We start from the raw sequence: 56893 nt of genomic DNA on the forward strand, positions 1-56893 counted from the left end.
ACGCCCGCGACACCTTTTTTCTCGGCCAGACCGATGGCGGCCTCGATAAGGTGGGCTCGGCGTTCTTCGACGCTCAATCGGGAGGACACCTCAGCGAGTTAAGCCTCCATCTCGCGCGCAGTCAATTCGCGGCGCGGAAAAATTTGTTGGCGGCGTGATCGACATGCGTGCCTGTGCATTGGAATCCGCACTGGACGGTTGACCAGTTCTGTGGTTCGCTGCCATTGATCGAAGGGAGAGGCCATGCCGGTCTCACGCAGAACCATACTGGGCGCGACGGTCGGAGGGGCCGCACTCGCGGCCGCGCCGAGCGGCCCGGCGTCTTTCGGCGCGCCCACCGCGCACGCCGCGCCCGGCGGATACCGCATCGGCACCGGCATTTCCGATATCACCGGCCCCGCCGCCGAATGCGGCATGATGGGCTACTCCCAGTTGGAGCAGCAGAGCGCGGGCATTCACCTGCGCCCGCGCGCCCGCGCCTTCGTCATCGATGACGGCGCCCATCGCCTGGCCTACGTGGTGGCCGACAACGGCATGATCTTCCAATCCGTGCACCGCGGTGTGCTCGGGGAACTCGCGCGCCGCTTCGGTGACCGCTACACCGAGCAGAATGTGCTGCTCACCTCGATCCACTCGCACGCGACCTGCGGTGGCTCCAGCAACGACTACGCCTACAACGTGTCGATTCTCGGCTTCCAGCAACAGGTTTACGACGCCGAGGTGGCCGGGATCGTCGAGGCGATCGCCGCCGCCGACGCCGACCTGAGCCCCGGCTCGCTCGCGCTCGGCCGCGCCGAACTGACCGACGCGAGCGTCAACAGATCGCGTATCGCCTTCGAGCGCAATCCGATTGCCGATCGGGAATTCTTCCCGAATGCCATCGATCCGGCGGTGACGGCGCTGTCGCTGCTCAAGGACGGTCGCCCGGTCGGGTCGATCACCTGGTTCGCTACCCACGCCACCTCGATGACCAACCAGAACCGGCTGATCAGCGGTGACAACAAGGGCTATGCCGCATTCCGGGCCGAGCACGACGAGCACGGCGTCCGATATCTCGACGGCGCGGCGGATTTCGTGGCCGCCTTCCCACAGACCAACGCGGGCGACATGTCCCCGAATCTGAATCTGCGGCCCGGCTCGGGTCCGACGGAGGACGAGTTCGACAACACGCGGATCATCGGCGAGCGCCAGCATCTGGCCTCGAAAACGGCGCTGGCCCAAGCGCGATCGCTGACCGGCCCGATCGAATCGCTGCTGTGCTACATCGATCTGGCCGATATCGCGGTGGACGGCCGCTTCACCCCGGAAGGCCAACCGCGCCACACCGCGCCCGCCGCGGCCGGGGTGCCGCTCATCGCGGGCAGCACCGAGGACGGGCCGGGACTGCCCGGCGCGCCGGTGCCGGAAGGTGTGCGCAATCCCTTCCTGGACGCGCTGCTCGGTGGTCACGAGGCGGCGGTGCCGGCCTGGCTCGCCGACGCGCAAGCCCCCAAGGCCATCGCACTGCCGTTCGGGCTGCTGCCGCCCGCGCCCTGGGTGCCGAATGTGGTCCCGATCCAGTTGGTGCGCATAGGCGAGCTGTATTTGGCGGCGGCGGGCGGTGAGTTCACCATTGTGGCGGGCCTGCGCATTCGCCGCGCGGTGGCCGCGGCGCTCGGGGTGCCACTCGAGCGGGTGCTCATGCAGGGCTATGCCAACGCCTACCACGAATACGTCACCACGCCTGAGGAATACGACTCCCAGCAGTACGAGGGCGGCTCGACGCTGTTCGGCCGCTACACCTGCTGTGCCTACCAGCAGGAGTTCACAAGGCTGGCAACGACTTTCGCGGCGGGACAGGTCGTGCCGCGTGGACCGGCCCCACGCGATATCTCCGCGAGGCAACCGAACTTCCAGCCCGCGCCCGGACCGGACACCGTCCCGCCGCGCCGCGACTTCGGCGATGTCCTGGTGGCGCCGGTGGACTGTGCCCGCGGCGGACAGGTGGCAGTCGAATTCGTCTCCGCCCATCCGAAACACGATCCGCGCCGCAATGGCACCTTCCTGGAGATCCAGCGTCGAACCGAGGCGGGGGAGTGGACACGGGTGGCCAACGAGGGCGAATGGGCGGTCCGCTACCACTGGCGGCGCGGCGCGGCCGAGGCGTCCATCGCGCGCTTCACCTGGGAGGTGCCCGCCGACGCGCGGCCGGGGCGGTACCGGTTCGCGCACACGGCTCGAGCCCTGCTCGCCGATGGCGCGGCGCATCCCGTCAACGGCACGGCGGAGTTCGATATCACCTGAGCTCGCGGGCCGAATGTATCGCGGTTGCGAAAACGCTTGTGCCACCGAAATATTGAGCGAGAAACAACCCCTATAGACCGGTTTGCGCGCCCTTGTCGCCGCGTCGGGCGCCCCGGCGCTGGATCAGGTAGATGCCGAGTCCGATCAATCCGACCACCAGCCCCATCAGGCAGATCGGACGCGCCGAGGCCCACCTGTCGCCGCCGATCCACACCACGGCACAGGCCACCAGCCACAGCGCGCTGCCGAGGGCCAGCACCGGCCGGGGATCGGTGAACCGCGCTGGAATCTCGGGAACGTTCTCGGGCACGGGAACAGCCTACCGGCGGGAATGCGCACCCCGCGGCTGGCGTGTCACGTATCGTTCACCTTTGTGACATCGCCATCGGACGTCCGGGCACTGGCAGGGGAGCTCTCGCTCGCCGTCGTCCGGCTGACGCGCCATCTGCGGGGCCGCCGCGTGGACTCGCAGATCTCGCTGACCCAGCTCTCCGCCCTGGCCATGCTGGCCAGCGAGGGCTCGATGACGCCCGGCGCGCTGGCCGCCAAAGAGCGCGTGCAACCACCATCGATGACCAGAGTCATCGCCTCGCTCACCGATCTCGGATTGGTGGAACGCAAACCGCATCCGACCGACGGCAGACAGATCATCGTGTCGCTCTCGCCCGCCGGGCGGGCGCAGGTCGACGACGAGAACAGCGCCCGAGAAGCCTGGATGACAGAGCAACTGTCCGGATTGAGCGCCGAGCAGGTCGCGGTGCTGTCGCGCGCGGTCGGCATCATCAAACAGATCGTCAGCGAATCGGACTGACAGCGCGCCGAATCGGCGGCCCGCGCCCGGCAGGCCGCCGATTCGCCCGATTACCGCGTCGCGAACGGCCGGTCGCTGTCGACGATCTCGCGGCCCAGCGGGAACAGCGACAGCGGGATCATCTTCAAGTTGGCCCAGCCGAACGGGATGCCAATGATCGAAACGAACAGCGGAATGCTGGTGAGGATGTGGCCGAGGGCCAGCCACCAGCCCGCGACGAGGAACCAGATGACATTGAGCAGTAGCGAGCCCAGTCCGGCGCTCGGCTTCTCCACGGTGGTCCGGCCGAAGGGCCACAGCACGTAGGCCGCGATCCGGAACGAGGCCACCCCGAAGGGGAAGGTGACGATGAGCAGGCAGCAGATGGCGCCGGCCAGCATGTAGCCGAGCGCCATCCAGAACCCGCAGAACACCAGCCACAGCACATTGAGGACCAGCTGAATCGGCTTCATGGCCCAAGCATGCCGGCAGGCCGGTGTCGCGGGCATCGGGGAAAACCCGGAACAATTCGGCCTGCCCGCGACCGGTTCGGTCGGCTCAGAAGTGCCAGCCCAGTTTGGCGGCATGCTCGGTGCGGAACGCCGCCTCCAGTGCGCGCACCGTGCCGGAATCCTTGGCCTGCAAGCGATTCGCCGCCGCGAACAGTCTCGGGGAATAGGTGCCCAGGTACATGCTCGCCAGCACGTCGATACCGAGTTCGATATCGGCGGACCGGGTGGTCGGCTCGCATTCGGCGATTCCGTCGCGCACCCGCAGGGCGAAGGCGCCGCCCGCATTGCGGAACGGATCATCCACGGCCACAACGATATCCAGGTCGTCCAGGTAGGTGCGCGCGGTCAGCGCGGCCGGGATGTCCATGGTGCGCAGCCAGAGCAGGTCGTGCCGATTCTTGACGCGCACCGAGCGGATATCCTTGAGCAGGTACGGCAGCGGATCGTCCTCGGCGAGGAGGGTGGCGATCTCGTCGATCAGGTCCAAGCCCATCAGCGCGCGCCACAGTGCCACATGGGCATCCGGGGTCACCGCGCGCAGATCCTCGACATAGACCTGGTTCTTGTCGTCTTTGTCCATGTACCGGTACTGCGCGTAGCCATCGGCATGCAGCAGCGTGAAAAGCGAGGTGCCGCCGTCGCGATAGCTCTCCGGATCGGCGAAGACCCGCCGCCACTGCGACGGTGGACTCGCCTGCGTGCCGATGGTCTGTCGGTGCCAACGGTCGTAGATATCGATGATCCGGTCCTTGGCCTCGGCGGTGTCCACGAGGAAGACGCCGCCGGGATCCGGTGCGGTGGACCGGAATTCGGCCTCGGTCCGGTCTATGGTGACCGAATTGGCGACAATGACCGGACCGTAACCGAAGCGGCCGTAGATGGTGCCCTCGCTGACGGTGAAGATCGTCAGCGGCAGCCCCGCCTCCTCGGTGCGCCGATGCTGTTCGGTGTACATGGCGCGCAGGATGCCCCGCCGCCGGTGCGTCGGCGCGACAACGACGCCGGAGATCGCCGCGACCTCGACGGCGCGCGCGCCGGGGACGGTGAGCAGCTGTCGGCCGACCTTGACCTGCCCGACGACCCGGCCCTGATCCACCGCGATGAGCGCGTCCTCGGTCCGGAAGACCGGATCCTGCTGCTCGGCTTTCAATAGTTCCGGGTCCGTCCGGAAAGCGAAGTTGGTTTCGGTCAGCAGTCGCATCTGGTCGGCGTCCGAGGATTCCGCATTCCTGATCGTGATATCGGGTGAAGGTGCCATCCTCGGACGATTTCATGTATTCCGCAGATTTTCCCGTGAATATTTGCTGGTCGATTCCGCCCCGCACCGCGCGCGACCTGCCGGAAATGTCCGAATGTCCGGCGGACCAGCCCCGATTCGAGGCGTAGCGCGCGCCCCGATGTTCGCTGTGGGCGCAATCGTATTGCCGGTGTCGGGCGGTTGGGTCGCGCGCGGCAGGATGTAGCGGTGGCCGAAGTGATCGAAATCGACGACCCCGCCGATCCTCGGGTCGACGACTTCCGCGACCTCAAGAATGCCGATCGGCGGCCGGATCTGCCGGGCCGCAAGGGGTTGGTGATCGCCGAGGGCGCGGTGGTGGTGCGCCGGATGCTCGATTCGCGCTTCGCGCCGAGCGGACTGCTCGGCGTCGCCCGGCGCTACACGGAACTGGCCGAGGATCTGACCGCGCGCGATATCCCGTACTACCGAACCACGGCCGAGGTGATGGCCGAGGTGGTCGGCTTCCACCTGAATCGGGGCGTACTGGCGGTGGCGCGCCGACCCGCGCCGCTGACCATGGACGAGGTCACCGAACACGCGCACACCGTCGCGGTGCTCGAGGGCGTCAACGATCACGAGAACCTGGGCTCGATGTTCCGCAATGCCGCCGGACTCGGCGCGCAGGCCGTCCTCTTCGGCGACCGATGCGCCGACCCGCTGTATCGGCGCTCCGTGCGAGTGTCGATGGGACATGCGCTGCGGGTGCCGTTCGCCTCGGTGCCCGATTGGCCGAACGGGCTGGACACGCTGCGCCGCAAGGGATTTCAGATCATCGCCCTGACCCCGAACCCCACCGCGCCCACGCTGGCCTCGGCCATGACCGGGGAGCGGGTCGCGCTGCTGCTCGGCGCCGAGGGGCCGGGCCTGACCGAGGAGGCCATGCGCGCCACCGATATTCGTGCCCGCATCCCCATGTCGCCCGGCACCGATTCGCTCAATGTCGCCACCGCCGCGGCCATGGCCTTCTACGAGCGGGTGCGCATCTCATGACCGAGGAGTCCTATCCGCCGCGCCAACCGGATCGGGAACCCACCCCGTGGGCCAGCGGAATCACCGTGGCGGTGCTGGTCGCCGCGCTGACCGCGCTGGCCGTCTACGCCTTCGGCGCGGCGCTGGCCGAGGTGCACCCGCTGCTGTCCGTAGCGGTCAACCTGATCGCGGCGGGCGGTGCCGCCCCGTCGATCTGGCGGTGGCGGCACACACCGGTGACCCGCTGGGTGCTCGGCGGCGGTGTCGCGGGCGTCGCACTGGGTTGGTTGGCGGTGCTGAGCTACGGACTGTCCTAGAGCCTCTGCCCTCGCCTGACGCAGGGCGGCGCCTACTAGGAGACCCGGTCGTGCTTGCGCAGCCAGCGGAACAGGCCGCGGCGCGGTTCCGGTTCGACACCGGGTTCGCGCTCGGGTGCGGCCGGGTCGGGCGTGCGCCCCTTGGGATAGAGGGTGAACCCGCAGACCGAGATATCGCCCGGACCGAGCGCGCCCTCGGGAGCCGGTGCCCGGTAATGGAATCCGAGCCATTCGTTATTGGCGGCGTCGGCGAAATCGGGCGGATCGAAAGGCAGCGACTGCGGATCGGGTAGTTGTCCGGCACGCCAGCGCACCGGATGCTCCCCGGCCCAGTACGGCCGCTCCCACACATCGGGCAGGCCCTCGTCCTCGAGAATGTTGACCCGCGTCGAACTGAACGATCGGCGGAATTCGCCGCGCTCCCAGTGTGCGAACGCGCCCCAACCGTGCGCGGCGTCGAAGGAGATGAGGTAGGTCTGCTCCGAGGCGAGCGGACGGATCAGCAGTTCGGGCAGCGCGGTGGGCCGGATCAGTGCGGCCTCGGCGGCGCACAGGACGGTGACACCGGGGAAGCAACCGATATAGACCTCCTCGAGATCGGGTCCGGCGCAACCTCCCAGCGTGCCGATCATGATCGGGACGACATCGCGGTCGGGATAGAGCTGGCGGGCCAGGGCGAGGGCGGCGTCGGCGTCGGGATCACGGTGCGTGCGCAGGACTGCGAGCGGATCGGAGGCATCGACGTACCAGAGGGACGAGGCTTTGGATAACATTTCCGGCACCTCCCGATGGTTGCACGAAATAGCTCCGCGAACTTCGAGCAACTCCCGGTGGGTCGCACACACCTCTCGTATCGCCGCGAACTGCCCGCCACCGACCCGCGAGTCGACCACAGAAAAATCTACCCGGCTTACGGTGGCACGGAGACCGCTTCGGGCCGCGAACACGCGACGAATCCTGCGGATATCCGCGACGGCTATGATTCGGAACCCGCGAAGGGGTAGGCGCGACAAGCTCTTTCGCTGCGCGAACCCGGACGGACAACCGCGACGCTCAGCTCGATCGGTGCGGCGCCTCTGAGCGCCGCACCGACAGCGCGATCAGTGCCCCGAGCTGCGCACCCCGAGCAGCACATCCTCCCAGGACGGCATCGGAGCCTTGCCGCGCTTGGGGCGGGCCGACTTGGCGGGCGCGGCCTTGGCCGCGGGCTTCGCGGACTCCTCGGGAGCGGGCGGACCCACCTTGGCAGCCGGCGCCGTCGGAGCGGCAGGCGCGGGAGTCGGCGCCGGTGGTTCCGCGGCAGGTGTGCTCGGTGCGGGAGGCAGGGCCGCCGCACCGCCCGCGACGGCGCGGGGCTGCTCGTAGTATTCGTCCAGGGTGGGCTGACCCATGCGCGGACCCGCTACCTCGCGCGCGGGGCGCGCCTCGACCGCCGGCGGCTCCGGTGCCACGATCGGCGCCTCGGGCTCCGGCACCGGGGGCACGACCGCGGCCAGACCGCGCAGCGCCCGACCGAAATCCGGATCGATCAGATCGGTGGCCGGATCGTCGAGCGGGGAGACCGAACCGCCGTGCGCGTCGGGCTGGTAGCGCCAATGCGCCGCGATCTCCGAACGGCCGTTCTGCCACTGCAATTGGGCCACCCAGTAGCCCTTCTCGTCCTTCCAGGCATCCCACTCGGCATTGTCGAGGGTGTGTCCGCGCGCGCTGAACGCGGCGGTGACGATCTCGATGAGCGTCTCGACGGCCGGACCGTCGGCGCGCACCGGATGCGCCTTCTGCGCCAATTCGGCCGCGCGCGCCCGCTCGAGCAGCACCGGATAGGCGAAACGCTCCACCCGACTCGCGGGCATGCCCGACTCCTCGGTGACCTGTTCCACGGACGCACCAGCGCGGATACGGGCCTGGATATCGCGGGGACGCATAGAAGCTTCCATTTCGATCTCTATCTGGCCGAATCGGGCAAGGTCACCGCGCGCGGCGGCGCGCAGCTTGTCATCCGCGGGCAACCGGAACTTCTGGCCGGACTCGGTGTCGACACACACGATGTGCGTGGAATCGGGCGTCACCCCGATCACTCGAAGTTCACGCACCGTTACCTCCTTATCGCGTCGGCTGCGACACCGCCCACTTTCCGAAACAGTAGTGCACTGGTGAGATCCATGGGGCAGGACACGCGGTACGGAAATCTATCAACGGACACATCCGCACCGCTAATCTGCTCTGTTCACATTTGACAATACAGATTGCGAAGTGTTCGCGCGCAGTGCAATACGAGTCGAACCCGACCGGCGCGGTGCCGATCGGGCTCGAATTTCCTCGGATTGTCCGTGCCTACGCCAGCTTTTCGACTACCCAGTCGATGCTGCGGGTGAGTTGGGTGACATCTTCGGGATCGATCGCGGGGAACATACCGATGCGCAACTGGTTGCGACCCAGCTTGCGGTACGGCTCGGTATCGACGATTCCATTGGCGCGCAGCACCTTCGCCACCGCGGCGGCATCCACCGAATCGGCGAAGTCGATGGTGCCGACCACCTGGGAGCGGTGCGCGGGATCGGCCACGAACGGGGTGGCGAATTCACTCGACTCGGCCCAGGAGTACAGCCGCGAGGAGGAATCCAGCGTCCGTTTGACCGCCCAGTCCAGACCGCCGTTGGCATTGAGCCATTCGATCTGATCGACGAACAGCAGCAGGGTGCCCAGCGCCGGAGTGTTGTAGGTCTGATCCTTGGAGCTGTTGTCGACCGCGATGGGCAGCGACAGGAATTCGGGGGTGTAGCGACCCGAATCCGAGATCTCCTGGACCCGCGCCAGCGCCTTCGGGCTCATCAGCGCGATCCACAGACCGCCGTCGGCGGCGAAAGACTTCTGCGGAGCGAAGTAGTAGACATCGGCATCGGTGATATTCACCGGGAGACCGCCCGCGCCCGAGGTCGCATCGATGGCGATGAGCGCGTTCTCCGAACCCGCGGGCCGCTGCACGGGAACCGAGACACCGGTGGAGGTCTCGTTGTGCGCCCAGGCGATGACATCGGCGGACGGATCCGAGACCGGTGCGGGCGCGGTGCCGGGATCGGTGGACACCACGATCGGATCGCCGATGAAGGGGTTCTTCTTGGCGACCGAGGCGAATTTCGAGCTGAACTCGCCGTAGGTCAGATGCAGGGAGCGCTCGCGAATCAGGCCGAAGGCGGCGGCATCCCAGAAGGCCGTGGTGCCACCGTTGCCGAGCACCACCTCGTAACCCTCGGGCAGGGCGAACAGTTCGCGCAAACCGGCGCGCACCCGCGCGACGACATCCTTCACCGGCTTCTGGCGGTGCGAGGTGCCGAAGACGGAGGCGCCGACCTCGACGAGGGTCTGCAATTGCTCCGGGCGAACTTTGGACGGGCCGCAGCCGAAGCGACCATCGGCGGGCTTGAGATCGTCGGGAATGGTCGGAAAGGCAGCGGTCATGGCACACAGAGTAATAGGTGGTGTCGCTGTGTCCCCGACCACAGTCCGGCTAACCTGTGCAGTCGTGAAAACGGCGGCTGATCCGGGGTGGTTCGGGCTGTGGTGGTGGGTCTGGCGGGGGCGCAGCGCTCTCGGACTCGGCGCGCCCGCCCTGTCCGAGGCGGCCCGCCGGGAACTGCTGCTGCGCGGAACCCCCGGCTCGGCAACGATTCTGGCGGTGCGGCCCCGGCGCGGCGAACCGGGGCACGCGTTCTGGGTGCGGGTGCGCGTCGCGGGCACGCCCCCTTATGAGGCTCGAGTGCGCCAGTGGGTGGCCGAACGAGACCTGGAATGGATGCGGCCCGGTGATGTGGTCGGCTGCCGGGTGGATCCGGGCGACTGGGAGCGGCTGATGCTGTACGTGCCCGACTTCGAGGAGTTCGAGCAGGCGGGCCGGGTCGGGCTGGGCAAGATCCTCAGCGACGGCCGCCGGGCCGAGGCCACCGTACTCGCGGTCGCGCCGGTGGCCGCCGAATTCGGCGGCCACGACGATCCGCTGCTGCGGTTGGATCTGGAACTGCGAGCCTGGGACGAGCCGAAACCCTGGCGGGTCAGGGTGGTTCAGCAGGTGCCGCTCGCCGCGATCACCCTCATCGATCGCGGCGGGCGGCTGGAGGCGGCCTTCTTCACCGTCGATCGCGGCGAATCGGTGGCCATCGACTGGTGCGCCTCGCTGGGCGAGGAATAACCGCCGAACAGAAATTCCCGTGCGCTTAAGCGAATGGCGATCACAGATGGACGAAGGTGAAACCCTGCTCGCGCAGCTTGGGCAGCACTGCGATCATGCCCGCACCGGTTCCGGACTGCGGACGATGCATATGCGCGAGCGAAATCGCGCCGGGTTCGGCCGCGCTCATGTTCTGCCGGACCACCGAGGAACTCGCGGTCGCGCCATAGTCGGCATTGATGCTGAAACCTACTGGCGTTTCCCCGATTTCATTGCAGATGCGCACCGCGACATCGTCGTAGTGCGCGGTGCCCGCCCGGAAGAAACGCGGCGGCTTGCCGAGCAGCCGGGTGATTCGTTCGTGATTGGCCCACACTTCGTCGGCGGCCTCCTGCGCCGATTTGGTGCCCGCGATCTCATAGGCGGCCCGACCCGTCACCGACAGCGGACGATGTGCCACACCGTGATTGGCGATTTCGAACAGCGGATTGCCCGCCAATTGGGCCAGCCGAGCCGGATTGGCATCGATCCAACGCTTGTTCAGGAACAGTGTGGCGGGAATCTGCTGGGCGACAAGGAAATTCACCAGGGAATCGTCCATGTCGTTATTGTCGGGACCGCCGCAGGCGTCGAAGGTGATCGCCATCTGCTTGCCCTTGGCCGCGAAACTGCTTGTGATGCCGGGCATTTCCATACCCCACTGGGCGGGCTGCTCACCCGCGTGCCTGGCCGCGATGGCGGCGGAGCCCGCCGGGCGCGGCTCATCGATCGGCGCGGCCTTCGGTGCGCCCGCCACACCCGCCTTGGGTGTGGTCGACGGGGCGGATCCGGATTCGCCGCGGGCGGACGAGCATCCGGTCAGCACGGCACCCGCGGCCAGCGCGGCGGCGCCGAACAACCCGCGGCGCGACAGTTCTCTCTGCAGCATTCCCAGCCCTTTGTTCGCGATGTCGCGGGGGATGCTACGTGATCGGCACCGGGGAATGTGGTTCGGGGCACAGTGCACGCGCTGCGGACGAACGCGCCCGCGCGGTGCGAAACCGCGCGGGCGCGAAGGGATTCCAGTATTTACGCGTGCCTCCGCCTTGGCTTCGGCCATGCGCTATATGGACGGCTGCGCCGCAGCCGCACCTATGCGTGGGCGACGCTCGCCCATCCATCGACATCCTCGGGCCGCCGCGGGGCGGGGCCGGTGTAGATCGCGGCCGGGCGCACCAGCTTGCCCAACTGCTTCTGCTCCAGGATGTGCGCGCACCACCCCGCGGTGCGGCCGCAGGTGAACATGGCGGGCATCATGTGCGCGGGCACCTCGGCGAAGTCCAGGATCACCGCGGCCCAGAACTCGACATTGGTCTCGATGGCCCGGTCCGGGCGGCGCTCGCGCAGCTCGGCCAGCGCGGCCTGCTCCAGCGCGGCCGCCACCTCGTAGCGGGGGGCGTTCAAACGCTGTGCGGTGCTGCGCAATACGCGCGCCCTCGGGTCCTCGGCCCGGTAGACCCGGTGCCCGAAGCCCATCAGCTTCTCCTTGCGGTCCAGGATGCCCTTGACCAGTGCCCGCGCGTCGCCGGACTTCTCGACCTGCTCGAGCATGGGCAGCACGCGCGCGGGCGCGCCGCCGTGCAGCGGACCCGACATCGCGCCGATCGCGCCCGACAGCGCCGCGGCCACATCCGCGCCGGTGGAGGCGATGACCCTGGCGGTGAAGGTGGAGGCGTTCATCCCGTGCTCGGCGGCCGAGACCCAGTAGGCGTCGATGGCCTCGGTGTGCCGGGGATCTGGATCGCCCTTCCACCGGGTCATGAACCGCTCGGTCACGGTGGCGCATTCGTCGATCTTCTTCTGCGGCACCGCGGGCTGGTAGATGCCGCGCGCGGACTGGGCGACATACGACAGCGCCATGACCGAGGCGCGGGCCAGATTCTCGCGCGCGGTCTCGTCATCGATATCGAGCAGCGGTTGGTAGCCCCAGATCGGGGCGAGCATGGCCAGACCCGCCTGCACATCGACGCGCACATCACCGGTGTGCACGGGCAGCGGGAAGGGTTCGGCGGGCGGCAGACCGCGACCGAACGCGCCGTCGACCAGCAGTGCCCACACATCGCCGAAGGTCACCCGGTCGCCGACCAGATCCTCGATGTCGACGCCTCGGTAGCGCAGCGCGCCGCCGTCTTTATCGGGTTCGGCGATATCGGTCGTGAACGCCACCACCCCCTCGAGTCCGCCGACGAAGTCGTTGGGTACCGATGCTCCTGGCACCGCGGGGCTGGTAGTCATGGTGTGACTCTCCTTGCACTTCGGTTCGCATGGGTTCTCGTCGCTGAGGGGTGTAGCTCCGCCGAGCACATGCCGATTCTCTGAAAACCTTAGCTTCTTGCTACCCCGGAGTAACGTCTGCCCCATGCGTGACCTGGACAATTCATCTGTCGGTCGAGAAGCCGCAGAGTTGCCATCGGATGTGGATCTGGCCGCCATGCGGGCCGAATACGGGGGCAACCCGTTCGGCTCGGGCGAGGACGCCGACCTGGACGAGAGCTGGCTGGCGGGCGGTTGGGAGCCGCTGCTGCGCCACTGGATAGAGCAGGCGACAGCGGTCGGCATCGCCGAACCCAATGCCATGGTGGTGGCCACCGTCTCGCTGGTCGGCGGCACGCCGCGACCGGTTGCCCGCACGGTGCTGTGCAAGGGTCTCTCCCCGGAGGGTGTGACCTTTTACACCAACTACGACTCGGCCAAGGGCACTCAATTGACGAGGATCCCCTTCGCCGCGGCCACCTTCGTCTGGCCCGCGCTGGGCCGCCAGGTCCATGTCCGCGGCGGTGTCGAACAGGTGCCGATCGAGACCACCCTCGTGTACTGGCGTTCGCGGCCGCGTGATTCGCAGCTCGGCGCGTGGGCCTCCCATCAGTCCCGTCCGATCGATTCGCGCGCCGACCTCGACCGCGTCTTGGCCGAGACAACTGCGCGCTTCGCCGACGTGGACGAGATCCCGGTGCCCGCGCACTGGGGCGGCTATCTACTACGTCCGGACGAGGTGGAGTTCTGGCAGGGCAGGCGCAGCCGCCTGCACAATCGCATCCGCGTCCGGATTGATGACGGCGAGATGACCGCGCAGCGGCTTCAGCCTTGAGGTCGATTCGCGGCGAAAGCAGGCCCGGCCGCGGCCGGTGATGTTTCCCACGGTTTCGCGGTGGGTGTCGCGGGTACCGCAGTGGTGGCGGTGGGCTGCGGCTGTGCGCGCGGTGGTCGAGCGGCGCGCGCCGTCATCACTATCGCGGCCGACACGCGGGCCGTACACAGGCCGAACAGGCGCTCGATCGGGCCGGCGAACACCGGGCAATCCCTGGACGAGCGGTGTCGCGGCGGGCCGGGATTGTGAGCCCGCCCAGAACCACCCTCGGTAGTAACCAGGCTCGGTGTGCGTCTAGCGTTGGGGTAAGTGCGCCGGGTGCCGACCGCCCTCGACGCCGACGGTTCACACCTGAGAGGGATCCTTCCGTGCCCGCTGAGAACATCATCAACGTCGACGACGACGCCAAGCCGGTATTTGTCTACCCCGGCGGGGAATTCCCCATGACGGTCGCCAGGGCCGCCGAGGGCAACGATGGGATCGAGCTCGGAAAGCTGCTGGCCAGCACCGGGTACGTCACCTACGACCCCGGCTTCATGAATACCGCGCCCACCAAGTCGGCCATCACCTATATCGATGGCGAGGCGGGCATCCTGCGCTACCGCGGCTACCCGATCGAGCAGCTCGCGGACTCCTCGACCTTCATCGAGGTGAGCTACCTGCTGATCTACGGCGAACTGCCCAGCAAGGCCCAGCTCGAGGATTTCACCGATCGCATCCGCCGCCACACCCTGCTGCACGAGGATCTCAAGCGCTTCTTCGACGGGTTCCCGCGCAACGCGCACCCGATGCCGGTGCTGTCCTCCGCGGTGAACGCGCTCTCGGCCTACTACCAGGACTCGCTGGATCCGCGCGATCCCGAGCAGGTGGAGCTGTCCACCATTCGCCTGCTGGCCAAGCTGCCCACCATCGCGGCCTACTCCTACAAGAAGTCGGTCGGTCAGCCCTTCCTCTACCCGGACAACTCGCTGAGCCTGGTGGAGAACTTCCTCCGGATGACCTTCGGCTTCCCGGCCGAACCGTACGAGGTCGATCCCGAGGTCGCCGCCGCGCTGGATATGCTGCTCATCCTGCACGCCGACCACGAGCAGAACTGCTCCACCTCCACCGTGCGCCTGGTTGGCTCCTCCGACGCGAACCTGTTCACCTCGGTCTCCGGCGGTATCAACGCGCTGTGGGGTCCGCTGCACGGCGGCGCGAACCAGGCCGTCCTGGAGATGCTCGACGACATCAAGGCCCAGGGCGGCGATGTCAAGGAGTTCATCCGCAAGGTCAAGAACAAGGAAGACGGTGTGAAGCTCATGGGCTTCGGACACCGCGTCTACCGCAACTACGATCCGCGCGCCGCGATCGCCAAGAAGCACGCCGACGCCATCCTGCGCAAGCTCGGCGGTGACGACCAGCTCTTCGAGATCGCCCAGGCGCTCGAGGAGGCCGCGCTCACCGACGACTACTTCGTCGAGCGCAGGCTCTACCCGAATGTCGACTTCTACACCGGTGTCATCTACCGCGCCATGGGTTTCCCGACCCGCATGTTCACCGTGCTGTTCGCGATGGGTCGGCTGCCCGGCTGGATCGCGCACTGGCGCGAGATGCACAGCGAACCGCTGAAGATCGGGCGCCCGCGCCAGATCTACACCGGTTACGGTGCGCGCGACTACCGTGAGATCGCCAACCGCTGACCGGCGGTGGCGCCAGACTCGATCCACCTACCGAAGGGGATAGCCAATGACCAAGCCGGAGATCGAATTCCAGGAGGGTCCCGCGCCCACCGAACTGGTGATCAAGGATCTCACCGTCGGTGCCGGGAAGGAGGCGGTGCCCGGCGGCACCGTCGAGGTGCACTACGTGGGCGTCGAATTCGATTCCGGTGAGCAGTTCGACTCCTCCTGGGACCGGGGCGAATCCATCGTCTTCCCGCTGCGCGGCCTGATCCAGGGCTGGCAGGACGGCATTCCCGGTATGAAGGTCGGCGGCCGCAGGCAACTGACCATTCCGCCGGAGCTGGCCTACGGCCCGGTGGGCGCGGGCCATCAGCTCGCGGGCAAGACCCTGGTCTTCGTGATCGATCTGATCAACGCCTGAGCACACCGCGCGCGGCCCGGATTCCGATGTCTCGGAATCCGGGCCGCCGTCGTTTCCGGATCAGTCGCGCACGATATCGACCGGATCGGTGAGGGCGAGCGCGATGGCCGATTGCTGGGTGCCGCTGCGCGGGGGCAGCGCGGCCATGGCCTTGTCGGTCTGCTCGCCGAGCATGCCGACGATCCGCTGGAGCTGACTCACCCCGCCGGTGAGTTGTTCGATGGCGCTGGTCAATTGGGCTCCACCCTGGTCGGCGAGTCGCGGAATGCTCTTGGCCAGTTCGGCGCCCTGCTGCAACTGGGTGCTCGCGCTCTGCAACTTGCCGACGACGGTCCGCAGCAGCGTGCCGAGGTCGGTATTCGGATCGACGGCCGCGCCGGTCAGTCGGCCGACACCGGTCAACTGTTCGCCCGCCTGGCTCGAAATATTCCGCAGCCCTTGGAGTTTGGCGATGATCTCGACGACCTGCGGATCTGTGGCGAAGGGCAGTGCGCGCAGCAGGGGGAGGACCTGGTCCAGTCCGGTGGTGACGGTATCCGCGGTCTGCGACACCTGGGCGACGGTGACACCGGTCGAAGCCAGTGCCCCGGCCAGTTGATCGGCTTGGGCCGCCGCGCCGCCAATCGTGCTGTTCAGCAACTCGACCGCCGAAGTGAGTTGGGCAGCACCGGATTTCGCCGAATCGAGGAAGCCGCGCAGTTGATCCGCTCCGGAGCTGAACTGATCCGCGCCCGCCGCGGCGGCTTTCACGCCCGCGCCGAGCAATTGGGTAGTGAACTGCACCTGGGAGAGTTGACCGCGCGCCTGCGTCGCGGCGCTGAGCGCGGCATCGACACCGACCGCGCCGATCCGGTGACCCACCTCGGACACCGCGTGATCCACCAGGTTCCGGTCCGCGCCACCGTGGGTGGCCACGGTGACCCTGGCCCGCTTGGGATCGGGTCCGGCCAGGGTGCCGATGGCGGTGGTCAGATCCTCGGGCAGGGTGATGATCGCGGCGTAATCCTTGATATCGACCTCACCGGGCTTGGCGGCGGTCCATTCGTAGCCACCTGAATCCTGGAGCGCCTGTACGACTTTCGCGCCGGTCGGGCCGGTGTCGGCATTGACGAGCGCGATACCCGTCGGTGTCGCCGTGTCGCGCCCGCAGGCGGCGACGCCCGCGGCGATCGTGCCGGTGGTCACGAGGATTGCCAGAAGTCCCCAGCGGGTGCGTTTTCCGATCACGCCAGCCGACCCTAGGGGAGGCAGGTAATCACCCCTTGGCTTTTTCATAAGAGATCGCTATGGGCCTAGGTATTCCAATGCGTCCTCCGTGCGGGCAGGTGCAGCACGAGCCGCGCACCGCCCAGTGTTCCGTCATCGAAATAAGCTCGGCCACCGTGCAATTGGGCCTGTTGTGCCACCAGAGCCAAGCCGAGTCCCGACCCGCCCTTGCTGGCCTGGCTGCCGCGGAAGAAGCGCTCGAACACCGCCTCGCGCTCCTCGACCGGAATACCCCGACCATTGTCGTCGATGGCGATGACAATATGCCCGTCGGCCGCGCGATGCGCGGAAACCAGTGCCCGCGTGGCATTTCCGTGTTTGAAGGAGTTGGTCAGCGCATTGTCCACGGCCAACCGCAATCCGGCGGGCAGACCCCTGGTAACCAATTCGGCGTCGCAGTCGATGTGCACGGTCAGCCCCGGATAGTGGCGCATGGCATCGTGGGCGGCCTGATCGCACAGATCGCCGACATCGGTGTCCACGTGATCGCGCTCATTGGTGAGATCGCCGCTGGCCAGCCGCTCCAGCGCGGCCAGCGTGCTCTCCACCCGACCCTGGCTGCGCTGCAGATCGGCCAGGATCTCCGTGCGCTGGGTCTCGTCGAGATCGAGGGTGCGCAGCACCTCGAGATCGGTGCGCATGGCGGTGAGCGGGGTGCGCAGTTCGTGCGCGGACACCGCCGCGAAATCGCGCGCGGTATCCAGCGCGGCGGCGGTCTCGGTCTGGGCCTGATCGACCCGGCCCAGCATGGTGTTCACCGCGTCGGCCAATTTCTCGGCCTCCCGCACCCCCGAACCGTCCAGCGGCGGCTGCGGATTCTCCGGATCCGGGTAGCCGCTGCGCGCGCCGACCTGCTTGGTCAGACGGACGATCGGGCGCACGGCGCGCCCGGCGAGCAGCCAGCCGAGCCCGGCCGCGGCGGCAATGGATATCAGCGCGCCCGCGAGCACCCAGCGCTGCTGCTGCGCGGTCGCCTCCGCCGCGCCCGCGGCGGGAATCCCGAGCGAAACCACCTGTCCCGCAGGCTGATTCTCGGTGGTCGTGAGAATGCGGTAGGGCGTGCCGCTCACCGTGACGGTGCGCGAACCCGGCGACAGATCGGGCAGTTGGGTCGGGGTCGTCGCGGCGACGCGGCCGTTGTTGCGGACCGTCACCGCCAGATCGTTGTTGAGCCCGGTCAGCCCGACGAAGCTCACCGCGATCACCGGTTGGATCAGCACGACGCGCGAGGCCACCCGCAACTGCTGATCGGACTGCGCCACATTCAGGTGCTCGATGATGCGCACGCTGAGCAGGCTGATCAGCGACACCACGATGACCGCGCCCGCCGCCGCCGCGCCCGCGACCCTGGTGCGCAGCGAAAAGCTGCGCCGCCGACGGGATTTCACGCGATCGGCGCTCACCTCGGCGCACGCAGCACGAAGCCGACCCCGCGAATGGTGTGCAGCAGTCGCGGGGCGCCGCCCACCTCCAGTTTGCGGCGCAGATAGCCGACGAAGACATCCACCACATTGGTGTCGGCGGCGAAGTCGTAGCCCCACACCAGTTCCAGCAGACGCTCGCGGCTGAGCACCACCCCGACATTGCGGGCCAGGGTGGACAGCAACTCGAATTCCCGCTTGGTGAGCTCGATTTCGCGGCCGTCGAGCAGGGCGCGGTAGCCCGCGACATCCACCTCGAGCGGGCCGACGGTGATCGCGCCGGGTGTGGCGGGGGCGGCGGTATCGGATCGCCTGCGCAGCAGCGCGCGAATGCGCGCCGCCAACTCGGCCAGTACGAAGGGTTTGACCAGGTAGTCGTCGGCGCCGGACTCCAATCCGGCGATCCGGTCGTCCACCGAGGCGCGGGCGCTGAGCACGCAGATCGGCACCTCGTTGCCCATGGCGCGCAGCGCGGTCACCACGCCCGCGCCGTCGAGCACCGGCATATTCATATCGAGCACGATCGCATCCGGCGCGTGTTCGGCGACGCTGCGCAGCGCGGCCGCGCCGTCCCTGGCCACCAGTACCCGGAAGCCGGAAAGGCGCAGGCCGCGCTCGACCGAGGCGAGCACGTCCTCGTCATCGTCGACGACGAGGACGGTCGGTGTCGCGGTTCGCTCTGCCACATCGTTCATTGTGCAGGTACCGCCGCGCCGCTCGGTCGTTCGGCTCAGTAGCTCTGGCAAACCGCCGCGACCTGGGCCAACTGATCGGCGATCGCCGCGGCGCGCGGATCGTTCTGCGCCTGCGCGGCGGCATCGGGGTTGTCATTGATGGCCTGCTGCAGCGCGGCGCGGCGCTGATCCGGCGGCAGGTCGAACTTGGCCTGGAGTTCGGCCTTCTGGGCCGGGTTGTTGTCGAGCATATTCGCCAGGATCGGGGCCTTGGCGTGCAGCGCCTTGTCGACCTGGGCGAAGCTGCACGGGGAATCCAGCAGCGGCGCGACGATCGAGGTGGCGTCGGCTGCCGCGATACCGGGGCCGAGCAGCATGGCGACGGTGGCGGCGCCGCCGGTGGCCAGGGCGGCGAGGGTGAATCGCTTCATAGAGTTACTGCCTCCATTTGGTGATGCGGATGCGCAAGAGCAGCCCCGACCTTATTGCGGGGTGCTGGCACAGGTGTGAATGATTATTGAGGGTTCTCTGTGGAGTGGGTAGGGTGGCCCCGACTCAGGCCGGGTTCTCCGATGCGGAATCCTCACGGGCCAAAGTGATTTGGTCGACCAGCGCCGTCAGCACGGCGGGATCCTCGATGGTGGACGGCGTCTGGAACTCCTCGCCCGCGGTGATCTGGCGCAGCGTCTTGCGCAGGATCTTGCCGGAGCGAGTCTTGGGCAGCGCGGCGACGACCACCGCGTCGTGCAGTGTGGCGATGGCCCCGATCTGATCGCGCACCCGTTGGATCAATTCGGCGCGCAACTGCTCGGGATCGACTTGCGCCCCTGCCTTGAGCACCACGTAGGCCAGCGGCCGGTGCCCTTTCAATTCGTCGGGCATGCCGATGACCGCGCATTCGGCGACGGCGGGATGGCCCGCGATGGCGGCCTCGATACTGCCCGCCGAAAGGCGGTGGCCCGCCATATTGATGACATCGTCGCTGCGTCCGAGGACATAGAGGTAGCCGTCCTCGTCGAAATAGCCGGAGTCGCCGGTCAGATAGTGGCCGGGGTAGGCCGATAGGTAGGAGCGGATATAACCCTCGTCGTCGTGCCATAGACCGCTCAAAGCGCCGGGTGGCAGCGGCAGCCCGATGACGATATTGCCTTCGGTGCCCGCCGCGACCGGATTGCCCTCCGCGTCGAGCACCCGGAGTCGGTAGCCGGGCACCGGGACCGAGGCCGATCCGGCCTTGATCGGAAGCTGTTGCAGGCCGAGGAGATTCGCGCAGATCGGCCAACCGGTCTCGGTCTGCCACCAGTGGTCGACCACCGGGCAGTCGGGGCGATCGGCCAGCAGCACCTCGGCTGCCCACTCATAGGTGGCCGGGTCCAGCCGCTCGCCCGCGCAGAACAGCGCCCGCAGCGAGGACAGGTCGTAGTGGTGCGCGAGCGCGGCAGTCGGATCCTCGCGTCGGATGGCGCGCAGCGCGGTCGGCGCGGTGAACAGCACGCGCACCTTGTGTTCGGCGATGACACGGAAGTACGCGCTCGCGTCGGGCGTGCCGACCGGCTTGCCCTCGTAGAGCAGTGTGGTCGCGCCGACCAGCAGCGGCGCGTAGACGATATAGGAGTGGCCGACCACCCAGCCGACATCGGAGGCGGCCCACATCACCTGGCCGGGGCCGACATCGTAGATATTGCGCATGGACCAGGCGAGGGCGACCGCGTGTCCGCCGTTGTCGCGCACCACACCCTTGGGCTTACCCGTGGTGCCGGAGGTATAGAGGATATAGAGGGGATCGGTCGCGGCGAGCGAGACGGGCGCCGCGGGTTCGGCATCGCGCACCGCGTCGGCCCAGTCCAACCACTGCGCGGCCACCGTCTCATCGGAACTCGGCAGCGATTCGGTCGCGGGTTGCGCGGCGGGAAAGGGAATCGACGGAAATCGTTCCCGCTGTTTGACAATCACGTGGCGCGGTGCGGTGGATTCCGCGATATCCAACGCCCGCAGCACAATTGGCGGATACTCCACCTTTCGCCCCGGCTCGAGCCCGCCGGATGCGGTGATGATGAGCACAGGTTCGGCGTCATCGATGCGGGCCGCGAGCTCCGGCGCGGCGAAACCGCCGAACACCACCGAGTGCACCGCGCCGATGCGGGCACAGGCCAGCATGGCGATGACGGCCTCGGGAATCATCGGCAGGTAGATGATGACGCGGTCGCCCTTCTCGACGCCGAGTCGGACCATCGCGCCCGCGAATGTGGCTACCTCGGCGAGCAATTCGGCGTAGCTGTAAACGCCTCTGGCGCCGGTCATAGCGGAGTCATATATTAGGGCGGGCCGATTCGCCGGATCCGCCCCGCTTTCCGGAGATCCCGTTTCGTGCGATCCCGCCGGGGGTACATGGCGATCGAGGGCATTGAAGGAGGTGTTGAGGCGAGCATCGGGAAACCATCGGGCCGCGGGTCGGGCAGTGGTGTCGACGATCTGAGTCGGTGGCACATCCCAATCGATGGCCTCGGCCGCGCCGGACCAGAACTCAGCGGGATCGACCAGACTGGTCTGATAGACCGGCCGATACTCGTGCCTCGCGCCCAAACCCGTGACTCCTAGCCTCGCCTCGATGCCCGCCTCGATAGATCAGCATGATTGTGGCAGACTTCACGCGACGCCCGTGTGGGTGCCGCGACCTTTGGTTTTGCCTGTAACTGGCAGGTCAAGGGGGGCAAGCTTACTCGAAGTCACCCAAGAAGTTATTGATCCGTTAGAATCTGATGTCACTTATTTCGGCCGTCGTAGACGCAATTTCTCGGCCTGCAGCAGTTCTCGGCCAGCTTCGTCTGTCGAGCCAGCATGCGATTGTGGAGGTTCGCTGATGGCGCTTGGACGGGGCCAGTTTGGAAAGTGAGTGGGAGATGCGTGACGCCGCTAGGTCCGGCAGAAAGCGCTGGGCGCTCGGCAACTGGGACCTGCGCTGGAAGGTGACGGCGGTCCTGGCCGTCCCGCTGGCGGTCGCGGTGGGCCTTGGGGTTTCGAGGATCTCCAGCGAGTTCGCCGACGCGGGCAAGTTGGCCGATGCCTCCGACAGCGTGAGCACCGTCCCCGCGGTCACGGCGCTGTCGGCCAACCTGGCCACCGTCGCAGGCTCGCAAACCATCGTGATCGGTGGCAACTCCATCGTTACCGATCAGAACCTGGCCGATCTCGACAAGGCCATCGGATCGGCCGAGAAGTCCCTGGACACACTCGGCGCAGTCCCTGCCGCGCGCGCCCTGCTCGACGGCATGGTCACCCAGTCGAAAGCGATTCGCGCACAGGGCAAAGCGCCCGCCACCCAGCCCCAGCCCGAGGTCGTCGCGATGATCGACCGGATGCGCGGCGACAGTGTCCGGGTGGTGGAAAGTGTGGTCGGCCAGGTCAGCGACCAAACCGTGGACTCGGCCAAACTGCGACTGGTCGATTCGCTCAATACCCGCGCCACCCTGGTCGGCGAGCTGGCTGCCTTCTCGGATCTGGCGCAAAACCCCAAGGTGGGCGCACAGACCTTTCTCACCGCAGCCAATACCGAGCGCGTCCTGCTCAATGTGCTGGCACACCGCTTCTCCGACACCGACCCGTCGATCGCCGAATTGCGCAGCGGTATCGAGAACCGCGTCTCGCTCATGACCAGCCCGCAGACGCAGGCCGGGTCGGCGCCCATCGGTGATTTCAAGAATTCGCTCACCAGCAGCCTGGCCGTCTACGAGAAGGTGGTCGCCAAGGCCACCAAGGATATTGACACCGAGATGGATTCGCTGGTGTCGCGTGCCCAGCGCGACGCCTGGACCTACACGGCGGTGGTCGTCGTCACCATCCTCGCCGCGCTGCTGCTGGCCGTCTTCGTCGCCCGGTCGATGATCGTGCCGCTGCACCGACTGCGCCTGGCCGCGCTGCGCGTCGCCGAGAGCGACCTGCCGCAGGAGGTGGCCCAGCTGCGCAATGGCGCGGCCCCCGAGGACGTTCCGCTCGAGCCGATGCCGGTGCGCAGCACCGAGGAGATCGGCCAACTCGCCCGAGCCGTGGACGATATCCACGGCCAGGCGCTGCGCTTGGCCAGCGACCAGGCCCAAATGCGTTCCCAGGTCAACGATATGTTCGAAACGCTGGCCCGGCGCTCCAAATCCCTCGTCGACCATCAGCTCACCCTCATCGAGGCGATGGAATACGACGAGAAGGATCCGCGCCTGCTGGAGAACCTGTTCCGGCTGGACCATCTCGCCGCCCGCATGCGCCGCAACGGCGACAACCTGCTCATCCTCGCGGGCACCAGGCAGCGCCGCGCCAAGTCCGCCCCCGTCGAGATCGCCGACGTGCTGCGCGCCGCCATCTCCGAGGTCGAGGACTACGAGCGGGTGAAACTCGGTGCCACCCCGCGCGGTTCGCTGGTGGAGCCCGCCGCCTCCGATATGGCGCACCTGTTCGCCGAACTGCTCGACAACGCGCTGCGCGCCTCCCCGCCGGAGACGGACGTCAAATTCACCTTCGCCCAGGCGCACGACCAGGGCATGCTCATCGAGGTCGCCGACCGCGGCATCGGTATGCCGCCCTCGGAGATGGCCGAGATCAACCACCGACTCGAGCAGACCGCCGAGCCCGGCCCCGATACTGCCCGGCATATGGGTCTTTTCGTGGTCGGCAGGCTCGCCGAACGGCACGGGCTCACCGTGCGCCTGCGCCCCACCTTCGATACCGCGCGCGATCCCGGCGTGACCGTGACCGTGCACGTGCCGCCCAGCCTGATCGTGCCGGGCAAGGGGCCGATGATCGCGCCCACCCAGGCCAATCCGCAAGCGCCGCAGCGTCCCGCGCCCGCCGCCCCCGCGACGGCGATGCAGACCCGCGCCATTACCCGCACACCGGGTGGCAACGTCATGGTCACCGTGGATCCCGGTGTGAGCGGTCCGGTGCCCACCGGCGGACCGGCCCCGACGAGCGGACCGATTCCGACGGGCGCGTCCGGCCCACTGCCGCAGCGGCAACCGGGTTCGTCGATGGCGGCCGGACTGCGCCAGGACGCGGGTCCCACCCTGCGGCCCGCGCCCGGACAGCAGGGCCAGGCTCCGAATGTGCCGCAGCGCGGCAAACTCGCCGCGGCCAACCTGCCCAAGCGCAATCTCGGTCCCGGCGGTCCGCCCCGGCCGCCCACCGGCGGCGAGCCGACCATCCTCGGCGCGATGCCCCCGCGCGACCCGAATTCCGGTGAACTGCCGCAGCGTCAACCAGGGGCCAAGGGTCCGCAGGCGGGTGGCGCGCTGCCGCAGCGTCAACCGAACGGCGCGCCGCAGGGCGGACTGCCGCAGCGACAACCCGGATCGAACGGTGCGCCCGGCCCTGGCGCGCCGCAGCGCGGCGCGAATGGCGCGCTGCCGCAGCGCGAGCCCGGTTCCGTTGCACCGCAACGGGATTCGGCTTCCGGATTGCCGCAGCGCGAACCGACCGGCGGGATGCCGCCGCGCGATCGGACCTCGGGCCTGCCGCAGCGCGACGCCCTGTCCGGCCCGATGCCGCCGCGCGAGAACTCCGGCGGTGCGCTGCCGGAACGCAATGGCGGCCTGCCGCAGCGCAAGCGCGATCCGTTATCGGGAGATGCGCCGCGCGATCCACTATCGGGTGGTCCGGCCCCACGGGACTCGGCGAATGGTCTGCCGCAGCGCGATCCGGCCGCGAATGGTCTGCCGCAGCGGGATTCCGGAATTCCCGGCGTCTCAAGGCCCGATCCGCTCTCCGGCGACCTGCCCCGGCGCGATCCGTTGCCCAAGCGGGATGCCCTCTCGGGTGGATTGCCACCGAGCGATAAGCGTGATCCGCTCTCGGGCGATTTGCCGCAGCGCGATGCCACCGGTGCACCGGGCATGTCGCGGCCCGATCCGCTCTCCGGTGATCTTCCTCGGCGCGAGCCGAGCGGTGCTCTGCCGCAGCGCGATACCTCGGGCGCGCCGCAGGCAGGCGGTCTGCCGCAGCGCGATGCCACGGGCGGTGTGCCGCCGCGTGATCCGGCATCCGGTCCGCCCAAGCGCGATCCGCTGGGCCGTGATCCGCTCGGCAATGGTCTGCCGCAGCGTGATCCGGCTGCCGGTGGTCTGCCGCAGCGTGATTCGGCCGCCGGTGGTTTGCCGCAACGCGATCCGGCCGCCGGAGGGATGCCGCTGCGGCCCGCCGCCAATGGTCTGCCGCAGCGCGATGCCTCGGGCAGTGGTTCGCACCAGCGCGATCCACTCGCGGGTGGTCTGCCGCAACGTGATCCCACGCCGGGGCGCGATGCCCTGTCCGGCGGTGCACCACCACGCGATCCCGCGGGCAGTGGGCTGCCGCAACGCAATGGCGGTCTGCCGCAGCGGGATGCCGCCGGGACAGGTGTGCCCCCACGTGATGCGCTCTCCGGCGATCTGCCGACGCGCGATTCGGCGAATGGTCTCCCGCAGCGCGACAGCGCGGCCGGATCGTCCCCGCGCGACGCACTCTCGGGTGGCGTCCCGCCCCGCGACGCGGCCGCGGGCGGCCTGCCGCAGCGGGACGCGCTGTCGGGTGGTCTGCCGCCGCAGGATCCCGCCTCGGGATCGCCCCAGCGTGACGCGGCCGGGAATGGTCTACCGCAGCGGAATACGCGGTCCGGCGGTCTGCCGCGGCGCGACGCGGCGAACAAGCGCGATCCGCTTTCCGACCCGCTCCCGCAGCACGATTCGTCCAATGGCCTATCGTCGCGGGATGCCGCATCCGGTCTACCGCAGCGCGATCCGCTCTCGGGTCCTCTGCCGTCGCGCGATCCCGCCACGGGTCTCCCGCAGCGCGATCCGGCCTCGGGTCTCCCGCAGCGGGATGCGCTCTCCGGTGGTCTGCCGCCGCGCGATTCTGCGAATAATGGCGTGCCGCAGCGTGATTCGCTGCCGGGTGGATTGCCCTCGCATGATCCCGCCGGGAATGGTTCGCCGCAGCGTGATGCGCTGTCCGGTGGTCTGCCGCCGCGCGACTCGGCGAACAATGGCGTGCCGCAACGGGACGCCGCCAATGGTCTGCCGTCGCGGGATGCCGGAACCGGTCTACCGCCGCGCGATGCCCTGTCGGGCGGCCTTCCGCAGCGAGATTCGGGGTTGCCGTCGCGCGATGGCGCGAATAATGGTTTGCCGCAGCGTGATCCGTCGGCGAATGGGCTGCCCCGGCGCGACTCGGCACCGGGCGGGCTCCCGCAGCGAAATTCGGGTCCGCGGCACGACGCGTCGAATAGCGGCCTCCCGCAGCGGGATTCCTCGGCCAAGGGGCTTCAGGAGAGCGGTCTGCCGCCCAGGCACGGGCAATCGGGTCTGCCGCAGCGCGATCCGGGCGCTACCAACCTGCCGCACCACCAGGCGCCGCCGGGAGTGGCACTGCCCAGGCGAGCGGCCGCCGAAGACGACGCGCCGCGCGATCCGGGCAAGCACAGCTTCCGGTCCAACCCGCAGAAGACCGCGTCGTTCTTCCAGACCAGACTGCAGCCGGCCGTCGACACCGGTTCGTCGCTGGGAACTCCGATCTTCCAGGAGATGATGTCGGCGTGGCTGCAAGATCCCAACCAGGACCGGTCCCAGGCGGCCGCCTCCTTCGAGTCGCCGGGCGACGAGGGCTGGCAGGCCGCACGCCGAGCCAGCGAGGCACAGGCCGAGACGCGCACGGCAGCCGGTTTGCCGCAACGCAATCCGGGTGGTCGACTCGTACCCGGCGGCGTCAACGGCGCTGTCGATCGGGCGCCCAGCCGCGATCCGGAAACGATCAGGTCCAGCTTGAGTCGCCACCAGCAGGGCGTCCGGGATGGCCGCGCAATGAGAGCAATGAACTTAACCGGAGATAAAGGAGACCGATGAACCCCGATCTAGGTGGTACGAATCGTCAGCTGGATTGGCTGGTTTCGAACTTCGCCAACGAGGTTCCTGGCGTAGCCCATGCCGTCCTGGTCTCGGCTGACGGACTACTCATGGCCGCGAGCGCGCAACTGCCCGTGGATCGGGCCGAACAGCTGTCCGCGGTGACCGCGGGCCTGGCCAGCCTCTCGGTCGGCGTCTCGAATTTGTTCGAGGGCGGTACCGTGCTGCAGTCGGTGGTCGAGATGGAGCACGGCTACCTACTGCTCATGGCCGTCGGTGACGGGTCCTATCTCGCGGTGCTGACCAATACGTCCTGCGATATCGGGCAGGTCGGCTACGAGATGGCTTTGTTGGTCGAGCGGGTGGGTCAGACTGTGCAGGCCACGCCTCGCGTGACAATGGGTTCCTGATGGTGGGATGGACATAGAAGATCACCGCGTGGGGAGTGCCGAGCCGAGCCTCGTCCGCCCGTACTCGCTGACCGCAGGCCGCACCAGGCCCGCGGTCGAGTTGGCGTTGGAGGCCCTCGTCGCATCGCATCCGGTCGCCCTGGAGCGGCAGTTCGAACTGACCAACATCGAGACGTCCATCGTTGAGTTGTGCAGGGAATCGCCGTCCGTCGCCGAAGTCGCCGCCCGATTGGGTATTCCCATCGGCGTGGCCCGCGTGCTCGTGGCCGACCTGATCGAGGCCGGGCACGTACGCGTTTCGGCGACTTTGAAAGACGATTCCAGCGACGATGAGCGTCGCGAGCTGATCGAAAGGGTTCTCAGTGGACTCCGGCGTATTTGATTCGACGCAGCAGGTCGACACCCGGACCAGCAAGCCGACTTCGGCGAAGATCGTGGTCGCCGGCGGCTTCGGTGTCGGGAAGACCACGCTGGTCGGTGCTGTCTCGGAGATCGTTCCGCTGCGCACGGAGGCATTGGTGACCAATGCCAGTACCGGTATCGACAACCTGACCGGCATCCCGATGAAGTCGACCACCACGGTGGCGATGGACTTCGGCCGGATCAGCCTGGCCGATGACCTGGTGCTGTACCTATTCGGTACACCGGGGCAGTACCGTTTCTGGTTCATGTGGGACGACCTCATCCGCGGCGCCATCGGCGCGGTGGTGCTGGTGGACACCCGAAGGCTGGAGGACAGCTTCGCGGCCGTCGACTACTTCGAGGCGCGCAACCTGCCATTCCTGGTGGCGCTCAACGAGTTCGACGGCGCGCCGCGATATCCGATCGAGGACATTCGGCAGGCGCTGGCCGTGCCCGCCGATGTGCCGATCCTGTCGATGGATGCTCGGCGGCGCGAGCCGGCCAAACAGGCCCTGGTCGCGCTGACCGAGTACGCCCTGCGCAAGGTCATGCAGGGATACTGATTTGCCGGGCACCGGCGGGAAAACCGTTGGCGGGCCGCGGATCTCCGCGGCCGAGCTGCTCGAGCGGCTGCTCGATCCGGGAACCTTTCACAGCTGGGACCTTCCACCGATGCGGGTGGCGGCCTCGGCCGCCTACCGGTCGGAGTTGGCACGGGCGCGGCAGGCGACCGGTTTGGACGAGGCGGTGCGCACCGGGGAGGGTTCGCTGCGCGGCCGTCGGGTCGCCGTCATCGCCTGCGAATTCGGCTTCCTGGCCGGATCGATCGGGGTGGCGGCGGCGGAGCGGATCGTCACGGCGGTGGAGCGGGCGAGCGCGCTCGGCCTGCCGCTGCTGGCCTCGCCGACCTCCGGCGGCACCAGAATGCAGGAGGGTACGGTCGCCTTCCTGCAGATGGTGAAGATCGCGGGCGCGGTCGCGGCGCATCGGGCGGCGGGCCTTCCCTATCTGGTCTATCTGCGTGATCCCACCATGGGCGGTGTCTTCGCCTCGTGGGGTTCGCTGGGGCATATGACCTTCGCCGAACCGGGCGCGCTGATCGGGTTTCTCGGGCCGAGGGTGTATCGGGCGCTCTACGACCGGCCGTTTCCGGAGGGTGTGCAGACTGCCGAAAACCTTTATCGCAGTGGGGTTATCGATGGTGTCGTGCCGATCTCGGTGTATCGGCGGATAGCCCATCGCGCGCTGAGCGTGCTGAGCGGCGTTCCGGATGAAGTACCCGAAATCGGATCGCCGAGAACGGATTCCGAGGATGATTCGGCGCAGTCGTCGGCATGGGCCTCGGTCGTCATCTCGCGGCGGTCGAATCGGCCGGGCATCCGGGAACTGCTGCGCCATGTGACGCAGCGGGTTCCGCTCAGCGGCACCGGGCAGGGCGAGTCGGATCGCACGGTGGTGCACGCACTGGCCCGCTTTCGCGGTCAGCCGTGCGTGGTGTTCGGCCATGACCGTTCGGGGCAGCACGGCGAGCACACCATGGGACCGGCCGCATTGCGCGAGGCGCGCCGGGCCATGGCACTGGCCGAGGAGTCGCGGCTGCCGCTGGTGCTGGTCATCGACACCGTCGGCGCGGCACTGTCGAAAGAAGCCGAAGAACGCGGCCTGGCCCCCGAAATCGCCCGCTGCATAGCCGATTTGGTGCGCCTGCGGACACCGACCCTCTCCGTGCTGCTCGGCCAGGGCACCGGTGGGGGTGCGCTGGCGCTGCTGCCCGCCGATCGGGTGTTGGCCGCCACCCACGCCTGGTTGGCGCCGCTGCCGCCGGAGGGGGCGAGCGCCATCGTCTACCGCGACACCGAGCACGCCGCGCAACTGGCCGCCGAACAGCGCATCCGCGCCGTCGACCTGCGCACCGACGGCATCGTGGACCGGATCGTCCCGGAACGTCCGGATGCCGCCGTCGAGCCCGCCGAATTCGCGCACCGGATGGTCGATGCCATCGCCGAGGAGCTGATCGGGCTGCGCCACCGGTCCGAAGAAGAGCTGCGGATGCTGCGGCAAGCGCGTTATCGCAGGCTGGGCGTCCCCGGTGCGGGCAGCCTCGGGTAAAAAGCAACACACCGCCGGTGTCATTGACGGCTCGGCGCGGTCCTCCTACGGTCGATTGGTGACCTTCAGAAGCGAGACCAGCGCAGTTCCGTCCATCGTGCTGAACGACGGGCAGGTGATCCCGCAACTCGGGTACGGCGTCTTCCAGGTGCCCGCCGAGGAGGTGGTCACCGCCGTGACAGCGGCGCTCGACGCCGGCTACCGCAGCATCGACACCGCCGCCATCTACGGCAACGAGGAAGGCACCGGCCGTGCCATCCGCGAATTCGGCCTGCCGCGCGACGAGGTGTACGTCACCACCAAGGTGTGGAACGAGGATCAAGGTTTCGACGCCACATTGCGCGCCTTCGACGCCAGTATGGACCGGCTCGGCCTGGACTATCTGGATCTCTATCTGATCCACTGGCCCATCGCCGTTGCCGACAAATACGTCGATACCTTCCGCGCACTGCAGGCGCTGAAGGGGCAGGGGCGGGTCCGTTCGATCGGCGTTTCCAATTTCACCATCGCTCACCTGGAGCGCGTCATCGGCGAGACAGGCGAAACCCCGGTCGTCAATCAGATCGAACTGCATCCCCGCCTGGTCCAGCGGGCCCTGCGCGAATTCCACGCCGCGCACGCCATCGCCACCGAGGCGTGGAGCCCGCTCGGCCAGGGCACCCTGCTCGGCGACCCCACCATCATCGCCATCGCCAACGCGGTCAACCGCAGCCCCGCCCAGGTCGTCATCCGCTGGCACCTCCAGTTGGGCAATATCGTCATCCCCAAGTCCGTCACCCCGTCCCGCATCGCCGCCAATATCGACGTGTTCGGGTTCGAGCTCACCGGGGCGCAGATGGATGCCATCAATGCCCTGGACAATGGTGGTCGTGTCGGACCCGATCCGGATACCTTCGATTACGGGGCGTAGCCGATCTCTTCGGACACGCGCGCGGTCGGTATGTGGTCGCGCGCGTGTCGCCGCCGGTTGATTCGCTAAATTCCATCCGAAAGCTTCGTGGCGAGCATTTTGATCTTCCCGAAGATGTGCTGATTCCAATAAACTGAACGGTACGCTGTGGCCGCTTCGGAAGATGATCGATTCGGTTTGCAGTCTCCAGTATTTGTGCGATTTTCTGCGGAAACGTCGATTTCGCTGATAAATGACATGTCCGCTGAGTACGGTCGTTTGACACAGGTCGAGATCCATCGGTCGCGCGAGCGCGACTGGATTGGGGGCAGATGTGCATCGCCGTGTTGCGTTGACATTGCTAGCTGCTGTCCTACCGGTCCTGGCCGCGTGTACTGCGGCCGCCGATGGACACCCGATCGCGGGTTCCAATAGTAGTCCGGCTTCGGTGAAGCTATTCGATCCGTGTACCGCAATTCCAGATGAAGTGCTGCATGCAGTCTCGGTCGATCCGGCAACCAAGGAAAGCGGTATTGCTGGTGTGCATCAGTCGGGGTGGGAAGTCTGTAACTGGAATGGGAAGGATTACTTCATAACAATACTCTCGACGGGGCAGTCGATTCCGGAAGTCGAGAAGAGGCGTATTTATACCGACTTTCGGGACGTCACTATTGCCGGGCGAGGGGGCAAGCAATTCCGAGTCGACGATGGGGTCACTGATCTGGCTTGTGATATTGCATTCTCTGTGCCCTCGGGCGTAGTCATGGTGGATCTGCGTAATCGGGTCTTGCGCGAAAATCCCACCGATCCCTGCATGCTCGTACGTCGGGTCAGTGAGTTCATCGTTCCAGTTTTGCCCAAGTAGCCGATGAGGGAGGTCGGTAGATGACGGGGTTGGAAGATGCTGCGCAGTGGCGCGCACTGGCGGGCAAGGCGCGAGCGGGCGAGCTATTTCTTGATGATGAGGCCGCGACGCTTGCGTGTTTCAAGGCCTGCGACAGGAGAATATCCGACCTGGAATCGATGTTGGAACCATCCAGGCTCTGGTTTCGCCGCTCAGATATTTTCGGTGGATTCGAGATGGGTGACGATCTCCAGAATATGTTCGAGGATCAGCTCAGGGGGGATCACCTATCGTTGGCATCCACACTTCGAGAGCATGTCGGGGTCGTAAATGAAATTCGTGAGGTCATGCGGTACTCATTCAAGCGCCTCAGTGGACAAGATCTCGCCAATGCCGACGATCTTGCCAGGGCGTCGGAGCGGTTGGGGCAGTGATGGCGGATGATCTTTTCTCTTCCATGGGACGGGCGATCACTGATTGGATCGCCGGTCGAAGCCTGGAACCGGGCATATCGCCTCACGATACTCAGAATGAATTCAACGGCCGACGTGATGATGTGCGAAAACGGGCTGCCGATATTGGATTCGATGGTGAATACCGACCCGGTTCGGTAGTGCGCTGGGACAATTTTGAGCGATCGGATCTGGCAACGCTGCGAGCGAACGTGGACAAGATCGACCTCGATGCCGTCGATGAACTGATAGCGGCCTGGCGTGAGGTTGGACGTCGTGAGACGAGTTCGCTCGGCGCATTCAATGCTGCTATGGCAAAGGCCCTGGATTCGGCAATTTGGCGGGGGGTCGCCCGTGACGCCGCCGCTGCGGCCCTCTATCAGTACTCGGTGCGGACGGCGCAGTTCGCGCATGCTGTGGAGTTGACCGGAAACAAGCTCGAGGAATTGAAGACAGGGTTGGAGCCGACGAAGGCGCTGGTGCCATATGTGCCCGAGCAGCGGTCGACTGTGCGAAACGTTCGGAGTTGGCTCGCCGGTCGAGGGTGGCGCGACAACGAGGAGGCATACAACACTGCCAAAACGGAAGCGGTGCGGGTGTTGAATACGGTGTATGCCAGGGTTATTCGGGACACAGATACGAAGGTGCCGATTATTCCGAAAGCATATAATCCGGTGCGGGAGTCGCCCGGTGCCAATGGTGAATTGTCACCACGGACCGATCGCGAATCCGCTGGTCGAGAACCGGGTACCGGTCAATTTGAAACCAGGCCGGAGCCCAAATCGGGGACCGGTCAATCCGAAACCACACCGGAGCCCAAATCGGGGACCGCGCAATCGAATCAGGAACCGAGGGGCGAATCCGGTTCGGGAGTCGAGAGTCCGGGGATAGCTGACGAACAGCCGAAGCGGGCGAAACCGCCCGATACGGGCGATCAGGTCGCTCCGGCCACGACAACCCCGGCCGGTTTGGCCGAACAACCGCGGCCTGGATCGAATATTCCCGGGGCCGGCCCACATTCGTTCGACCCAACCACGCACAGAACGCCGAGTGATCCGCAGCGCCCGTTCGCGACTCTTCGTCCACCCCCCTTGGCCAGACCGGAGCAGATTCCGGCGGCAGGTCGAGCACCCGCATCGGCACAGCAGCCTTCCGGTATGCCGGGTATGGCACCGGGTGCGGTGGGCAAACGGGATGATCAGGAGCGGGGTCGAGGTGTTCCGGACTATCTGATCACCAAGGAGCACGGTGAGCAGGTGACCGGGCTCGACGCACTGCCGAAGGCGGTGCCGCCGGTTCTCGGTGAGTGAGTGCGGACGACGACGATGAGCAGAGTGGAGCGTTGGCGGTTCAGCGCGCTCGAATTCCGGGTGCTGTGGGAGTCGACGGGGCGCGATGTGCTGCCGTATCCGCTGCGGCACCGGTCGATGGCGCACTATCGGGACGAATTCGTCGCGCAGTGGCGGGCGGCGGCGCGCACGGTCGCGCCGCAGTTGGATGATGCGCTGGTGCGCGCGATTCAAGTGCTGTTGGCCCCGGAGGCGCGCATCGAGGTGGCCGGGTTCCGAGGGGCCAATGGGGAGCGGCGGATTCGCGCGCATGCCGGAGTGCACTATCAGCACGCTGCCATTGCCGTTCAGGAACCCGAGGACAATGGTGATGTGCACCTGGCGTTGTTGCCCGCGGATCGCATCGCCTCGGCCGTCTTGGCCGCACTGCCGAAATGCGGGGCAGGCCAGGGTAAATCGCTCACCATAGCCATAGATGAGCTGGAACGACCGCTTCCGGTGGCGCGAGACCCGTGGCGGCCGACGCCCCGTCAGGAGTTCGAGCGCTTCTTCGATCGTCCCACCAGTTGTCGATGTCATGTCGCGGTCTATCCGCACGGCAGTGTCGACAATCGACATATTCAGGGTCGCAGGGATTTCCAGCTCTCGGATTTCACCGGCGACGGCCGCTACCTGAGCTACGGTTTGCGCACGGTCACGGTTCGGCCTGCCGATGCCACGCGGTTGACCGCCGCGATCGATCAGTTGATCGTCCAGACGGTGGCGGAGGTCCGTGCTGGTGGACATCCGGGATTGTGAAAGCTAGCGCAACCCAAGGTATTCGGTCAGCTCTGCGGCGGCGGCCCGCCCTGCCCGATTGGCCCCGATGGTGCTGGCGGAGGGGCCGTACCCGATGAGGTGGATGCGCGGGTCGGCGGCGACCCTGGTGGCGAGGCGGCCGGTCATGGTGATGCCGCCGCCGGGGCCGCGCAGGCGCAGCGGTGCGAGATGGTCGAGGGAGCTGCGGAATCCGGTGGCCCACAGGATGACCTCGGCGTGCTGGCGGCTGCCGTCGGGCCAGTGCACGCCTTCGGGTTCGATGCGGTCGAACATGGGGTGGCGGATGAGCGCGCCGCGGTCGCGGGCGGCGCGTATCCGGTCGTCGAGGAGCAGCCCGGTGACGGAGACGACCGAACCCGGCGGCAGTCCGTGCCGCACCCGGTCTTCGACCATGGCCACGGCGGTTCGTCCGGCGTCCTCGGTGAATTCGCCGTCGCGGAAGCGCGGTTCGCTGCGTGTCACCCAGGTGGTGGTGGTGACCTGCGAGATCTCGTCGAGCAATTGGATCGCCGAGATGCCGCCGCCGACGACGATCACGTGTTTGCCCGCGAATTCCTCGGCGGTGCGGTAGTCGTGGGTGTGCACCTGTCGCCCGGTGAATGTTTCCGCGCCGGGATAGTGCGGGATGAAAGGCCGTTCCCAGGTTCCGGTGCAGTTGATCAGCCCTCGGGTGCGCAGGGTGCCCGTCGAATCGGTTTCCGCGCTGAGGATTTCGCCGCGTTCGGGGACGGGATATCCAGCGGGGTCACGGTCGCACACCACTCGCACCGAGACGGGTCTGCGCACGCCCAGCGCGAAGCGCTTCTCGTAGAGCTCGTAGTAGTGCGGCACGGCCGTGGCCGCCGGCACCTGGTCCGCATCGGGCGGCAGGGTTTCGGCGAAGGACATGCCGGGCAGGTCGTGCACCCGGTTGACGGTGGACAGGGTCAGCGAGGGCCAGCGGTGCTGCCACGCGCCGCCTGGTCCGGGCGAATGGTCGACCACGAGGAAGTCGCGTTCGGGGCGCAGGCCGAGGCGCAGCAGGTGGTAGCAGGCTGAGAGTCCGGCTTGACCGGCCCCGATCACCAGAATGTCGCAGTCGGTCGGCACGGTCGCCGATGGTATCGCCTGCGCCGATCCGTGCGCCGGGCTGTGGCAGAGTTAAGGGAACCAACCAGTTGGGGAGGAACATTGCTCGGAGTCAGCCGCAGTGGCGATGTCGTCACCATCGAGTTCCAGCGGGAGGAGCGCCGCAACGCGCTCAATCTCGAGTTGGCGGCCCTGGTGCGCGAGGCGGTGTTCGAGGCGTCGCGGGAGGCGCGGGTGATCGTGCTGACCGGGCGCGGTCCGCTGTTCAGCGCGGGCGCGGATCTGTCGGGTGTGTATTCCCAGGAGTTCATTCACGGTCTGGTCGAGATGTTGCACACCATCGAGTCGGCGCCGATTCCGGTGATCTCGGCGATCAATGGCGGTGCGCTCGGCGCGGGCGTGCAGTTGGCGTTGGCCTCGGATCTGCGGGTGCTCGATCCTGATTCATATATCGCGATTCCCGCCGCGAAACTCGGTATCTCGGTGGACCGGTGGACGGTGCGCAGGCTGGTCTCGCTGATCGGTGGCGGTCCGGCCCGCACCATGCTGCTCGGCGCGGAGCCGATCTCGGCCGCGGATGCCTACGGTTTCGGTTTCGCCAATCGGCTCGGCAGTCTGGCCGATGCGCAGGAGTGGGCCAAGGAGATCGCCGAGTTGGCTCCGCTGTCGCTGCGGCACCTGAAATTGGTGCTCAATGACGACGGCACCCGCGATCCGGAATCGGCGCAGCAGCGCGCGGCGTTGGAAGCGGCATGGGCCAGCGAGGATGCCCAGGAGGGCAGATTGGCTCGACAACAGCGGCGCACGGCGAAATTTGTGGGGCGATGATGATGAAGCTGCGGAAAGTGGTCGGTTGTGCGGCGGGCGCGTTCGGGCTCGCCTGGGTGGTGCGTGCGGCGTGGGGGTTGCCCTCGGCGATCGGCGCATCGATCTCGGCGATCCAGCCGTACGCGGCGAGCGCGGGCAACTATCGCGACCGGCAATTCCACAACACCGAACCGAGCACCCAGCTCGCGCCCGGTTCGGCGCCTTCGCTGTTCTACTCCCTGGTGACCAGGCGCAAGGCCGGGCGTCCGCGCGGCATCATTCCGCTGCAGCCGCCGCAGGAGCCGCAGGCGGCCGCCGATCTCGCGGTCACCTGGTACGGGCATGCCAGCGCCCTGGTGGAGGTGGACGGATATCGGGTGCTCACCGATCCGGTGTGGAGCGAGCGCGTTTCGCCCTCGGCCCTGATCGGCCCGACCCGCCTGCATCCGGTGCCCGCACCGCTGACGGCGCTGCCGCCGGTGGATGCGATACTCATCTCGCACGATCACTACGACCATCTGGATCGGGAGACGGTGCGCGAGCTGGTGCGGTTGCAGGATGCGCCGTTCCTGGTGCCGATCGGGATCGGCGCGCATCTGCGGCACTGGGGTGTGCCAGAGGATCGGATCGTCGAATTGGATTGGGGCGGTTCGGTTTCGCTGTCGAGGCTGGGTCGCGCGCGGGAGTCGGGGGATCTGATGATCACCTGCGCCGAGGCCAGGCATTTCTCGGGTCGCGGTCTGGTGCGCAACACCACGCTGTGGGCCTCCTGGTCCATCGCAGGCCCCACCAAGCGGGTGTATTTCGGCGGCGACACCGGTTACACCAAGGCGTTCGCCCAGGCGGGGGCGGCATTGGGTCCGTTCGATCTGACGCTGTTGCCGATCGGCGCGTACGACGAGCGCTGGCCGGATGTGCACATGAATCCGGAGGAGGCGGTGCACGCGCACGCCGACCTCAATGTCGGCGACGCGGGCTACGGCGTGCTGGTGCCGATCCACTGGGCCACCTTCAATCTGGCCTTCCACGGCTGGTCCGAGCCGGTGCGGCGGATGGTGGCCGCGGCCGAGGCGGCCGGTACCTCGATTCGGGTTCCGATGCCCGGCCAGCGGGTACTCCCGGATGGTCTCCCACCACGGGTTTCGTGGTGGGAAGATGTGGGGTGAACCTTTAGATTCGGCTCCCTAGGTTCGATAACGCCCCTAGGTTCGACAAACAGGAAGGATTCGGGATGAGTCTGGCAGACACCCTCAAGAACCTGGTCGGCATGGGTAGAGACGCGGCGGCGAAGAATGCCGACAAGATTCACGAGGCCGTGGACAAGGCCGGCGATTTCATCGACGAGAAGACCGGCCACAAGTACAGCGACAAGATCGAGCAGGGCAAGCAGGCGGCCAAGAACGCGGTGCCGACAGAGCAGGCCGAGAGTGCGCCCGCTCCGGAGCCCGCGCCCGAGCCCGCTCCCGAGCAGCCGCCCGCCCAGGGCGAATCGCAGCCCTGACGCCGCAGTAGGCGGGGGCCTGATCCGCGGTCCCCGCCACTAATATCTGTCTATGGTGGCGCGCCGCGAGTTCGGCGAGATCGAGGTTGAGCTGAGCAACCTCGACAAGGTGCTGTACCCGGCGACGGGCACGACGAAAGGCGAGGTCATCGCCTACTATTCGGCCATCGCCCCCGCCATGCTGCCGCATATCGCCGATCGCCCGGTCACCCGCAAGCGCTGGCCCAATGGCGTGGACTCGCCCGCTTTCTTCGAGAAGAATCTGCCCGAGCACGCGCCGTCCTGGATTCCGCGCCGCGCTGTCGAGCATTCCGCGCGGCGTCGGGTGGTGTATCCGCTGATCGATTCGGTGGCGGGTCTGGCCTGGATCGGTCAGCAGGCGGCGCTGGAAGTGCATGTGCCGCAGTGGCGTTTCGACGGACCGGAGGTGGGGCCGGCCACCCGGCTGGTTTTCGATCTGGATCCCGGCCCCGGCGCGGGTCTGGCCGAATGCGCGCTGGTGGCACTCGGCGTGCGCGAGATGATCGAGGGTATCGGTCTGCGCGCCTACCCGGTGACCAGCGGCAGCAAGGGAATTCACCTCTACGTGCCGCTGGACCGGGTGTTGAGTTCGGGCGGGGCGTCGACGGTGGCCAAGCAGGTGGCCGCGAATCTCGAACGGCTGCACCCGGATCTGGTGACGGCGACCATGGCGAAGTCGGCGCGCGCGGGCAAGGTGTTCCTGGATTGGAGTCAGAACAATCCGGCCAAGACCACCATCGCCCCGTATTCGATGCGCGGGCGGGAACATCCGAACGCGGCGGCCCCGCGCACCTGGGCGGAAATCGAGAATCGGAAGAAGTTGCGGCACTTGTCCTTCGACGAGGTGCTGGCCCGATTCCTGGACGGGGGCGATCTGCTGGCCGATTTGGACGCGCCGCCGCCGCCCGACACGCTCGCGACGTACCGTTCGATGCGTGACCCGGCCCGGACCCCCGAGCCGGTGCCTGCCGCGCCGCCGCGTCCCGGTCCGGGCGATCGGTTCGTCGTGCAGGAGCATCACGCTCGCCGCCTGCACTGGGATGTGCGGCTCGAGCGGGATGGGGTGCTGGTTTCCTGGGCGGTGCCGAAGGGACCGCCTACCTCGCCCGCGCAGAACCGGCTCGCGGTGCACACCGAGGATCATCCGCTGGAGTATCTGGAGTTTCACGGCGCGATTCCCAAGGGGGAGTACGGGGCCGGTGCGATGACCATCTGGGATGCGGGCACCTATGAGACCGAGAAGTGGCGCGAGGACGAGGTGATCGTGCGCTTGCATGGTCGTCGGCTCGACGGTCGCTACGCGTTCATTCGCACCGACGGCAAGCAGTGGTTGATGCATCTCATGCGCGATCAGACGAATGGTGCCGCTGCGCAGGTGGATTCGCTGCGGCAAAAGGTGCCTTTTCCGCGTGGCCTCGCGCCGATGCTGGCGGTCGGGGGCGAGGTCGCCGAATTGGGCGATGCGGAGTGGAGCTTCGAGACGAAGTGGGACGGCTTCCGGCTCATGGCCGAAATCGATTCGGGTGTGCTGACTTTGCGCAGCAGGGCGGGCAATGTGGTGACCGAGCGCTATCCGGGAATGGGTGCGCTCGCCGCGGAGTTGGCGGGTCACAGCGTGGTCCTCGATGGCGAGGCGGTGGTGTTCGACGATCACGGTGTCGCCAATCTCGGTCTGCTGCGGGCGGATGCGGCGCGGGCGGTGCTCGTCGCCTTCGACGTGCTCTACCTGGATGGGACTTCGCTGGTGCGCAAGCGGTATTCGGATCGGCGGCGGGTGCTCGAGGCGCTGGCCGCCAACGCGCCGTCGCTGCGGGTGCCCGCGCGGTTGGACGGGCCGGGGGCGACGGCGCTGCGCTACAGCCGCGAGCAGGGGATGGAGGGTGTGATCGCCAAGCGGCGCGATTCGGTGTATCTGCCGGGCAAACGCGGACATTCATGGGTCAAGCAGCGCAATTGGCGCATCCAGCGGGTTGTGGTGGGCGGGTGGCGACGCAGCGCGGCACGCGAGTTCAAATCGCTGCTGGTCGGCATACCGCACGAGGGCAGGCTGTTCTACGTGGGTCGGGTCGGGACCGGATTCGACGAATCCGAGATGCGCGAGCTCACCGCGCGGCTGCGCAGGCTCGAGCGCAAGACCAGTCCGTTCGACAACGAACTGACCAAGGACGAGCGGGAATCGGCGGTATGGGTGACCCCGCGCGTCGAAGGTTCGGTGCGCTTCATGAACTGGACCGAGACCGGCAGGCTCTGGCATCCGGCCTGGCTGGGCACCCGATAGGTGTGCCGCGATCCACCGTGGCGTTGCCCTACGGCGTAGCGCGCTCTCGCTAGGGTGGGATGTTCGGATCGAATTCGAGGAGTGCGCAGTGGATTTCAAGAGTCTGGCGAACAAGGCGATGGATCTCGCCCAGCAGAATGCCGACAAGCTCGACACGGTGATCGAGAAGGCGGGCGAACTCGTCGACAAGCAGACCGAGGGCAAGTTCGCCGCCCAGATCAATACGGTGGAGGAGGCGGCCAAGAAGGCACTGCGCAGCGAGTAGGTCCTCGCTGGTCGCGTCGGCGATTCGGTTGTGCACGGGGCACTTTCGGCCGATCCGGTATCGCGATGCGGTTGCCGGAACGACCTCGGGCTCCCCGCCCGGAGGCATACGATCCCGCCGTACGTTTGATGGGCTCGTCGGGGACTGGAGGACGTGATGGCTCGGGTCTTGTCCGGGTTGGTGGTCGTGCTGGCCGTGCTGATGACGCAATTGGCGGCGGTGGCGATACCTCGGGCAGGGGCGCTACCCACTCCGGATCAGGACCCGTTCTATACCGCGCCCGGCGATCTGGCCGCCTACTCGAACGGGTCGATCATCGACTATCGGCCGATTCGGCCGCTGGGTCTGCCGTTGCCCGTGGACGGGTGGCAGGTGAAGTTCCGCACCACCGATGCCGCCGATCGGCCCGCACCGGGTGTCGCGACCGTGCTGGTGCCCAAACAGGCGTGGACGGGTCAGGGGTCCAGACCCCTGGTGTCGTTTCAGATCGCCGAGGACAGCTTGGGCAGCCGGTGCGCGCCCTCGTACGCGCTGGCGGGCGGCTGGGGCTTCGGCGGGGTCAACACCTTTATCGATGTTCCGTTCATCGCCGCGTTGTTGCGGCGCGGCTGGGGAGTGGTGACGGCGGACTACGAGGGTCCGGACAGTCGTTTCCTGGATGGCCCGAATTCCGGACACGGCGTTCTCGACGGTGTGCGGGCGGCGCTCGCGCTGGCGCCCGGTGGTGTCGGTGCGGCGAGTCCGCTTGGGGCGTGGGGTTATTCGGGTGGGGCGTTCGCGACGCTGTGGGCGGCGCAACTGCGCGGGCAGTACGCGCCGGAGCTGCGTTTCGCGGGTGTCGCGGCGGGTGGGGTGCCTGCCGACTGGCCCGCGACGGCGCGCAGCGTGGACGGGACGCCGCAGGCCGGGTTGGCCGTGGTGACGCTGATCGCCACGGCACGCAACGATCCGGGCAATGGGGTGCTCGAACTGCTCAATGAGCGCGGGCGGGCGGTCCTCGCGCGCGAATCCGCCTCCTGCGCGGGGGATTTGGTGCTCGGTCACGTCAATGAGCACGCCGATGATCTGGCGTTGGCACCGGGCCTGTTCTCCCATCCGGTTTTTCGGGCCGCCACCGCGAGTCAGGAACTGGGTGCGGTGGCGCCTGACATGCCGATGTACCTGTACCACAGCAGAACCGATGATGTGATCCCCGTCGCGGGCTACACCGAATTGGTGCGGCGCTATTGCGCGCAGGGTGCGTCCGCCGCCTACAGGTATTCGGATCTGCCGGGCCACAACCCGACCGCGGTCGGCGAGGCGTTCGGGGCGGTGGCCTATTTGGCCGACCGATTGGCGGGGGAACCGGTCGGCCCCGGTTGTCAGGGCGAGCCATTGGGATAGGAAATGCGAAGGCGCGCGCCGGGTTCGTGCGCGCCACGTCATTTGCCGCCCGTTCGGCGGTGGCCGGGAGGGCGGTTCGGTTCGATCGGCGGGCCGGTCCGATCGGATCCCGGAATCAGCGCACGGCGTGGTCGGCCGGGTCGTTCCAGCGGGTGGAGCCGGGTTCGGCGGCCAGCGTGGCGATCAGGTCGATGCCCGCGATGACCAGGGTGGGTCCGCCGACGACGATGGTGCCGATGACACCGCCCACCGCCGCGCCCGCGATGACGCTGGCGATCACGCCGGGTCCGGCGACGATGCCGGAGAGGCCGACGATCGCGCCGAGGGCGGTGCCGAGGAAGGCCCCGACAGCGGTGGCGATGCCGAACTGTGAACTGAAGGCGTTCATGGCCCGCTGGTTCTCCAGTGTGGAGGCGACCGGCTGGACCGTGACCGGATGGGCCTGCGCGGCAGCCTTCACGGCGGTGAGTTCCAGGGTGCGGCCCTCGTCGCGGACCGCGTGCGGCAGTGGGTATTCCATGCCGTCCTGCCGGAAGGACAGTGGCAGGCTGACCACGGTGGTCCCGGCCTCGTCCTTGATATCGACCGTGCCGCCGGTGAGTTCGAAGCGTCCGTGATCCAGCGTGGTGACCACTTTGTCGCCGACCAGTTGCGCCTGGTACCCGATCGGCGCGGGAGCCGAGGGGTCGGCGTGCGCCGCGGCCGCTCCGAGCGTCGCCGCGGCGAGCACAGCGGGGACGGCGGTCGCAATGATCTTGCGGAGTTTCATTGGGACTTCCAATCTTTCCTTCATCAGAGCTGTGGCCGCCAATGCCGCGCGCACTGAATTCCCTTCCCCCGGTGCATCTGCGAAGCGATGGAGCGGCCCAGCAAATGCTTGCCTGCTGGTGTACGACTGTACTCCGTAAAGGGGACTGGATCTCGGAATTTCCCGGCAGGTGTCGTTTCGTCCCGATCGCCGCGAAAAGCGTTATAGCACTTGGATATATTCAAATCAGAGGAATAGTGTCAGCGCGACGGCGCCGAGGCAGACCGCGATCACCACCGCGAAGGCCACGACATCGCGCGGACCGGGCGCGGTGGGATGGGCGGTCAATTGCCCGGTTCCGCCCCTGGCGGTGATGGCCTCGCCCAATTCGCCCGCCCGCCTGGTGGATACCGCCATGGCAGCCGTAAGGATGTCGACCAGCGGATTCTCGGTCGCGCGCTGGAGCAGGCGATCCTTGGGACGCAGCTTGCGGGCCGCGCGCAGCACCCGCATCTCCTCGATGAGCAGCGGCAGCCCGCGCAGCGTCAGCGCGATCACCACCGCCCACTCGTCCACCGGCAGTCGCACTTTGCGCAGCGGTGCGCCGAGTGTGGCCAGCGCGGGCGCGATCTCGCCCATCGGAGTGGTCCACGCCACCAGCAACGAGGCAGCGATCAGACTCAGCCCGAGAAACATCACCTGGGCGTAGCGGAGCACGGCGTCGATACCGACCGGGGCGTTGATCAGCGCACCCAGCAGCAGCATCCCCCAGAACCAGATGGGCAGCCGAGGCAGCGCACCCAACGGCACCCTGGCGAAAACGCCGACCGCGATGAGGAATCCGACCAGCACCCCGAGCACCGGCCAGGTGGGCAGGAACATCACCAGCAGACTGATCAGGAAGACGGAGAGCATCTTGGTGCCCGCCCACAACCGATGCACCGGACCCGCGGTCGGGACCTCGCGCAGCAATACGGTGGTCATCGCCTGCCTCCCTGCTCGAACCGCAGGGTGCCATCCGCCAGCGGCATTCTGGGCGAATCCGCCTGGCGCACGGAACCTTTCGCGGGTTCGCGCGCCGGCTCGCTCTCCAGGATGCGGCCGTCGCGCAGATGCACCGTGCGATCGCACAGCGCCGCCATATCCGCGACATCGTGCGAGATGACGATCAGCGTCAACCCCGAATCCCGCAGTCGCGCCAGCAGTTCCACGATATCGGCGCGGCCCTCCGGATCCAGTCCGGCCAAGGGTTCGTCCAGCACCACCACCGGTGCGTGACTGGCGACGATGGCGGCCAGCACCACCCGCTTGGCCTGTCCGCCGCTGAGTTCCTCGATCGAATGCGCGGCCAGCGCACGCGCCAACCCCACCGCGTCCAGCGCCCGACCGACCGCGCCGGAGCCGGTGGCGCGGCCACCCCAGTCGGCGATCTCCGCGCCGACGGTCTCCTTCTGCAATTGCAGCCGCGAATGCTGGAACGCCAACTCGACCCGGCCCAACTGCCGGGCCACCGGTTTGCCGCCGAGTTCGCAGCGGCCGGAACTGGGTTCGATGAGTCCGGCGATGATCCAGGCCAGGGTGGATTTGCCGGAACCATTGCCGCCGACCACCAGCAGTGCCTCGCCGCGCCGCACTGTCAGTTCGACGCCGTGCAGTGCGGGAGCCTCCCACGGGGTGCCGCGGTTGTAGGTGTGACGGACATCGCGCAGTTCGAGAATCGGCGCGCCCATCGGCCTGCGCCGGGGATCGCGCACCGGATGCGGCCAGGCGGGCAGCCGACCCACCGTGCGGCCCTCGGCCAGGTGCACCACCCGGTCGGCGGCCGCGGCATCGGCCTCGTGGTGGGTCACCAGCACCACCGCCATCTCGTGGCGCGCGGGCAGCCCGGCCAGCAGCGCCACCAGGTCGCGGCGGCCCTCCGGATCGATCATGGAGGTGGCCTCGTCGGCGATGAGCAGGGCGGGTCGCCGGGCCAGCGCGGCGGCCACCGCGAGTCGCTGCTGCTGACCGCCGGAGAGGGTGGCCGTCTCCTTCTCGCCCATACCGTCCAGGCCGACCTCGCGCAGCAGCCCGGACACGTCGACCTCGGCCGCGAGGTCGGCGGGCAGACCCCAGACGACATCGTCGGCGACCAGCACGCCCAGGGTCTGGCTCTCCGGGCGTTGCAACACCATGGCGGTGCCGCGGAGGTGGCCGAGTCCGGCCGAACCGGGGCGCTCGACCGCGCCGCTCGTGGGCGGCAGTCCGGCCAGCAGCCGGGTGAGCGTCGATTTGCCGGAGCCGTTGTGGCCGACCACCGCGACGAACTCGCCGACCCGCACGGTCAGGTCGATATCGCGCAGCGCGTCGGCGCGCGCACCCGGATAGCGAAAACCCGCGCCGCGCAAGGTGACCGGCAGCGGGGCGATCGGACGGTCGTCGTGCGGGGCGGCCAGCCTATCGGCCCCCGGCAGCCACTTCAGCCGATCCAGCACCGAGCCGAGCACGTACCAGGAGAAACAGGCCGTGGCCAGCACGCCGAGCAGCACGCCGCCGCCGATATAGAGCCACCACCAGTGCAGCACCGCATCGGTGCCGTGCGCGACGGCTCGGCCGATCGGTGCCAGATGCTGCTGTTTTGCCGCCAACTCCTGGATGCCACGCGAGGCATTGCGAATGTTGTCGAACAGCAGCGCCCTGGCCCGCGACATGACCAGCAGGCCGCCCACCGCGTAACCGGCCCAGAACAGCCCGACGAATACCGAGATCCCGAGCACCCCGACCAACCCGCCGCGTTTGCGCTTGACGATGCCGACCACCCCGGCGACGCTGGCCGAGGCCACGATGCCGGTGGCGGTGGCCATACCCGCCGCGACGAAGGCCACCAGGGTGGCCGCGATGGTGGTGGTGATCAGCGCGCGCAGTCGGTGCCGGAAGGCCAGCAGACCCAGCGGCACCGCCGCGACCAGGTTCAGCCCGGCGGCGATGGGGATCACCGCGCCGAGGGTCACCAGCCCGACCGTGACGCCGCCGAGGACGGCGGCCGTGGCCAATTCGATCGGGCGCAGCGGTCCGTGCTCGATCGATGGGGCGGTCGCGGGCGGTGCACTCACGCCCCAAGTCTGCCGGCTCGCCCGCTCGGGCATCGCAGCGTCGATCCGCGGGTTCGTCAGGCGGCGGGTGTCACGGTGAAATCGGCGGGGTTCAGATGTCTGGTGCGGCGGCGGTAGGCGGTCTGCGAACCGGGCCAGTTGTTGGTGACCAATCCGGCGGCATTGCGGTACCAACTGGTGCAGAAGGTGAATGGTGAGCGCTCGATCCGTCGCTGCAGCGCGGTATTGAAATCCCGTTCCGGATCCGCGCGCACCTCGAGGCAGTGACCGGGATGGTCGGCGAGCAGTTGGACGGCCTGGCGGATATAGCGGGCCTGCGATTCGATCATGTAGATGATCGATCCGGAGGCGAGATTGGTATTCGGGCCGTAGAGCAGGAACAGATTCGGGAACTCGGGCACCGTGATGCCGAGATGGGCGTGCGCGCCGTCGCGCCAGACCTCGGTGAGCTCGCGGCCGTCGCGTCCGTGAATGTCCATGGGCCAGAGGAATTCGGTGCTCTTGAAGCCGGTGCCGTAGATGAGGACGTCGGCCGGATGGGTGACGCCGTCGGCGGTGCGCACGCCATCGGGACGGATCTCGATGATCGGCGCGGTCTGCACCGCGACATTCGGCTGAGTGAGCGCCGGGAAATACTCATTGGAGAACAGGACGCGCTTGCAGCCGACCGGATAGTCGGGCGTGAGTTTGGCACGCAATTCGGCATCGGGCACCTGCCTGCGCAGCTGCCTGCGCCCGAGTTGCGCGACAACGCGCGCGATCACCGGGAGTTCCACCAGCCCCAGCGAGAGGAATTCGGTCAGCGCGAACCAGCCGAACCGCTCCACCAGCAGCGCACCGGGCACCTTGGCGAAGAGGCGGTGCTGGATGGGGCTGTATTCGGTGTCGAATTTGGGGACCACCCAGGCCGGTGTGCGCTGGAACAGCGTCAGATGCTCGACTCGCGGTTGGATCTCGGGAATGTATTGGATGGCGCTCGCCCCGGTGCCGATGCAGGCCACCCGTTTGCCGGTGAGGTCGACATCGTGTCGCCACCGCGCGGAGTGGAAGGCAGGCCCGGCGAAGGTATCCAGGCCGGGGATTTCGGGTATGCGGGGGCGGGCCAATTGGCCGACGGCGCAGATGAGGACATCGGCGGTGCGCACCGTGCCGTCGGCGGTGCGCACCCGCCAGCGACCCGCGTCGAATTCGGCCGCGGTGACCTCCGCGCCGAAGACGATCCGTTCGCCGAGTCCGTGCCGCTCGCTCACCTCGCGCAAATAGGCGTGGATCGCCTCGCGCCCCGAATAGCGCTGCGGCCAATCGGGTTTCGGCTCGTAGGAGTAGGAGTACAGCGGGGAGGGCACATCGCATGCCGCACCGGGATAGCTGTTGTCGCGCCACACGCCGCCGAGATCGGCGGCCCGCTCCAGAATGGTGATCTCGGTGAAACCGCCGCGCCGCAATTCGATTGCCGCGCCGATACCGCCGAAACCAGCGCCGATCACCAGGATTGTGGGATGCCTGCCGGACATGTGGCGCTCCTCACGCTGGGTGCCTGTCTCCACTCTAGGTGGGCGGCCACCGGCCGATCGAGATATTCGGCCATAATGGCGGCGTGGTCCGATCCGGTGAGTCGGCGCGGGTACTCGATCCCGGCATTCGCGACTGGAATTTCGCCCGCGGCGTCGCGAGTGTGGCGCTGATGGTCGGCTATGCCGCCGAATGCGGGGTGCCCTCGGGCGTTCTGCTGGCCGGGACGAACCTCGACGAGGACCGCCTGCGCGACCCGGATGCCCAAATCGACGCGTCCACCGAATTGGCGGTGATCCGCAACCTGGTCGGCGCGCTCGGCGATCGACCCGCCCTCGGCATCGAGGTCGGCCGCCGCTACGGCATCACCACCTTCGGTATCTTCGGCTTCGCCTGCGTCAGCAGTCCGACCCTCGGCGAAGCGATCACTTTCGCGCTGCGCTATCTGGAGCTGAGCTTCACCTTCTGCCTGCCCGTCGCGCGGTGGCGCACCGGCGAATTCGTGGCCGAGATCCACGACGAACTGATCCCGGCCGATGTGCGAACCTTCCTGGTCGAACGGGATGTCACCGCCATGCACCGGGTCATGAGCGATCTGATCGGCCGTCCCCTGGCGCTCACCACCGCCGAATTCCGTTTCCCGGAACCGGATTACGCCGATCGCCTGGCGGATGTGCTGCACGTGCGCCCATCCTTCGCTCAGCCGCGCAATATGTTCGCCATCGATCCCGTCGAGCTGGACCGTCCGCTGCCCCAAGCCAATGCGCAGACCTGGACCATGTGCCTGAATCAATGCCGGGAGCTGGTGCACCGCAGGCGCGCCCGCACGGGTATCGCAGCCGAGGTGCGCGAACTGCTCGTTCCCGGAATTGACGGATTCGCCGCCCCACCCGGAATCGACAGTGTCGCAAGGCAGCTCAATATGAGCACCCGAACACTGCGCCGTCGACTCGACAGCGCAGGCACCGGCTACCGCGCCCTGCTGGACGAGGTGCGACGCGCGCTGGCGGAGGAAATGCTCACCGCCACACCGCTTTCGGTCAGCGATGTGGCGATCCGGCTCGGCTACGCGGAATCATCCACCTTCATCTACGCCTTCCGTCGCTGGACCGGACTCACCCCCGCCGCGTTCCGGCGCAGACGCGCTCGCTAGGTGTACCTCCGGCTGCGCCTACTGGGCGTGTCCGCAGTGGCCCGACATGGGGACGGTTCGGAAATGCGTTGTCAGGGCGCGATTCTCGCCGATGAGGTGCAGGGCGACGGCCGGGTCCGGCGCGTAGTCCATGACGTGGTGGGGCAACTCCAGTTCCCAGACTCCGCCCAGGACGGTAGCGGTGCTCGGCGCGATCAGCAGCGGTCGACCGGCGAAGGTGGTGGTGGCGGGGGAGTGGGCGTGCCCGGTCAGCACCGCGAGGATGCGGTCGTCGGCGGCGACCACTTCGGCGAGCCGATCCGGTTCGGCGAGCGCGATCTCGTCCACGATCGGACTGAACAGGTGCGCGGGCGGATGATGCAGCGCCATCAGGATGCGGTGATCGGCCGGAGTCTCGGCCAGGACGGCGCGTAGCCAGCGGTAGGTGTCCGCGCCGAGCGCGCCGCCCGCCTCGCCCGGAATGCTGGAATCCAGCGCGATGACCGTCAGATCACCGACGCGGTGCAGTCGATTGATCGGGCCGGACGCGGCCGGGACGCCGAGCAGTGCGGTGCGGAAGGCGACGCGATCGTCGTGATTGCCGGGGATGGTCAGCACCGGGATATCGACCGCGAAGACGGCGCGCGCCTGCTCGTACTGTTCGGGTTTGCCCGAATCGGTGATATCTCCGGTCGCCAGGATGAGATCCGGGGCGCGGCGCAGGCCGGTGAGGAAGTCGAAGACGCGTCGGGCGCGTTCGGCGTTGCGGTCGCCGAGATCGAAATGGGTGTCGCTGACCTGAGCCACCAGGATCATCGGCATTCGCTTTCTCTGGGGGATCGCTCCATTGCGTCAGAGGGTGCCGCAGCGGTTTCCGACACCGATTAAGCCTAGATGACCAGCGCGTTCTCGTCGTCATGACGCCCGACACCGGGTGAAATCCCTTGGCGGCGCTGTGATTGCGGGCACATCCTCAGTCCTGCGGTTCGGCGACCTCGGCCAGCGTCGCGAGCGCGCGCAGGAAGACGGTGCGGTCGGCGGCGGGCAGGTGGGCCAGCAGGTGCCGTTCCTGCTCCTGGATCTCGCGCTGGGCGTGGTCGCGTGCGGATCGACCCTCTGGGGTGAGGGAGATCAGGTTGCGGCGGCGGTCGGCGGGATCGGGTTCACGTCGGATGTAGCCGCGCCGCTGCAGGTCGTCGAGGACGGCGATGATCCTGGTCTTGTCCGCGTGGGCGGCCTTGGCCAGTTTCGCCTGGGTATAGACCGGTTCGCTGTCGAGTCGCAGCAGGACGGCGTACCCCCACATCGGCAGGTCGTGCCGTTCGAGCACCGGGGTTTCCACCGCGAGCAGTGCGCGCAGCAGCGGCACCAGCATCGCGGCGAGATCGGGGCGGGTCGCATCGGCCATGGATCGAAAATACTGCTTGGGAAATTAGTATGTATGCGCTTACGATAAGCGCATGAGTACAGTTTCGGAACTTGTCGCCCTGCATGAGCGGGCCTTGCGTTTGACCACCGACCTCGTCGCCGGTATCGCCGCCGACCAGCTGGACAACGAAACCCCTTGCGCCAAATGGGATCTGCGCGCCCTGCTGACGCATATGACCATCCAGAACCATGGCTTCGCCGAAGCCGCGCTCGGGCGCGGCAACGATCTCGCACTGTGGGAGACCCGCGAACTCGCCGATCCCGTCGCCGAATATCTCACCGCCTCGGCCGAACTGTCGGCCGCCTTCGCCGCCCCCGATCTGGCCGAACGTGAGCTGGTCTTGCTCGAAATGCGCACCGACGGTGGTTTTCCGCCCGAACTCGCGGTGCGCTTCCAGATCGTCGACTGTGTGGTGCACGCCTGGGATGTGGCGCGCGCGATCGGTGCGTCGGTATCGCTGGACGACGATCCCGAACTCGCGGCCGAATCGCGGCGCATCGCCGAATTCGTGCCCGGCGGCGAGATCCGTCTGACGGAGAACGCGCCCTTCGGACCCATGCTCGAGGTCCCCGAGGGCGCAGGCACCCTGGATCGGATTCTACTGCTGCTGGGGCGCGATCCGCAGTGGGCGCACGCCTGACAGGCCCGCGACTCCAAGGGGAGCCTCGCGGAATCAACCTGTCGCGGAACGCTATTGAGCGTTCAGCGCCGTCCGCGCGCGGTCGAGGATCGCGGTGGATTCGGCGGAGTCGATGCCGACGGGGCTCCAGAAATCAGCTCCCGGAACGGCTTCCAACCGCAACTCCGGCGGTGTGCGCCACGACGCGTCGAGACCGAGGCGCCAGGAATGCAGGTGGGTGCGGGGATGGACGGCCGATCGATCGAAAAGGGGATCGCCGAGGATCGGATGCCCGATCCAGGCGAGGTGCACCCGAATCTGGTGTCGACGACCGGTGATCGGGCGCAAGGCCAGCACGGTGCGGGTGTCGGTGCGCAGCACGGTCGTGAATTCGGTGACGGACGGATAGTTCTTGCCGTCCAACAGATCCGCGGCCGCGACGAACCAGCGCCCGCCCTCGACCCGAATGCTCTCGCGCGGCGCGGCGATGCGCACCCGGTTCTTGCGGCCGACTCTCAACGGCAGGTCGATCACACCGCGATCCGGCAGTCCGGTGGACTCGACCACCGCCAAATAGCCCTTCGCGGCGGTCTGCTTGTTGAACTGCCTGGTGAGTTGGCCGTGCGCGGGAAGTTCCTTGGCCAGCAGCACCAAGCCGGAGGTGACCTTATCGATCCGATGCACCGGGTACAGCGTCTCGCCCGCGGCGGCGGCCAACTCGACGATGTCGGTGTCGTGCCGTTCACCCGTGACCGCGATACCGGCGGGTTTGTTCAAGGCCAGGATCGCCGCGTCCTCGACGAGTAGGCAACGCTCGCGCAGTCGCGGCCAGTCCATCTCCATTCGGCCGAGCTTAGGCGTACCTCCGCCTTCGCTGCGGCCATGCGCGGGTCTATGGACGGCTTCGCCGGCAGTGTTCGTTGGCGTACCTCCGCCTTCGCTGCGGCCATGCGCGGGTCTATGGACGGCTTCGCCGGCAGTGTTCGTTGGCGTACCTCCGCCTTCGCTGCGGCCATGCGCAGGTCTATGGACGACTTCGTCGGCAGCGCCAACTACTGCGTGTCTGCGGCGGCACGGAGCACGTGCGGGCGCAGGCGGTTGAAACCGCGCACCCGGACGCTGCGCAGGTTGCGGATATCGAACTCCGGATCGCCTGCCAGCTCGGCGGCGGCGGCGTCATCGATCAGGATGGTGCCGGGCCGGGCCACGCCGGTGAGCCGGGAGGCGATATTGACCACCGACCCGTACAGATCCCCGAAACGCAACAGCACCGGTCCGTAGGCGAGGGCGACGCGCAGCTCGGGCGTGCCGCCCACCATCATGGTCGACTCCTGGATGGCGATCGCGATGCGGGCGGCGTCGGCGGCGCGCTCGGCGGCGAACATCACCTCGTCGCCGACATTCTTGATCACCCAGCCGCCATTCTCGGTGATGGCGGCGGTCGTGGTGGATTCGAACGCCTCGAGCAGCATGGACAGCTCATCCGGATGCAGATGCCTGGTCAGGCGGGTGTAGCCGACCATATCGGCGAAGCCGACCGCCAACGGCCTGGTGGAATCCTCGGCGGTGACCGCGCCGTCGAAGCTGCGCGAGAGCGCGGCGGCCAGATGCCGCTTCCACGCGTAGGTTTGCAGCGCTTCCATTTCCGCGACCGTCGCCTCCGTCGCGGACCTGGTGATCGCGGCCCGGTCGGCCGTCGGATCCTCGGCCAATGCCGCCGCGATCCGGTTGTCGATCTCGGCCAGCACCAGGTCCGCCTGCCATTCCGCGAGGCGAGCCATGCTCTGGCCGAGGGTGCGCGCAGCCGCGGACTGCCTGCGGATATCGGATTTGGACACCACTCGCAGCCCGCGGAAATCGCGAACGGCGGCCACATCGGCCTCGGTGTAGTCCCGCGCGTCTTCCGGATTGGCCGGGAAGCCCAGCGCCGACCACAGCCGTTTGGAAACCTCGGAGGACACCCCCGACCGCTGCGCCACATCGGCCCGGTTGTATTCGCGTTCGCCACCGAGCAGATACGACTCGACCACCGACTGCACGAGCTCGGGCATCTGGTTGTCCACCATGATCGGTACCTTACGACGGAAGGAATGGAGGCGGACGGCGCAGCGCACGGGTCGACGCGGTCGCAATCATCGGGCAGGCACCGGATTTCGGCTACGCGAAACTGCCGTCCGGCGGCGCGGCACTGGCCGATCCGCGGCTCGGGCCGCTGCTGCACCGGCTCAGCCCCGCGGCGGTCCGCCGAATTCGCCTCGGCGGTGCACCTTCGCGCGGGCGACCAATTCGATGGTGACCGCGACGGCACAGGATTGGGCCAGCAGTAGGCCGATCAGGACCAGCAGTTGGACGGCGGCGGCCTGAGCGGCGGATCCGCTGGCCACCAGGACGCCGACGAAGGCGCCGGGCAGCGTGACCAAGCCGACGGTCCTGGTCTGGTCGACGCCGGGGAGCAGCGCGTCGGCGGCGGTCGGTTGGATGACCATCATCCGCGCGTCGCGGTCGGTGAACCCGAGGCTGAGCGCGGCCTCGACCTCGCCGCGCCGCTGTTCGAGGGAGTCGAGGGCGCGGCGGGCCGACAGCGAGGTCGCGGTCATCGCGCCGCCGAGCACGATGCCGCCGATCGGCACCAGCGCGACCCCTTTCAGCGGCACCACCCCGCTCACCAGCATTGCCGGAACCACCACCCCCATTCCGGCGCCCAGGGCCAACGCCAGCCACGTCGCCGAGCGCCCGGCTCGCGCCCGGCGCGCGGAGGTCACCACCGCCGCCGCGAACATCACCGCCAACACCAGCAGCGCCGACCAAACCCTGGCCAGCGCCGCCGCCAACACCACCGCCACCACCGCCAACTGCACCGTGGCCCGCACCGCCGCACTGGGCGCCACCCACGGTGATCCCAGCCTGGCCGCCCAGTAGACCCCACTCGCCGCGACAACCATCACCACGCACAACACCGCGAGCCCAATGCCCGGCGTCGCCACCGAGTTCACCATGCACCCACCTTCCTCGCTGTGCCCGACGCGGTGTCGCCGCGCGCCCCGAAGTCGACTTCGCGTCGATCTCCGAGTCCCGCATCGTAGGCATGGGCTACTGCGCGCGCGTGGTTACGCGCGGGTGCGCAACGGTGGAGGCATCGACGGGTAGGTCGGCGGTTCAGCGGAGTTGGCGGGCCGACACTGCACGCTCGAGGTTGCGCGTCCGGCGCGGGTGCTAGAGATGCGCGCCCGCGATCCATGCGGTGCCGAGTAGGGCGGCGACGGCGGCCGCGCCGCCGATTCGTGCGCCGATGCGGGCACCGGAGATTCGCGCGAGCTGCCAGCCTGCCGTGACCGCGAGCAGGATCAGGGTGAGCAGGGGTGTGTAGGGTCCGAGTGCGGGGAAGCCGACTAGCGCTGCGGTGCCGGGAGTGCGGGGCAGGAGCAGGATGGTCGCGGGCAGCAGCAGTGAAAAGAGCAGGATGCGGGGCACTTTCGCGCCGATCGATCGCGCGCCGCGAGCGGGTGCGGTGTCGGAGGGGCCTGCCGCGAGTACATCCACCGTTCGAACCTAGTGCGAACTGCCACACCTGGATATGGGGGAAGTCCCTGATTCAGCTCTGCTCGCAGCGGTTCGCCCAGATACCGCGGACATGGCCGATATGGCGGCGGATCAGTGCCTCGGCCTCGGCCGCCGCGCCGCGCTCGATGAGGTCGAGCAGTTCCATATGTTCGTGGGCGGAGGGAATGAGCCTGCCCTGTTCGGCCAGTGGACGCACGCCGTAGAGCCGGGAGCGGGCGCGCAGGGCGCGCACCGTCTCCACCAGTTCCCGATTGCCCGCCAGACTCAGTAGGCGGCAGTGGAATTCGGTGTCGATGGTGATGTAGGCGATGAAATCGTGTTCGGCGGCGGCCTTTTCGATGCCCTGGGCCAGGGTGCGCAGCTCGGTGGACGTCTGCGGGTCGATACCGGCCTCGGCCACCTGGCGCACCGTCGGCGCCTCGATGAGCAGGCGGATCTCGGCCAGGTTGTCCAATTCCTGCTCGGAGGGTTCGCGGACGCGGAAACCCTTGTTGCGCAGCGTTTCCACCAGGCCCTCCTTGGCCAGGTCGATCATCGCCTCGCGGACCGGGGTGGCCGAGACCCCGAACTGTTCGGCCAGTCCCGGCGCGGAATAGACGACGCCGGGCCGCAATTCGCCGGTGATGACCGCGCCGCGCAACTTCTCGATGATCTCGTCGCGCATATTGCGTCGAGGCGCGAACGAGGTCAGCGCGGAGATCGGCGCATCGGGTGCGGACAACATCACTCCTCGGACAGGTGAGCGGTCGGGTCAGGGGCCATGGTACAAGCGTCGGAAGCCTGTGACATGTCACATTTCGTGGTCCGGTCAGAAGGTGAAGCCCTCCGGAAACGGATCGGTGGGATCGAGCAGGTAGTTGGCGGTGGCGGTGACCCAGGCGCGCCCGGTGATGGCGGGTACGACCGCGGGGAAGTCGCCGACCGAGGTGGTGTCGACGGCTCTGGCGTGGAAGGTGGTGCCCAGGAACGAGTCATTGCGCAGCGGCGCGTCACCGGTGAGCACGCCGCGCGCGTGCTGGCGGGCGAGCAGGGCGGAAGTTCCGGTGCCGCAGGGGGAGCGGTCGAACCAGCCCGGATGGATCGCCATGGCATTGCGGGTGTGCGCGGCAGTGGAGTCCGGGGCCAGGAACAGCACATGCTTGCATCCGGCGATGGTCGCGTCGAGCGGATGCACGGGACGCCGTATCTCATTGATGACACTCATGATTCGCAGTCCCGCCGCCAGAATGGCCCGCTGCTCGGCGCGATCGAACGGCAGGCCGATGCTCGCGAGATCCACGATGGCGTAGAAGTTGCCGCCATAGGCCATGTCGTAGCGCACCCGACCGAGTCCCGGCACCTCGAGCTCATTGTCGAGGCTGTCGCAGTACGACGGCACATTGCGCAACGTGACGGCATCCGCGTGTCCATTGTTGACCCTCACGTGTGCGGTGACCCGCCCGGCAGGCGTATCGAGCCGGATTTCGGTGACAGGTTCGGCGATGGGCACCATGCCCGCCTCCACCAGTGCGGTCGCCACCCCGATGGTGCCGTGCCCGCACATCGGCAGCAGCCCGCTGACCTCGATGAAAAGCACGCCGAAATGTCCGTCGGCGGTAGTGGCGGGCTGGAGGATGGCCCCACTCATCGCCGCGTGCCCGCGCGGTTCATTGACCAGCAGGCGGCGCAGGCCGTCCAGATGGTCGATGAAGTACCCGCGTCGCTCGGCCATGGTCGCGCCGGGGACGGTGCCGACACCGCCGGTCACGACGCGGGTCGGCATGCCCTCGGTGTGGGTATCGATCGCGGAGATGACGCGGCTGCTGCGCATCACGACCCTCCTTCGGTGTCGAGTTCTGCTGGTTGGGCGGTGTGGACTTCGGGTCGCTTCGTCGGTGTCGGCGGTGCTGCGGTCTGCTGCTTCCCGGTGCGGATTTCGACAGCTCCGGCGGCGCCGTTCTCGGCGGTTGCGCCGGAACCGAGATCAGTCGTTTCGTCGGTGTCGAAAGCGGTCGTGGCGCAGGAGTCGAGTTCGGCGACTTCGCGCAGGCGGATCGGGTCGGCGAAGGGGCGGTGGGCGGAAGTGGCTGCGGCCAAGCCGGTTTCGGTGCGGGCGTCGGGGTGCGGGTGCTCGCGCAGCGCCGCGATATTGGCCGCGCACATCCGACCCTGACACGGGCCGAGACCTGCTCGGGTGGCGAGTTTGGCCGGGCGGTACGCATCGCCCCCGGTGCTCGACCAGACTGCCGCGAGGTCGCCGCGGGTCGTGCCTTCGCAGCGACACAGCACGGTATCCGGATCGGACCAGGTGAGTACGCCGGGCCGCAGAGGATGGGCCGCCGCGAGGCGTGCCGCGAACTGTCGGGCGGCAAGGTGGTGGTTGTGCAAGGCGCGGTCGGCGTGCGGCCGCGCGCCCGCCGCCGCGTAACCCGCTACCATGCCCGTGACCGTCGCGGCCCACGCACCGCCGATTCCGGTGATTTCTCCAGCAGCCCAGACAGTTTCGACGCTGGTGCGCTGATCGCGATCGACCTCGACGAACCCGTCGGCGCTCAGTCGCGCCCCCGCCGCGCGGGCGAGTTCGTGGCGCGGGGTGAATCCGTGCGTGATCGCGACCGCGTCCACCGCCACGGTGGTCTCGCTACCGGGAATCGGCAGCCAATTCGAGTCGAGCCGGGCCACGGTGGCCTGTTCGACCCGACCCGCGCCCGCGACCGCGATCACCGCGTGCGAGGTGCGCAGCGGAATCCGATGCCGCACACCGGATATCAGATACCTGGCCAGCTCGGCCGCCTTGTCCGCGCTGTAGCGCAACTCCCACGGCCGCCGCGACCAGTGCCGCATGATGTGCCGACCCGGATTGGCCTCCAGCACCGCGCGCACCCGCGCCCCGCTCCCGGCCAGCGTATGTGCGACCGGAAACAGAAAGGGTCCGGTTCCCGACACCAGGACCGACCGGCCGATCACGACCCGCTGCGTCTTCGCCAAAGTCTGTGCGCCGCCACCGGTATAGACGCCGGGAAGATCCCAGCCGGGAAACGGGCACACCCTGTCGTGCGCGCCGGTGGCGAGAATCAGGGCATCGCCCCGCAGTTCGCGATGCTCACGTCGCTCGCCCTCGATACCTCGCAGCACATGGACGGTAGGGCACTCGCCCTCGCGCTCGATCAGGCAAACCGTTGCCAGGGAGAGGTATTCGCAGCGCGGATGATTCCGAATCAGCCCTGCGCGTTGTTCGGCCGCCGCGTATCCGTGCCCGATGGACAATGGGCGGCCGATCCCGAAATCCGCCGAAATTCGCCGGTTGTACTGTCCACCAAGGGTTTCCTCCGAATCGACAAGCGTCACCGCCGCACCCGCCCGCAACGCCGCCTCGGCAGCCGCCGCACCCGCAGGGCCACCACCGATCACCACCACCCGCCGCATCACGAACACCCCTGATCCCCGACCGGGGTGCCCACGGTGTCGGTCGTCTGAACAGGGCTGTCCACCTGCGGCATTATCGACTCCTCCGCTGCCTGGCTTGGGTGCGGACTG

Annotated in this window: 55 protein-coding genes (2 of these 55 cut by a window edge); 26 read left to right on the forward strand and 29 right to left on the reverse strand. The window is 67.8% G+C overall.

The features are described 5' to 3' along the window. On the reverse strand, positions 1–77 hold the 5' end (the start) of the coding sequence (locus D5S18_RS04525; protein ID WP_239003530.1) for a TetR/AcrR family transcriptional regulator. Its footprint begins 538 nt before the window's first position; only the first 77 of its 615 coding nucleotides appear in the window; its start codon is at positions 75–77; the stop codon falls past the left edge of the window. Between the two features lie 166 nt (positions 78–243). Here D5S18_RS04525 and D5S18_RS04530 point away from each other — a divergent pair, with 166 nt between their 5' ends. After that, on the forward strand, positions 244–2283 hold the full coding sequence (locus tag D5S18_RS04530; RefSeq protein ID WP_120038274.1) for a neutral/alkaline non-lysosomal ceramidase N-terminal domain-containing protein: 2040 nt from the start codon (positions 244–246) through the stop codon (positions 2281–2283). 70 nt (positions 2284–2353) lie between these two features. Here D5S18_RS04530 and D5S18_RS04535 read toward each other — a convergent pair whose 3' ends face one another. Then, positions 2354–2593 (reverse strand): DUF2530 domain-containing protein, encoded by a 240-nt coding sequence (locus D5S18_RS04535; protein WP_120038276.1) that lies wholly within the window; start codon positions 2591–2593, stop codon positions 2354–2356. A gap of 21 nt (positions 2594–2614) precedes the next feature. Between D5S18_RS04535 and D5S18_RS04540 the strand changes: the two genes are divergently transcribed. Beyond that, positions 2615–3094 (forward strand): MarR family winged helix-turn-helix transcriptional regulator, encoded by a 480-nt coding sequence (locus D5S18_RS04540; protein WP_120038278.1) that lies wholly within the window; start codon positions 2615–2617, stop codon positions 3092–3094. Between the two features lie 50 nt (positions 3095–3144). On the opposite strand, the gene D5S18_RS04545 is transcribed toward D5S18_RS04540, so the two are convergent. Beyond that, positions 3145–3546 (reverse strand): YccF domain-containing protein, encoded by a 402-nt coding sequence (locus D5S18_RS04545; protein WP_120038280.1) that lies wholly within the window; start codon positions 3544–3546, stop codon positions 3145–3147. A gap of 85 nt (positions 3547–3631) precedes the next feature. Next, positions 3632–4843, reverse strand: coding sequence for a GNAT family N-acetyltransferase (locus D5S18_RS04550; RefSeq protein WP_120038282.1), 1212 nt, complete (start codon positions 4841–4843; stop codon positions 3632–3634). Positions 4844–5050: 207 nt separating this feature from the next. Between D5S18_RS04550 and D5S18_RS04555 the strand changes: the two genes are divergently transcribed. Then, complete coding sequence (locus tag D5S18_RS04555) at positions 5051–5854, forward strand: TrmH family RNA methyltransferase (protein WP_120038453.1); 804 nt, start codon at positions 5051–5053, stop codon at positions 5852–5854. Continuing rightward, positions 5851–6150, forward strand: a complete 300-nt coding sequence (locus tag D5S18_RS04560; RefSeq protein WP_120038284.1) for a DUF2537 domain-containing protein — start codon at positions 5851–5853, stop codon at positions 6148–6150. Before D5S18_RS04555 ends, D5S18_RS04560 begins: the two co-directional genes overlap by 4 nt. A gap of 35 nt (positions 6151–6185) precedes the next feature. On the opposite strand, the gene D5S18_RS04565 is transcribed toward D5S18_RS04560, so the two are convergent. The 3 genes from D5S18_RS04565 to serC form a co-directional block, all read right to left on the reverse strand. After that, positions 6186–6923: a DUF6928 family protein gene (locus tag D5S18_RS04565; RefSeq protein ID WP_120038455.1), complete on the reverse strand. Its 738-nt coding sequence runs from the start codon at positions 6921–6923 to the stop codon at positions 6186–6188. A gap of 327 nt (positions 6924–7250) precedes the next feature. Beyond that, positions 7251–8243 carry a septation protein SepH gene (sepH, locus tag D5S18_RS04570; protein ID WP_120038286.1) on the reverse strand — a complete coding sequence of 331 codons (993 nt, stop codon included), beginning with the start codon at positions 8241–8243 and terminating at the stop codon, positions 7251–7253. A gap of 241 nt (positions 8244–8484) precedes the next feature. Continuing rightward, positions 8485–9609, reverse strand: coding sequence for a phosphoserine transaminase (gene serC, locus D5S18_RS04575; RefSeq protein WP_120038288.1), 1125 nt, complete (start codon positions 9607–9609; stop codon positions 8485–8487). 64 nt (positions 9610–9673) lie between these two features. Between serC and D5S18_RS04580 the strand changes: the two genes are divergently transcribed. Next, positions 9674–10336: a hypothetical protein gene (locus D5S18_RS04580; protein ID WP_239003531.1), complete on the forward strand. Its 663-nt coding sequence runs from the start codon at positions 9674–9676 to the stop codon at positions 10334–10336. A 40-nt stretch (positions 10337–10376) separates the two neighbouring features. On the opposite strand, the gene D5S18_RS04585 is transcribed toward D5S18_RS04580, so the two are convergent. Together D5S18_RS04585 and D5S18_RS04590 are read right to left on the reverse strand one after the other, a co-directional pair. Then, positions 10377–11243, reverse strand: a complete 867-nt coding sequence (locus D5S18_RS04585; protein WP_239003532.1) for a polysaccharide deacetylase family protein — start codon at positions 11241–11243, stop codon at positions 10377–10379. A 203-nt stretch (positions 11244–11446) separates the two neighbouring features. Then, on the reverse strand, positions 11447–12589 hold the full coding sequence (locus D5S18_RS04590; protein WP_120038290.1) for a citrate synthase 2: 1143 nt from the start codon (positions 12587–12589) through the stop codon (positions 11447–11449). 124 nt (positions 12590–12713) lie between these two features. Here D5S18_RS04590 and pdxH point away from each other — a divergent pair, with 124 nt between their 5' ends. The 3 genes from pdxH to D5S18_RS04605 all read left to right on the forward strand — a co-directional run bounded on the left by pdxH (position 12714) and on the right by D5S18_RS04605 (position 15527). Then, the gene (gene pdxH / locus D5S18_RS04595; protein ID WP_120038292.1) at positions 12714–13442 is read left to right on the forward strand and encodes a pyridoxamine 5'-phosphate oxidase; all 729 of its coding nucleotides are present in this window, start codon (positions 12714–12716) and stop codon (positions 13440–13442) included. Between the two features lie 368 nt (positions 13443–13810). Next, positions 13811–15124, forward strand: coding sequence for a citrate synthase (locus tag D5S18_RS04600; RefSeq protein WP_120038294.1), 1314 nt, complete (start codon positions 13811–13813; stop codon positions 15122–15124). Between the two features lie 46 nt (positions 15125–15170). After that, positions 15171–15527: an FKBP-type peptidyl-prolyl cis-trans isomerase gene (locus tag D5S18_RS04605; protein WP_120038296.1), complete on the forward strand. Its 357-nt coding sequence runs from the start codon at positions 15171–15173 to the stop codon at positions 15525–15527. Positions 15528–15587: 60 nt separating this feature from the next. Here the strand turns inward: D5S18_RS04605 and D5S18_RS04610 are convergent, their stop codons facing one another. From D5S18_RS04610 to D5S18_RS04630, 5 genes are all read right to left on the reverse strand, one after another. Continuing rightward, positions 15588–16754: a YhgE/Pip domain-containing protein gene (locus D5S18_RS04610; RefSeq protein ID WP_120038298.1), complete on the reverse strand. Its 1167-nt coding sequence runs from the start codon at positions 16752–16754 to the stop codon at positions 15588–15590. A 65-nt stretch (positions 16755–16819) separates the two neighbouring features. After that, positions 16820–18181, reverse strand: a complete 1362-nt coding sequence (locus D5S18_RS04615) for a sensor histidine kinase (RefSeq protein WP_239003533.1) — start codon at positions 18179–18181, stop codon at positions 16820–16822. An 11-nt stretch (positions 18182–18192) separates the two neighbouring features. Next, on the reverse strand, positions 18193–18909 hold the full coding sequence (locus D5S18_RS04620) for a response regulator transcription factor (protein WP_120038302.1): 717 nt from the start codon (positions 18907–18909) through the stop codon (positions 18193–18195). Positions 18910–18944: 35 nt separating this feature from the next. Next, a complete protein-coding gene (locus D5S18_RS04625; protein WP_120038304.1) occupies positions 18945–19319 on the reverse strand; it encodes a hemophore-related protein in 375 nt (124 codons plus the stop codon). 124 nt (positions 19320–19443) lie between these two features. Further along, positions 19444–21471 carry an AMP-binding protein gene (locus tag D5S18_RS04630; RefSeq protein WP_120038306.1) on the reverse strand — a complete coding sequence of 676 codons (2028 nt, stop codon included), beginning with the start codon at positions 21469–21471 and terminating at the stop codon, positions 19444–19446. 317 nt (positions 21472–21788) lie between these two features. On the opposite strand from D5S18_RS04630, the gene D5S18_RS04635 reads away from it, so the two are divergent. The 10 genes from D5S18_RS04635 to D5S18_RS04680 all read left to right on the forward strand — a co-directional run bounded on the left by D5S18_RS04635 (position 21789) and on the right by D5S18_RS04680 (position 33940). Further along, a complete protein-coding gene (locus D5S18_RS04635; protein ID WP_120038308.1) occupies positions 21789–26747 on the forward strand; it encodes an ATP-binding protein in 4959 nt (1652 codons plus the stop codon). Continuing rightward, positions 26744–27157 (forward strand): roadblock/LC7 domain-containing protein, encoded by a 414-nt coding sequence (locus D5S18_RS04640; RefSeq protein WP_011207200.1) that lies wholly within the window; start codon positions 26744–26746, stop codon positions 27155–27157. Before D5S18_RS04635 ends, D5S18_RS04640 begins: the two co-directional genes overlap by 4 nt. 7 nt (positions 27158–27164) lie before the next feature. Further along, on the forward strand, positions 27165–27539 hold the full coding sequence (locus D5S18_RS04645; protein ID WP_014981573.1) for a DUF742 domain-containing protein: 375 nt from the start codon (positions 27165–27167) through the stop codon (positions 27537–27539). Further along, positions 27520–28122, forward strand: a complete 603-nt coding sequence (locus tag D5S18_RS04650; RefSeq protein WP_203236583.1) for a GTP-binding protein — start codon at positions 27520–27522, stop codon at positions 28120–28122. Before D5S18_RS04645 ends, D5S18_RS04650 begins: the two co-directional genes overlap by 20 nt. A 1-nt stretch (position 28123) precedes the next feature. After that, complete coding sequence (locus tag D5S18_RS04655) at positions 28124–29668, forward strand: carboxyl transferase domain-containing protein (protein ID WP_239003534.1); 1545 nt, start codon at positions 28124–28126, stop codon at positions 29666–29668. A gap of 58 nt (positions 29669–29726) precedes the next feature. Next, on the forward strand, positions 29727–30578 hold the full coding sequence (locus D5S18_RS04660; protein WP_120038465.1) for an aldo/keto reductase: 852 nt from the start codon (positions 29727–29729) through the stop codon (positions 30576–30578). 313 nt (positions 30579–30891) lie between these two features. Continuing rightward, complete coding sequence (locus D5S18_RS04665; RefSeq protein ID WP_239003535.1) at positions 30892–31422, forward strand: DUF3558 domain-containing protein; 531 nt, start codon at positions 30892–30894, stop codon at positions 31420–31422. Between the two features lie 20 nt (positions 31423–31442). Further along, on the forward strand, positions 31443–31835 hold the full coding sequence (locus tag D5S18_RS04670; RefSeq protein ID WP_120038312.1) for a hypothetical protein: 393 nt from the start codon (positions 31443–31445) through the stop codon (positions 31833–31835). Beyond that, entirely contained in the window at positions 31835–33163 is a 1329-nt protein-coding gene (locus D5S18_RS04675; RefSeq protein ID WP_120038314.1) for a hypothetical protein, read from the forward strand. The genes D5S18_RS04670 and D5S18_RS04675 overlap by 1 nt, the downstream gene beginning before the upstream one ends. Positions 33164–33178: 15 nt before the next feature. Beyond that, positions 33179–33940, forward strand: coding sequence for an ESX secretion-associated protein EspG (locus tag D5S18_RS04680; protein WP_120038316.1), 762 nt, complete (start codon positions 33179–33181; stop codon positions 33938–33940). Positions 33941–33943: 3 nt separating this feature from the next. Here D5S18_RS04680 and D5S18_RS04685 read toward each other — a convergent pair whose 3' ends face one another. Next, the gene (locus D5S18_RS04685) at positions 33944–35050 is read right to left on the reverse strand and encodes an NAD(P)-binding domain-containing protein (protein WP_120038318.1); all 1107 of its coding nucleotides are present in this window, start codon (positions 35048–35050) and stop codon (positions 33944–33946) included. A gap of 81 nt (positions 35051–35131) precedes the next feature. Here D5S18_RS04685 and D5S18_RS04690 point away from each other — a divergent pair, with 81 nt between their 5' ends. From D5S18_RS04690 to D5S18_RS04715, 6 genes are all read left to right on the forward strand, one after another. Next, the gene (locus D5S18_RS04690) at positions 35132–35857 is read left to right on the forward strand and encodes an enoyl-CoA hydratase (RefSeq protein WP_120038320.1); all 726 of its coding nucleotides are present in this window, start codon (positions 35132–35134) and stop codon (positions 35855–35857) included. Between the two features lie 2 nt (positions 35858–35859). Then, complete coding sequence (locus D5S18_RS04695; protein WP_120038467.1) at positions 35860–37002, forward strand: MBL fold metallo-hydrolase; 1143 nt, start codon at positions 35860–35862, stop codon at positions 37000–37002. A gap of 65 nt (positions 37003–37067) precedes the next feature. Then, entirely contained in the window at positions 37068–37337 is a 270-nt protein-coding gene (locus D5S18_RS04700) for an antitoxin (protein WP_120038322.1), read from the forward strand. 52 nt (positions 37338–37389) lie between these two features. Beyond that, complete coding sequence (locus tag D5S18_RS04705) at positions 37390–39636, forward strand: ATP-dependent DNA ligase (protein ID WP_120038324.1); 2247 nt, start codon at positions 37390–37392, stop codon at positions 39634–39636. An 88-nt stretch (positions 39637–39724) separates the two neighbouring features. Further along, entirely contained in the window at positions 39725–39901 is a 177-nt protein-coding gene (locus tag D5S18_RS04710) for an antitoxin (RefSeq protein ID WP_239003536.1), read from the forward strand. A 156-nt stretch (positions 39902–40057) separates the two neighbouring features. Further along, the gene (locus D5S18_RS04715) at positions 40058–41284 is read left to right on the forward strand and encodes a lipase family protein (protein WP_120038326.1); all 1227 of its coding nucleotides are present in this window, start codon (positions 40058–40060) and stop codon (positions 41282–41284) included. 115 nt (positions 41285–41399) lie between these two features. On the opposite strand, the gene D5S18_RS04720 is transcribed toward D5S18_RS04715, so the two are convergent. The 4 genes from D5S18_RS04720 to D5S18_RS04735 form a co-directional block, all read right to left on the reverse strand. Continuing rightward, positions 41400–42053, reverse strand: a complete 654-nt coding sequence (locus tag D5S18_RS04720) for a DUF8020 domain-containing protein (RefSeq protein ID WP_120038328.1) — start codon at positions 42051–42053, stop codon at positions 41400–41402. A 225-nt stretch (positions 42054–42278) separates the two neighbouring features. Then, complete coding sequence (locus D5S18_RS04725) at positions 42279–43016, reverse strand: energy-coupling factor transporter transmembrane component T family protein (protein WP_120038330.1); 738 nt, start codon at positions 43014–43016, stop codon at positions 42279–42281. After that, on the reverse strand, positions 43013–45124 hold the full coding sequence (locus tag D5S18_RS04730) for an ATP-binding cassette domain-containing protein (protein ID WP_239003537.1): 2112 nt from the start codon (positions 45122–45124) through the stop codon (positions 43013–43015). The genes D5S18_RS04725 and D5S18_RS04730 overlap by 4 nt, the downstream gene beginning before the upstream one ends. A 56-nt stretch (positions 45125–45180) precedes the next feature. Beyond that, complete coding sequence (locus D5S18_RS04735) at positions 45181–46638, reverse strand: flavin-containing monooxygenase (RefSeq protein ID WP_120038471.1); 1458 nt, start codon at positions 46636–46638, stop codon at positions 45181–45183. Positions 46639–46721: 83 nt separating this feature from the next. On the opposite strand from D5S18_RS04735, the gene D5S18_RS04740 reads away from it, so the two are divergent. Next, complete coding sequence (locus D5S18_RS04740; RefSeq protein WP_239003538.1) at positions 46722–47789, forward strand: AraC family transcriptional regulator; 1068 nt, start codon at positions 46722–46724, stop codon at positions 47787–47789. 18 nt (positions 47790–47807) lie between these two features. Here D5S18_RS04740 and D5S18_RS04745 read toward each other — a convergent pair whose 3' ends face one another. Both D5S18_RS04745 and D5S18_RS04750 read right to left on the reverse strand, forming a co-directional pair. Beyond that, on the reverse strand, positions 47808–48590 hold the full coding sequence (locus D5S18_RS04745) for a metallophosphoesterase (protein ID WP_239003539.1): 783 nt from the start codon (positions 48588–48590) through the stop codon (positions 47808–47810). Positions 48591–48741: 151 nt separating this feature from the next. Next, positions 48742–49176 (reverse strand): MarR family winged helix-turn-helix transcriptional regulator, encoded by a 435-nt coding sequence (locus D5S18_RS04750; protein WP_120038335.1) that lies wholly within the window; start codon positions 49174–49176, stop codon positions 48742–48744. A gap of 52 nt (positions 49177–49228) precedes the next feature. On the opposite strand from D5S18_RS04750, the gene D5S18_RS04755 reads away from it, so the two are divergent. Next, positions 49229–49837, forward strand: coding sequence for a TIGR03086 family metal-binding protein (locus tag D5S18_RS04755; RefSeq protein WP_120038337.1), 609 nt, complete (start codon positions 49229–49231; stop codon positions 49835–49837). A gap of 51 nt (positions 49838–49888) precedes the next feature. Here the strand turns inward: D5S18_RS04755 and D5S18_RS04760 are convergent, their stop codons facing one another. From D5S18_RS04760 to D5S18_RS04795, 8 genes are all read right to left on the reverse strand, one after another. Then, positions 49889–50659, reverse strand: a complete 771-nt coding sequence (locus D5S18_RS04760; protein WP_120038339.1) for an RluA family pseudouridine synthase — start codon at positions 50657–50659, stop codon at positions 49889–49891. Between the two features lie 209 nt (positions 50660–50868). Next, the gene (locus tag D5S18_RS04765) at positions 50869–51882 is read right to left on the reverse strand and encodes an adenylate/guanylate cyclase domain-containing protein (protein WP_120038341.1); all 1014 of its coding nucleotides are present in this window, start codon (positions 51880–51882) and stop codon (positions 50869–50871) included. A 159-nt stretch (positions 51883–52041) separates the two neighbouring features. Further along, on the reverse strand, positions 52042–52812 hold the full coding sequence (locus D5S18_RS04770) for an ABC transporter permease (RefSeq protein ID WP_120038342.1): 771 nt from the start codon (positions 52810–52812) through the stop codon (positions 52042–52044). Positions 52813–53029: 217 nt separating this feature from the next. Next, positions 53030–53356 carry a hypothetical protein gene (locus tag D5S18_RS04775; protein WP_120038345.1) on the reverse strand — a complete coding sequence of 109 codons (327 nt, stop codon included), beginning with the start codon at positions 53354–53356 and terminating at the stop codon, positions 53030–53032. Positions 53357–53408: 52 nt separating this feature from the next. Beyond that, a complete protein-coding gene (locus D5S18_RS04780) occupies positions 53409–54098 on the reverse strand; it encodes a GntR family transcriptional regulator (protein WP_239003540.1) in 690 nt (229 codons plus the stop codon). A gap of 87 nt (positions 54099–54185) precedes the next feature. Continuing rightward, positions 54186–55187: a proline racemase family protein gene (locus tag D5S18_RS04785; RefSeq protein WP_120038347.1), complete on the reverse strand. Its 1002-nt coding sequence runs from the start codon at positions 55185–55187 to the stop codon at positions 54186–54188. Then, a complete protein-coding gene (locus tag D5S18_RS04790) occupies positions 55187–56782 on the reverse strand; it encodes an FAD-dependent oxidoreductase (RefSeq protein WP_239003546.1) in 1596 nt (531 codons plus the stop codon). The genes D5S18_RS04785 and D5S18_RS04790 overlap by 1 nt, the downstream gene beginning before the upstream one ends. 73 nt (positions 56783–56855) lie before the next feature. After that, positions 56856–56893, reverse strand: partial view of a (2Fe-2S)-binding protein gene (locus D5S18_RS04795; RefSeq protein ID WP_120038349.1) — the 3' portion only. 274 nt of this gene lie beyond the right edge of the window; 38 of the gene's 312 nt are visible here — the last part of the coding sequence; its start codon lies beyond the right edge, outside the window; its stop codon occupies positions 56856–56858.

This window comes from Nocardia panacis, from assembly GCF_003598715.1.
Lineage (GTDB): Bacteria > Actinomycetota > Actinomycetes > Mycobacteriales > Mycobacteriaceae > Nocardia > Nocardia panacis.

What these genes read in the sequence shown, in the direction of transcription:
- D5S18_RS04530 (WP_120038274.1), top strand. Translation starts at nt 244, where the DNA reads ATGCCGGTCTCACGCAGAACCATACTGGGCGCGACGGTCGGAGGGGCC.
- D5S18_RS04540 (WP_120038278.1), top strand. Translation starts at nt 2,615, where the DNA reads ATGCGCACCCCGCGGCTGGCGTGTCACGTATCGTTCACCTTTGTGACA.
- D5S18_RS04545 (WP_120038280.1), bottom strand. Translation starts at nt 3,546, where the DNA reads ATGAAGCCGATTCAGCTGGTCCTCAATGTGCTGTGGCTGGTGTTCTGC.
- D5S18_RS04550 (WP_120038282.1), bottom strand. Translation starts at nt 4,843, where the DNA reads ATGGCACCTTCACCCGATATCACGATCAGGAATGCGGAATCCTCGGAC.
- D5S18_RS04560 (WP_120038284.1), top strand. Translation starts at nt 5,851, where the DNA reads ATGACCGAGGAGTCCTATCCGCCGCGCCAACCGGATCGGGAACCCACC.
- D5S18_RS04565 (WP_120038455.1), bottom strand. Translation starts at nt 6,923, where the DNA reads ATGTTATCCAAAGCCTCGTCCCTCTGGTACGTCGATGCCTCCGATCCG.
- serC (WP_120038288.1), bottom strand. Translation starts at nt 9,609, where the DNA reads ATGACCGCTGCCTTTCCGACCATTCCCGACGATCTCAAGCCCGCCGAT.
- D5S18_RS04585 (WP_239003532.1), bottom strand. Translation starts at nt 11,243, where the DNA reads ATGCTGCAGAGAGAACTGTCGCGCCGCGGGTTGTTCGGCGCCGCCGCG.
- D5S18_RS04590 (WP_120038290.1), bottom strand. Translation starts at nt 12,589, where the DNA reads ATGACTACCAGCCCCGCGGTGCCAGGAGCATCGGTACCCAACGACTTC.
- pdxH (WP_120038292.1), top strand. Translation starts at nt 12,714, where the DNA reads ATGCGTGACCTGGACAATTCATCTGTCGGTCGAGAAGCCGCAGAGTTG.
- D5S18_RS04605 (WP_120038296.1), top strand. Translation starts at nt 15,171, where the DNA reads ATGACCAAGCCGGAGATCGAATTCCAGGAGGGTCCCGCGCCCACCGAA.
- D5S18_RS04620 (WP_120038302.1), bottom strand. Translation starts at nt 18,909, where the DNA reads ATGAACGATGTGGCAGAGCGAACCGCGACACCGACCGTCCTCGTCGTC.
- D5S18_RS04625 (WP_120038304.1), bottom strand. Translation starts at nt 19,319, where the DNA reads ATGAAGCGATTCACCCTCGCCGCCCTGGCCACCGGCGGCGCCGCCACC.
- D5S18_RS04635 (WP_120038308.1), top strand. Translation starts at nt 21,789, where the DNA reads ATGCGTGACGCCGCTAGGTCCGGCAGAAAGCGCTGGGCGCTCGGCAAC.
- D5S18_RS04640 (WP_011207200.1), top strand. Translation starts at nt 26,744, where the DNA reads ATGAACCCCGATCTAGGTGGTACGAATCGTCAGCTGGATTGGCTGGTT.
- D5S18_RS04645 (WP_014981573.1), top strand. Translation starts at nt 27,165, where the DNA reads ATGGACATAGAAGATCACCGCGTGGGGAGTGCCGAGCCGAGCCTCGTC.
- D5S18_RS04670 (WP_120038312.1), top strand. Translation starts at nt 31,443, where the DNA reads ATGACGGGGTTGGAAGATGCTGCGCAGTGGCGCGCACTGGCGGGCAAG.
- D5S18_RS04675 (WP_120038314.1), top strand. Translation starts at nt 31,835, where the DNA reads ATGGCGGATGATCTTTTCTCTTCCATGGGACGGGCGATCACTGATTGG.
- D5S18_RS04680 (WP_120038316.1), top strand. Translation starts at nt 33,179, where the DNA reads ATGAGCAGAGTGGAGCGTTGGCGGTTCAGCGCGCTCGAATTCCGGGTG.
- D5S18_RS04695 (WP_120038467.1), top strand. Translation starts at nt 35,860, where the DNA reads ATGAAGCTGCGGAAAGTGGTCGGTTGTGCGGCGGGCGCGTTCGGGCTC.
- D5S18_RS04700 (WP_120038322.1), top strand. Translation starts at nt 37,068, where the DNA reads ATGAGTCTGGCAGACACCCTCAAGAACCTGGTCGGCATGGGTAGAGAC.
- D5S18_RS04705 (WP_120038324.1), top strand. Translation starts at nt 37,390, where the DNA reads ATGGTGGCGCGCCGCGAGTTCGGCGAGATCGAGGTTGAGCTGAGCAAC.
- D5S18_RS04715 (WP_120038326.1), top strand. Translation starts at nt 40,058, where the DNA reads ATGGCTCGGGTCTTGTCCGGGTTGGTGGTCGTGCTGGCCGTGCTGATG.
- D5S18_RS04720 (WP_120038328.1), bottom strand. Translation starts at nt 42,053, where the DNA reads ATGAAACTCCGCAAGATCATTGCGACCGCCGTCCCCGCTGTGCTCGCC.
- D5S18_RS04725 (WP_120038330.1), bottom strand. Translation starts at nt 43,016, where the DNA reads ATGACCACCGTATTGCTGCGCGAGGTCCCGACCGCGGGTCCGGTGCAT.
- D5S18_RS04735 (WP_120038471.1), bottom strand. Translation starts at nt 46,638, where the DNA reads ATGTCCGGCAGGCATCCCACAATCCTGGTGATCGGCGCTGGTTTCGGC.
- D5S18_RS04745 (WP_239003539.1), bottom strand. Translation starts at nt 48,590, where the DNA reads ATGCCGATGATCCTGGTGGCTCAGGTCAGCGACACCCATTTCGATCTC.
- D5S18_RS04750 (WP_120038335.1), bottom strand. Translation starts at nt 49,176, where the DNA reads ATGGCCGATGCGACCCGCCCCGATCTCGCCGCGATGCTGGTGCCGCTG.
- D5S18_RS04755 (WP_120038337.1), top strand. Translation starts at nt 49,229, where the DNA reads ATGAGTACAGTTTCGGAACTTGTCGCCCTGCATGAGCGGGCCTTGCGT.
- D5S18_RS04760 (WP_120038339.1), bottom strand. Translation starts at nt 50,659, where the DNA reads ATGGAGATGGACTGGCCGCGACTGCGCGAGCGTTGCCTACTCGTCGAG.
- D5S18_RS04765 (WP_120038341.1), bottom strand. Translation starts at nt 51,882, where the DNA reads ATGGTGGACAACCAGATGCCCGAGCTCGTGCAGTCGGTGGTCGAGTCG.
- D5S18_RS04770 (WP_120038342.1), bottom strand. Translation starts at nt 52,812, where the DNA reads ATGGTGAACTCGGTGGCGACGCCGGGCATTGGGCTCGCGGTGTTGTGC.
- D5S18_RS04785 (WP_120038347.1), bottom strand. Translation starts at nt 55,187, where the DNA reads ATGCGCAGCAGCCGCGTCATCTCCGCGATCGATACCCACACCGAGGGC.
- D5S18_RS04790 (WP_239003546.1), bottom strand. Translation starts at nt 56,782, where the DNA reads ATGCGGCGGGTGGTGGTGATCGGTGGTGGCCCTGCGGGTGCGGCGGCT.